The organism is Streptomyces sp. NPDC020884, from assembly GCF_044333935.1.
Classification (GTDB): domain Bacteria; phylum Actinomycetota; class Actinomycetes; order Streptomycetales; family Streptomycetaceae; genus Streptomyces.
On the sequence record NZ_JBIRRY010000010.1, the window covers coordinates 1 to 56,103 of the forward strand.

The 56,103-nt window shown below is 68.4% G+C and carries 57 protein-coding genes and 1 pseudogene (1 of these 58 only partly in view); 3 read left to right on the forward strand and 55 right to left on the reverse strand.

Annotation, left to right across the window (positions count from 1 at the left end; genetic code table 11):
* From ACH4UK_RS27700 to ACH4UK_RS27895, 40 genes and pseudogenes are all read right to left on the reverse strand, one after another.
* The coding region (locus tag ACH4UK_RS27700; protein ID WP_175510246.1) for a single-stranded DNA-binding protein at positions 1-95 on the reverse strand (95 nt) is incomplete at its 3' end.
* Between the two features lie 137 nt (positions 96-232).
* Positions 233-553: a hypothetical protein gene (locus tag ACH4UK_RS27705; protein ID WP_331759562.1), complete on the reverse strand. Its 321-nt coding sequence runs from the start codon at positions 551-553 to the stop codon at positions 233-235.
* A 112-nt stretch (positions 554-665) separates the two neighbouring features.
* Positions 666-3,680: a hypothetical protein gene (locus tag ACH4UK_RS27710; protein ID WP_331759560.1), complete on the reverse strand. Its 3,015-nt coding sequence runs from the start codon at positions 3,678-3,680 to the stop codon at positions 666-668.
* An 87-nt stretch (positions 3,681-3,767) separates the two neighbouring features.
* Complete coding sequence (locus tag ACH4UK_RS27715) at positions 3,768-4,004, reverse strand: hypothetical protein (RefSeq protein ID WP_398360661.1); 237 nt, start codon at positions 4,002-4,004, stop codon at positions 3,768-3,770.
* 87 nt (positions 4,005-4,091) lie between these two features.
* The gene (locus ACH4UK_RS27720) at positions 4,092-4,928 is read right to left on the reverse strand and encodes a hypothetical protein (RefSeq protein WP_398360664.1); all 837 of its coding nucleotides are present in this window, start codon (positions 4,926-4,928) and stop codon (positions 4,092-4,094) included.
* Between the two features lie 132 nt (positions 4,929-5,060).
* Positions 5,061-6,017 (reverse strand): hypothetical protein, encoded by a 957-nt coding sequence (locus tag ACH4UK_RS27725; protein ID WP_398360666.1) that lies wholly within the window; start codon positions 6,015-6,017, stop codon positions 5,061-5,063.
* Positions 6,018-6,267: 250 nt separating this feature from the next.
* The gene (locus ACH4UK_RS27730) at positions 6,268-7,308 is read right to left on the reverse strand and encodes an N-6 DNA methylase (protein ID WP_398360667.1); all 1,041 of its coding nucleotides are present in this window, start codon (positions 7,306-7,308) and stop codon (positions 6,268-6,270) included.
* Positions 7,309-7,397: 89 nt separating this feature from the next.
* The gene (locus ACH4UK_RS27735; protein ID WP_331759555.1) at positions 7,398-8,291 is read right to left on the reverse strand and encodes a hypothetical protein; all 894 of its coding nucleotides are present in this window, start codon (positions 8,289-8,291) and stop codon (positions 7,398-7,400) included.
* 257 nt (positions 8,292-8,548) lie between these two features.
* Positions 8,549-9,061: a hypothetical protein gene (locus ACH4UK_RS27740; protein WP_331759554.1), complete on the reverse strand. Its 513-nt coding sequence runs from the start codon at positions 9,059-9,061 to the stop codon at positions 8,549-8,551.
* A gap of 523 nt (positions 9,062-9,584) precedes the next feature.
* Complete coding sequence (locus tag ACH4UK_RS27745) at positions 9,585-9,944, reverse strand: hypothetical protein (protein WP_398360670.1); 360 nt, start codon at positions 9,942-9,944, stop codon at positions 9,585-9,587.
* 321 nt (positions 9,945-10,265) lie between these two features.
* Positions 10,266-10,952, reverse strand: coding sequence for a hypothetical protein (locus ACH4UK_RS27750; protein ID WP_398360671.1), 687 nt, complete (start codon positions 10,950-10,952; stop codon positions 10,266-10,268).
* An 89-nt stretch (positions 10,953-11,041) separates the two neighbouring features.
* Complete coding sequence (locus ACH4UK_RS27755) at positions 11,042-11,239, reverse strand: hypothetical protein (RefSeq protein WP_331759550.1); 198 nt, start codon at positions 11,237-11,239, stop codon at positions 11,042-11,044.
* A 152-nt stretch (positions 11,240-11,391) separates the two neighbouring features.
* Entirely contained in the window at positions 11,392-13,698 is a 2,307-nt protein-coding gene (locus tag ACH4UK_RS27760; protein WP_331759549.1) for an SMC family ATPase, read from the reverse strand.
* Positions 13,695-14,312: a hypothetical protein gene (locus ACH4UK_RS27765; protein ID WP_331759548.1), complete on the reverse strand. Its 618-nt coding sequence runs from the start codon at positions 14,310-14,312 to the stop codon at positions 13,695-13,697. Before ACH4UK_RS27765 ends, ACH4UK_RS27760 begins: the two co-directional genes overlap by 4 nt.
* Positions 14,313-14,546: 234 nt before the next feature.
* Entirely contained in the window at positions 14,547-15,026 is a 480-nt protein-coding gene (locus ACH4UK_RS27770) for a hypothetical protein (protein WP_331759547.1), read from the reverse strand.
* 122 nt (positions 15,027-15,148) lie between these two features.
* Positions 15,149-16,015, reverse strand: coding sequence for a sortase (locus ACH4UK_RS27775; protein WP_331759546.1), 867 nt, complete (start codon positions 16,013-16,015; stop codon positions 15,149-15,151).
* A gap of 90 nt (positions 16,016-16,105) precedes the next feature.
* The gene (locus ACH4UK_RS27780; RefSeq protein ID WP_398360674.1) at positions 16,106-17,362 is read right to left on the reverse strand and encodes a collagen binding domain-containing protein; all 1,257 of its coding nucleotides are present in this window, start codon (positions 17,360-17,362) and stop codon (positions 16,106-16,108) included.
* Positions 17,363-17,450: 88 nt separating this feature from the next.
* The gene (locus tag ACH4UK_RS27785) at positions 17,451-18,716 is read right to left on the reverse strand and encodes a hypothetical protein (RefSeq protein WP_331759544.1); all 1,266 of its coding nucleotides are present in this window, start codon (positions 18,714-18,716) and stop codon (positions 17,451-17,453) included.
* A 237-nt stretch (positions 18,717-18,953) separates the two neighbouring features.
* Positions 18,954-19,436 carry a hypothetical protein gene (locus ACH4UK_RS27790; protein ID WP_398360676.1) on the reverse strand — a complete coding sequence of 161 codons (483 nt, stop codon included), beginning with the start codon at positions 19,434-19,436 and terminating at the stop codon, positions 18,954-18,956.
* Positions 19,433-19,843, reverse strand: coding sequence for a hypothetical protein (locus tag ACH4UK_RS27795; RefSeq protein WP_331759542.1), 411 nt, complete (start codon positions 19,841-19,843; stop codon positions 19,433-19,435). Before ACH4UK_RS27795 ends, ACH4UK_RS27790 begins: the two co-directional genes overlap by 4 nt.
* 13 nt (positions 19,844-19,856) lie before the next feature.
* Positions 19,857-20,267, reverse strand: coding sequence for a hypothetical protein (locus tag ACH4UK_RS27800; protein ID WP_331759541.1), 411 nt, complete (start codon positions 20,265-20,267; stop codon positions 19,857-19,859).
* 225 nt (positions 20,268-20,492) lie between these two features.
* Positions 20,493-20,741 carry a hypothetical protein gene (locus ACH4UK_RS27805; RefSeq protein ID WP_331759539.1) on the reverse strand — a complete coding sequence of 83 codons (249 nt, stop codon included), beginning with the start codon at positions 20,739-20,741 and terminating at the stop codon, positions 20,493-20,495.
* A gap of 101 nt (positions 20,742-20,842) precedes the next feature.
* Positions 20,843-21,376 (reverse strand): hypothetical protein, encoded by a 534-nt coding sequence (locus tag ACH4UK_RS27810; protein WP_331759538.1) that lies wholly within the window; start codon positions 21,374-21,376, stop codon positions 20,843-20,845.
* Between the two features lie 80 nt (positions 21,377-21,456).
* The gene (locus tag ACH4UK_RS27815; protein ID WP_331759537.1) at positions 21,457-22,077 is read right to left on the reverse strand and encodes a hypothetical protein; all 621 of its coding nucleotides are present in this window, start codon (positions 22,075-22,077) and stop codon (positions 21,457-21,459) included.
* Positions 22,078-22,295: 218 nt separating this feature from the next.
* The gene (locus ACH4UK_RS27820; RefSeq protein ID WP_398360679.1) at positions 22,296-23,507 is read right to left on the reverse strand and encodes a hypothetical protein; all 1,212 of its coding nucleotides are present in this window, start codon (positions 23,505-23,507) and stop codon (positions 22,296-22,298) included.
* Between the two features lie 184 nt (positions 23,508-23,691).
* Positions 23,692-25,707, reverse strand: coding sequence for a peptidoglycan DD-metalloendopeptidase family protein (locus ACH4UK_RS27825; RefSeq protein WP_398360681.1), 2,016 nt, complete (start codon positions 25,705-25,707; stop codon positions 23,692-23,694).
* Positions 25,707-26,330 carry a hypothetical protein gene (locus ACH4UK_RS27830; protein WP_398360682.1) on the reverse strand — a complete coding sequence of 208 codons (624 nt, stop codon included), beginning with the start codon at positions 26,328-26,330 and terminating at the stop codon, positions 25,707-25,709. The genes ACH4UK_RS27825 and ACH4UK_RS27830 overlap by 1 nt, the downstream gene beginning before the upstream one ends.
* Positions 26,331-27,212: 882 nt before the next feature.
* Positions 27,213-27,891, reverse strand: a pseudogene (locus ACH4UK_RS27835) (DUF2637 domain-containing protein); the annotation flags it as partial.
* 252 nt (positions 27,892-28,143) lie between these two features.
* A complete protein-coding gene (locus ACH4UK_RS27840; RefSeq protein WP_331759532.1) occupies positions 28,144-28,434 on the reverse strand; it encodes a hypothetical protein in 291 nt (96 codons plus the stop codon).
* 203 nt (positions 28,435-28,637) lie between these two features.
* A complete protein-coding gene (locus ACH4UK_RS27845; protein WP_398360684.1) occupies positions 28,638-29,294 on the reverse strand; it encodes a bifunctional DNA primase/polymerase in 657 nt (218 codons plus the stop codon).
* Between the two features lie 80 nt (positions 29,295-29,374).
* Entirely contained in the window at positions 29,375-29,665 is a 291-nt protein-coding gene (locus ACH4UK_RS27850) for a hypothetical protein (protein WP_331759529.1), read from the reverse strand.
* The gene (locus tag ACH4UK_RS27855) at positions 29,623-30,705 is read right to left on the reverse strand and encodes a hypothetical protein (protein WP_398360686.1); all 1,083 of its coding nucleotides are present in this window, start codon (positions 30,703-30,705) and stop codon (positions 29,623-29,625) included. The genes ACH4UK_RS27850 and ACH4UK_RS27855 overlap by 43 nt, the downstream gene beginning before the upstream one ends.
* 451 nt (positions 30,706-31,156) lie before the next feature.
* On the reverse strand, positions 31,157-31,924 hold the full coding sequence (locus tag ACH4UK_RS27860) for a DUF6884 domain-containing protein (RefSeq protein ID WP_398360688.1): 768 nt from the start codon (positions 31,922-31,924) through the stop codon (positions 31,157-31,159).
* A gap of 86 nt (positions 31,925-32,010) precedes the next feature.
* Positions 32,011-32,451 (reverse strand): DUF6197 family protein, encoded by a 441-nt coding sequence (locus tag ACH4UK_RS27865; RefSeq protein WP_331759525.1) that lies wholly within the window; start codon positions 32,449-32,451, stop codon positions 32,011-32,013.
* A gap of 127 nt (positions 32,452-32,578) precedes the next feature.
* Positions 32,579-32,824 (reverse strand): hypothetical protein, encoded by a 246-nt coding sequence (locus ACH4UK_RS27870; protein WP_331759524.1) that lies wholly within the window; start codon positions 32,822-32,824, stop codon positions 32,579-32,581.
* Positions 32,825-32,996: 172 nt separating this feature from the next.
* Positions 32,997-33,218, reverse strand: coding sequence for a hypothetical protein (locus tag ACH4UK_RS27875; protein WP_398360690.1), 222 nt, complete (start codon positions 33,216-33,218; stop codon positions 32,997-32,999).
* A 348-nt stretch (positions 33,219-33,566) separates the two neighbouring features.
* Positions 33,567-33,929, reverse strand: coding sequence for a hypothetical protein (locus ACH4UK_RS27880; RefSeq protein WP_331759522.1), 363 nt, complete (start codon positions 33,927-33,929; stop codon positions 33,567-33,569).
* An 83-nt stretch (positions 33,930-34,012) separates the two neighbouring features.
* Positions 34,013-34,420, reverse strand: a complete 408-nt coding sequence (locus ACH4UK_RS27885) for a hypothetical protein (RefSeq protein ID WP_331759521.1) — start codon at positions 34,418-34,420, stop codon at positions 34,013-34,015.
* A gap of 120 nt (positions 34,421-34,540) precedes the next feature.
* A complete protein-coding gene (locus ACH4UK_RS27890) occupies positions 34,541-35,680 on the reverse strand; it encodes a hypothetical protein (protein ID WP_398360692.1) in 1,140 nt (379 codons plus the stop codon).
* A gap of 604 nt (positions 35,681-36,284) precedes the next feature.
* The gene (locus ACH4UK_RS27895; RefSeq protein ID WP_398360694.1) at positions 36,285-38,201 is read right to left on the reverse strand and encodes a hypothetical protein; all 1,917 of its coding nucleotides are present in this window, start codon (positions 38,199-38,201) and stop codon (positions 36,285-36,287) included.
* Between the two features lie 410 nt (positions 38,202-38,611).
* Here ACH4UK_RS27895 and ACH4UK_RS27900 point away from each other — a divergent pair, with 410 nt between their 5' ends.
* A complete protein-coding gene (locus tag ACH4UK_RS27900) occupies positions 38,612-39,922 on the forward strand; it encodes an AAA family ATPase (RefSeq protein WP_398360696.1) in 1,311 nt (436 codons plus the stop codon).
* Positions 39,923-40,575: 653 nt separating this feature from the next.
* Here the strand turns inward: ACH4UK_RS27900 and ACH4UK_RS27905 are convergent.
* From ACH4UK_RS27905 to ACH4UK_RS27935, 7 genes are all read right to left on the reverse strand, one after another.
* Positions 40,576-41,244: a hypothetical protein gene (locus ACH4UK_RS27905; protein WP_398360698.1), complete on the reverse strand. Its 669-nt coding sequence runs from the start codon at positions 41,242-41,244 to the stop codon at positions 40,576-40,578.
* A gap of 64 nt (positions 41,245-41,308) precedes the next feature.
* Entirely contained in the window at positions 41,309-41,719 is a 411-nt protein-coding gene (locus ACH4UK_RS27910) for a hypothetical protein (RefSeq protein ID WP_398360700.1), read from the reverse strand.
* A 243-nt stretch (positions 41,720-41,962) separates the two neighbouring features.
* Positions 41,963-42,706: a hypothetical protein gene (locus ACH4UK_RS27915; RefSeq protein WP_398360702.1), complete on the reverse strand. Its 744-nt coding sequence runs from the start codon at positions 42,704-42,706 to the stop codon at positions 41,963-41,965.
* Positions 42,707-43,065: 359 nt separating this feature from the next.
* Entirely contained in the window at positions 43,066-43,533 is a 468-nt protein-coding gene (locus tag ACH4UK_RS27920) for a hypothetical protein (protein WP_398360703.1), read from the reverse strand.
* 186 nt (positions 43,534-43,719) lie between these two features.
* On the reverse strand, positions 43,720-44,073 hold the full coding sequence (locus tag ACH4UK_RS27925) for a hypothetical protein (protein WP_398360705.1): 354 nt from the start codon (positions 44,071-44,073) through the stop codon (positions 43,720-43,722).
* A gap of 438 nt (positions 44,074-44,511) precedes the next feature.
* Positions 44,512-44,766: a hypothetical protein gene (locus ACH4UK_RS27930; protein WP_398360707.1), complete on the reverse strand. Its 255-nt coding sequence runs from the start codon at positions 44,764-44,766 to the stop codon at positions 44,512-44,514.
* 491 nt (positions 44,767-45,257) lie between these two features.
* On the reverse strand, positions 45,258-46,184 hold the full coding sequence (locus ACH4UK_RS27935; RefSeq protein ID WP_398360708.1) for a hypothetical protein: 927 nt from the start codon (positions 46,182-46,184) through the stop codon (positions 45,258-45,260).
* 330 nt (positions 46,185-46,514) lie between these two features.
* Here ACH4UK_RS27935 and ACH4UK_RS27940 point away from each other — a divergent pair, with 330 nt between their 5' ends.
* Positions 46,515-48,533 carry a hypothetical protein gene (locus tag ACH4UK_RS27940; RefSeq protein ID WP_398360710.1) on the forward strand — a complete coding sequence of 673 codons (2,019 nt, stop codon included), beginning with the start codon at positions 46,515-46,517 and terminating at the stop codon, positions 48,531-48,533.
* 11 nt (positions 48,534-48,544) lie between these two features.
* Here the strand turns inward: ACH4UK_RS27940 and ACH4UK_RS27945 are convergent, their stop codons facing one another.
* The 8 genes from ACH4UK_RS27945 to ACH4UK_RS27980 all read right to left on the reverse strand — a co-directional run bounded on the left by ACH4UK_RS27945 (position 48,545) and on the right by ACH4UK_RS27980 (position 55,167).
* Complete coding sequence (locus tag ACH4UK_RS27945; RefSeq protein ID WP_398360712.1) at positions 48,545-49,000, reverse strand: hypothetical protein; 456 nt, start codon at positions 48,998-49,000, stop codon at positions 48,545-48,547.
* A 121-nt stretch (positions 49,001-49,121) separates the two neighbouring features.
* On the reverse strand, positions 49,122-49,430 hold the full coding sequence (locus ACH4UK_RS27950) for a hypothetical protein (protein WP_331759506.1): 309 nt from the start codon (positions 49,428-49,430) through the stop codon (positions 49,122-49,124).
* Positions 49,431-50,294: 864 nt separating this feature from the next.
* Complete coding sequence (locus ACH4UK_RS27955) at positions 50,295-50,762, reverse strand: hypothetical protein (protein ID WP_398360714.1); 468 nt, start codon at positions 50,760-50,762, stop codon at positions 50,295-50,297.
* A 500-nt stretch (positions 50,763-51,262) separates the two neighbouring features.
* Positions 51,263-51,832: a hypothetical protein gene (locus tag ACH4UK_RS27960; RefSeq protein ID WP_398360715.1), complete on the reverse strand. Its 570-nt coding sequence runs from the start codon at positions 51,830-51,832 to the stop codon at positions 51,263-51,265.
* 689 nt (positions 51,833-52,521) lie between these two features.
* Positions 52,522-52,740 carry a hypothetical protein gene (locus ACH4UK_RS27965; RefSeq protein ID WP_398360717.1) on the reverse strand — a complete coding sequence of 73 codons (219 nt, stop codon included), beginning with the start codon at positions 52,738-52,740 and terminating at the stop codon, positions 52,522-52,524.
* A 193-nt stretch (positions 52,741-52,933) separates the two neighbouring features.
* Complete coding sequence (locus tag ACH4UK_RS27970; protein WP_331759501.1) at positions 52,934-53,269, reverse strand: hypothetical protein; 336 nt, start codon at positions 53,267-53,269, stop codon at positions 52,934-52,936.
* A 644-nt stretch (positions 53,270-53,913) separates the two neighbouring features.
* Entirely contained in the window at positions 53,914-54,222 is a 309-nt protein-coding gene (locus tag ACH4UK_RS27975; RefSeq protein WP_331759498.1) for a hypothetical protein, read from the reverse strand.
* Between the two features lie 444 nt (positions 54,223-54,666).
* The gene (locus ACH4UK_RS27980; RefSeq protein ID WP_331759496.1) at positions 54,667-55,167 is read right to left on the reverse strand and encodes a hypothetical protein; all 501 of its coding nucleotides are present in this window, start codon (positions 55,165-55,167) and stop codon (positions 54,667-54,669) included.
* A gap of 607 nt (positions 55,168-55,774) precedes the next feature.
* Here ACH4UK_RS27980 and ACH4UK_RS27985 point away from each other — a divergent pair.
* Positions 55,775-56,103, forward strand: partial view of a hypothetical protein gene (locus ACH4UK_RS27985; protein ID WP_398360719.1) — the 5' end (the start) only. Its footprint extends 601 nt past the window's final position; only the first 329 of its 930 coding nucleotides appear in the window; the start codon lies at positions 55,775-55,777; its stop codon lies off the right edge, out of view.

The following is a 56,103-nucleotide window of genomic DNA, read 5'->3' on the forward strand; positions in this document are numbered from 1 at the left end:
CGGAACTTCGCGACCGCCGCACCGGACGGGGTGAAGCGCAGCTCGGGGTCGTCGACGAGATTGCCGACGACCGTGATGACGGTCTCGCCTGCCATACAGCTTCTCCTTGTGCTTGTGAGAGGCGGTGAGTGGCCGGGTGCGCACAAGAGGCGGCGCACCCGGTCACTCACCGGCCGGGGGTACAACGAATGGTGGTGGGTGCCGTCGTTTTGGGGGAGTTCTCGCGAATCTGTCAGCCCGTCGCGGGTGCGGGTGGCGCAAAGGCTGAGCAACCCGGAAGTTCGGTGCGCGCCCGGGCCAGGATGTAGTCGGCCATCTCCGAGGGCTCATCGCGGAGTTCGAGGATCTCCTGCGCTAGTTGCCGCGCCAGATCCGGTCGGTGCCTGGACAGAGCTTCCAGCAGTCGTGTGCTGATGCCAGCCAGGGTGGTCGCCATGGCCGTGTATGCCAGGAGCTCGAAGTGCGGGTCGGGGCGCTCGCGCTCGGTGCTGGTGCGACGCAGGGCCGCGAGCGCTTGGCCTAGGAGCAGGTCGCGTAGTTCGGTCGTCGGCACAGTGGGCGACCTCCTTCGTTGTCAGCGCGGGACGCAGGCATCGTCGCGTGCAAACCGGACATCCGTCGGGTCGTCCACCCCGGTGCAGGCGGACGACCCGAGGCCAGATAGATCACACCTTGTGGAGAATCTCCGGACGCTGGTCCGCGCGGGCCACGTACCTCTCGCCCAGGATCCGCGGGGGTCGCCCTGACGCGCGGTCGAGCATCTCAGCTCTCCACCCTTGTCCCGGAGGAACCGCCACGCCGTGTGAGGAGACAGCGTCGATGGGCAGTTTCAGCGCGGCTGCCAGTTCACGCCGCTCGGCGGTAGTGATCTCCTTCTCACCGGTGCGCCGCTGCAGAGCAGTGCTGATATGCAGCCATCCGTCGGGCTTGCGCGTCACGGACCAGTGCTTACCGGTCTGCTGGCGAAGTCCGGCGCGAAGTCCTGCCTGTACATCCTTGTCGCGGTCGAGGTGTATTGCGTCGCGCCCGGCAGCGTCCCCGGGGTCAACACTGACTCCGCTCTCGGCCCAGACCTGCGGCGTCTTGACGGGCTTGCCACTCTGCCCGTCGACGGATCCGGCTGCGTAGAGCCATCGGCTGCTCTGCGCTTGGGACAGCTGCCTGGCCCGGGAACGCTCACTGCCGCGCCATGCCTCACGGAGCTCCCGTATCTGCGCGTATGACTTACGGGCGTAGCCCTCCTCAGGGGCGTCCCGGGCGACCTCTTCGGCTGCGGGCTTGGGCGCGGGCAGCGGAGCGCTACGCAGCGGGGAGCCCACCGCGGGGTGGTCTGCGGCGTACCGCTGAGCCATCCCCTTGCCGACAAGCCGGATGTGCCCGCAGGTCCTGTCCTTCTTGAAGGTGCGGCAGTTGCACGCCAGGGTCGCGCCGTCGTCCCGGTCCGTGGACAGCTGGGGCTGCCCGTCCGCGTCGTTCCAGGCAACTGCCTGCCCGGTAACACTCGCGTCGAGGAAGGTTGCTCGTACCTGCGCGGCCGCGACCTTCCCTGCGGAGAGTTCTGAGTCGATGCGGCGAGGGTCGGCGTAGAGCAGTGTTCCCTCGCTGCCGAAGCGCAGTCGGGCGCTGGGCGGAATCGTCGCAACGGCAGGGGGCGTCTGGGCGGGGCGGCCCGCGGCGCGTGCGGCTTGACGTTCCGCCTTGATCCGGGCCCGGCGGGCGGCGTCATCCTGGCCTGCGCGGGAGCCGGAGACCGGGCAGGTGTGCGCTGCGGTCATGGACGCCCACTGTCCGCAGGTCGCACACTGGCGCTGGACTGAAGCCTCGGCCGCCTCCGCGACGTTCTCGAACTGGTAGGCGGTGTTGCCGCCGTTCTTCGCCCAGACCGTTTGGCTGACGTAGCTGGTGAGGGAGGAGGCCGCCATCATCTGCTGGTGCTGGCTCGGCGACATCCGGTAGGCGTAGGTCTTGGCCGGCATGACCTGCCCGTCGCTCTTGCGTGTGTAAGGGCGGGTGGTGACCTCCAGGTAGCCCGTGTCCCGGTTGTACCCGACCTCCTGAATGCGGGCGGACACTGGCACCTTGGCTGTGCGGGAGTGCGGCAGAGCGGCGATGGAGGTCGATACACGGGTGGGGTCGATTCCGGCGTCCAGGAGCTTCTTGTCGATGTCGAGGCTCTTGGAGTGCCAGTCGTCGTACAGGGCGTGGTCAGCTGCGGTAAGCGACGCAGTGTCAGGGTTCTGCTTGCGTAGCACTGCCCGCTGACGGACCTTCTCTTGGATCTTCTCGAGCTCCTGCACATGGCTGGCGAGCTCGTCGAGGAGAGCAGCGTTCGGGCATTCGTCGCGGGCGTGGCCGAACTGACCGCACCCACCGATGCAGCGGATCGCGGCGGATGCGATCTCTGCCTTCTTGTCCTTGTACTGCCCAGCGGCCTGCTGCGCCGAGAACTCGTATCGTCCGTACTCTCCGCGCCACCGCTGAAGCTCCGGGTCGTCTTCCGGCACCTCGCCCACGGCAGCGTTGATCCAGTCGGCTCGCGCCTCCATCTGGGCGTAGTACTGATCGGTCTTGTCCCGAAGCTCGTTCAGTTCGTCGACCCGCGCCGTATTGGGGCACTCATCGGCCACGTGCCCGAACTGCTGGCAGGTGCCGCAACGAACGGTCTCCTGCCGCGTGCTGTCCGCGAGATGGCGCGTGACCTGCTGGTCGTGCTTCAGATGGCGGTCCCGCTCCTCCCTCATCTGAGCCATCTCCTTGTGGGAGTAGCCCGATATGAAGGCCCAGTCGTTGCGGGCGTGCTCGTCCGCCCGGTCCTTCTCCTCCCTGATCTTGGCGTCGATCTCTTGCCACCGGGTCCGGGAGTCGTTCCTCTGCTTGACGAGGGTCTGGTTGGGGCAGGCGGAACGCTCGTGACCGAACTGACCACAGCCGCCCTCGCCGGTGCACTGCACGTTGCCCTTGCCGGGCTCCGCCAGGCGCACTCGCTGCGCCGAGGTGAGTGCAGCGCGGGTGGGCAGCGAGTCCAACTTGGCTCGCCGTTCCTCCTCCATGATCCGCAGCGCATCTCGGGAGACGTTGCTCTGACCGATGTCGGCCTGGTGCCTGGCTGTGAAACCGGAGACGGCGAGCTTGTCGCGCCACTGGTCCGTCAGGGAGATACGGGTGTTCTCCCGCTGTGTCTTCTGCCGGCGGACCAATGCCTTCCAGCGGCCCCTCGCTTCGGCAGCGGAAACGCCCATCGTGCGGGCGTAGACGTCGAAATAGCCATCCTTCGCCTCCTGGTTACGCTGCAGCAGTACGCCCAGGCGCTGCATCGCCGCCAGGTCCTGACCGCGCATCTTGTGCTTGCCTTGCAGTGGCCGGCCGTACTCGTCCTTGCCCGTCCTCAACCGGGATATCTCCTGGTCGATGCGGGTAACCATGCCGGGCTGCCGGTCGCTCTCCCGGTGCTTGTCGGCCGAGGAGATCCGCGGGTCGCCCTCGATCTGCTGCTTGAGCCCGTTCAGGAAGGCCAGCTGCTCCTTCTTCGAAGGAGCGGGAAAGCCCTCGTATTGGTGCCCGAATTCGTGAATACCCGACTGCAGCTCGAAGTCGTCGTAGTCCGTGTAGCCGAGCTGCTTGAGCAGGTGCTTCTGATAGCCGATGACCGCCGAGCGGCCCTTGTTCTCGCGGCAAACCACGTCGTGCCCCTCCAGTGAGTGTCGTCCTGAAGGGGCATCGTGCAATCGGAAGCGGACAGCTCTGCCAGAGCAGCAACCACAGCAGGGTCACCCGCCCTCAGCGCGGAAGTCGCGCCACATGGCGAGGACCGGCGGGGACAGAAGCAACAGGCCGGCGAGGCCCAAGGAAGGCCTGTCGAGGAGAAGACCGAGCCCTGAAGTCACCGACCCCGCCATCGTGACGGCCATCATGACCGTGCGCCGCTTCCGATACTCGTTCCACAGGGCGAAGGCAGCCGTGGGCGGCATCAGATGCATAGTGACGAACGCGACCACCTCACTCACAGCCAGCGAGCCCCTTTCCCCGTGGGCCTGTGCGCAGGCGCCACCAGACGCCAGTACGCCGCACAAGTACGCACGGAGCGTCTCTGGTCAGGCCTCGGCGTCCGCTCCGAGCTCCATGACGGACGTGAAGAGCTCGTCCATGGGCACGTACTCGCGCTCCACCAGAGTGATCACGTCGGCGCGCTCGAGAGAGGACAGGTACGAGAAGGGGTCCAGCGGGTCGAGAAGTACCAGGTTCTCCGGGTGCTCGACCACCACGACGACCATGCGGCCGTCGGGCATCTTGGTCTCCAACCCGGAGGCCGGCTCGTCGACGTCCCCGTCGACGTACTCGCCGCGGTTGATGACGAGGGGGACCGTGGCGGACCACTCGCCAAGCTCCTGCTGCGTCAGGTTACCCAGGTCGTCCTCGGCGGGTGCCTGGAACAGCACCCCAGTGGGCACCTGCCCGGCGGCAGCAGCATCCAGAAGCTCCTGCTCCTCCTCGGTCAGGGCACCCCAGGTGTCTGCTTCCTGGGCATCAGTGTTGATCTGCTGCTGCAGCACTCGACGGGTCTTCGTGGCGTGGGCCGTGCGGGCGTCGAACGCCGCGAGTTCGGCCTGGTCGATCGACTGCTGGTCTCCGGCCGCTATCGCCTGTGCAAGGCTGGCCTCGAGTTCGGCGTAGCCGGGGATGAGCTGGGCGAGGATGTCGGCTGGCCGGTCGGCGAAGACGCGCAGGGACTGTTCGGGGAGGACGGCTTCGAAACTGTGCGGGCGTTCCCGGCCGACGAGGGGCAGGGTGTACCCGTGGCCGGGGGACTTCATGTCGGCCGTGTTGGCCACGACGACGGCAGGCGCCGGCACGGACGGGTCGCACTGCTCAACGCCAAAGTCCGGGGTGGTGATCGGGGTTTCGGGGGCGGTGCTGGTGTTGGTGTTCATGATGTCCTTTTCACTGGTTGATGAGAGTTGCGCAGTCCGTCGGATGACGGGCTGCGGAACGGGTTCCTGGCCTGCGGTGAAACGCGGCTTTCGTAGTGGGGTCGCCTGCCGGAGCGAATCGGCCGTTCCTGTTCAGGCGACCAGAGCGTGTGTCGGGGGTGCGTCAAAGGTTAGGTCGCGGACAGGACAGGTCTCGTCGTTTGCCGTCCGAGCTTCTTCGAGGAGTTCGTGAGCTTGCTGGCTGCTGAGACCGAGACGGCGCAAGCTCTGCGTCCAGTTCAGGCCGGCCTCGCGCAGGAAGTCCATCTCCTCCTGGAGCAGCTGAGCAGTCCAGGCGTTGCCATGGTTCGGTGCCCGGATTCCGTGGGGCTTCGCCTCCGGCAGATCGATGGTCGCTTCGTCCCAGGCGAATGCCGTCGCCCATTGCCTCTTCGTGGCGCGTGCGCGGGTAATTTGCGATGGTCCAGGGCGGCCGCCCAGTTGCTTCCAGGCAGTGAGGATGGCATCGCGCACGGCCGGCGTGCGGGCGCTGGTCAGGAGGAACTCGTGCAGCGTGCGGGCGCAGACACCACCTACCTCGGCGATCGCCTGCATCGTCCAGCCGAGCGCGCGCAGCCCTTGAAGGCGGCGCACAAGTCCGACGTCCGTGACGTGAGCCAGCTGACTGCCTTTCAGCTTCGCCGGTGCCGGCAAAGCTGTGACAGCGAGGACCTTACGAGCGAAAACGCTCCGGACCGTCCTCTGCGGGTCGTTCGCGTGGTGGCTGATGACGGCCTTCAGAGTGGTGGCTGGAACTTCAGCCACCCTGGCGATAAGGGCGATGCTGGCTCGGTCGTAGGAGGACTGAAGGTGTCGCACGTGAACAACTACTTCCGAGGCCTCAGTCTCGCTTCGAAGGTTCGGAGGAGAAGGCACCGTGGTTGTTGTGCCGATGGCGAGGAGACGGCTCGCAGCCTCTGCCTTGATGGTGCGGTCCTTGCCGGCTGCCACGTCGAGCAGGACGCACTTTAGCGTCGAGACGGGTATGCCCGCGGTCCGCGCGATCGCAGCGATAGACGGTCCTGCCTGCTGAGTGGTCAGCGCCCGCACGTGGTGGGCGGCTGCTCGCGCGTCAACCCGAGCGGCTGCGCTTGGTTCCGTCACCGCGGGCCCCGGGGCGTGGCTGCGAGCGTGCGGGTCGGGCACGTTGTACGCCTTCCCTGAGTCGGTGCCGGCGGTGCGCATGAAGCTCCTCGATCGTTCGCGGGGTCAGAGACGGGTTCAGCACGGAGGTTAGGGGATGGGGTGGCCACTGGGGCGGACGCGCGAGAACCAAGGTGTGCGGGACTCGCGCGGGTCGTCATTCTTCGCCTTCCAGCCCCTCTCGGTCAGCGAAGAGGGCGTCCACCAGGCGCCGGGTCGTATCGATCGCCAGCGCGAAGGCGGCGAAGTCCTGCATCGTGTTCCTGAAGTCGTGCATCTCCTGCTGATGGGCCAGGGCCTCCTGGCCGAGGTTCCCCTCCGACAGGATGTCGCCGACGGCCACCACGGCTCCGTGCCCCAAGTCCCAGACGACGGCATTCACCGCGGCGCAGGCGGCTGCCGTCGGGTTCAGCTCTTGCATGACCCAGCCGTAGGCGTGCGGATCGAGCCCGCGCCCACGCAGAGCCTGCGCTATGGACCGAAACATGCCGCCGGTCCCGGCCGTCGGCTCATTGAACACGTGCCCGGGCTCTGGGGTCTCGTCGGTGTCGTCGAGGAGTAGCAGGGCCATGACGTCCGTCATGTCGGGAGGGGTGTGGTACTCGCCGAGCCCTTTGCGTGAACTGTGGTGACGCAGGTGCGTGATGGTCCATGAAAGGAGGTCAATGCCCGATCGGTGGCCCGGGTTGCTGTCACCCGTGTGCTGGAGCACGCCGGAGCGCAGGGCTGCCTGGGTAGCGGCGGAGACGCCTCGCATTTCCTGTTCGCTGAGGTCTTCCTCCGTCCAGCGGAGAATCGCGGCGGCTACGTCCATGAGGTCCGGCCGAGCCAGCCAGACTGCCGCGTAGATCCGGGCATAGTTCTTGACCAGGACGTGGGCAGGTTGCACGGCTATGAGGTTCGCCAGACCACGTGCGTGGGTGGCTCTGGGGGACTTGGCAGGGTGCAGTGACAGTGCGGCGACGACGCCGAGGGGTATGTCGAGCCGGTCGCTGCCGCAGCTGTACCAGGCGTCGGCGACCGCCTCGCCGAAGGCTGCGCCATCACTTCGTCTGGTGGGGAAGTCAGGTGCCTCCGTGCCAGTCCGTTCGGGGCTGTTGGAGTTGTCGCGGTCGGCCGGCTGGTCTGGACCGGATGCAGTGCCCGCGTGTTGCGCGACGGCTTCGGAGAGACGCGTCACGAAGTCTCGGTGGTCCATGGGATGCCGTTCTGCTGGGGGAAGGTGAGCACCCGATTAGGCGCCTGCGGATGGTGCTCTGCCGGATTGTGGCGAGAACGCGGGAGCGTTCATCCGGGCTGCCAGTAGGAGGAGGGCCAGTTCGGCGTGGGGTACAGGGTCGGTGTCCGCTGCTGCTCCGCGATCGCGGCGGCGGCCCGCTGCCGGGCGGAATCGGCAAGGTCCTGCACGCTTCGGAGGCTGTCACCGCAGGACACTGTGACCCTGGGGCCGAGTCTCCAGAGTGCCGCGTTCGCTGAGAGGCACCCGGCCAGTAGTGGGTCTATGTCGTTCATCCACCAGTGGAAGTCTGCTGGGTCTGTGCCTTGGGAGCGCAGGGTCGCAGCAGCGGCGCGGATCATCGTTCCGGTGCCTGCGCAGGGCTCGACGAGGCGGGCTCCGTGGGGGAGAGGTTCGCTGAGCAGGTTGCCGGCCATGTGGTTGGCCACGGTGGAGGGGGTGAAGAACTGGCCGACGGGTTGCCGCTGTGAGTAGCTGCGCATGCGTTGCACGATGAGGCCGAGGACATCTTCCTCTTCGCACCGGGTGACGTCGCTGGCGTATTCGAGCAGTCCGGCCCGGATGAGGACGCGGGCGTAGTCGGCCAGTCCGCGGGTGTCCGTCTCGCTCGGCTGAGCCAGCCATTCGTGCAGGGGCCTTGCAGTGTCGGTGAGGACAGGGTTCTGGGCCCAGCACGTGTTCCAGATTGCCCGCAGGGCATCGGTGATCCCGGCGTCGTTCAGAGGGATGAGCAGGGGCCCGAAGTCGCGGCCGGCTGGTGTGGGCGGAGCCGCTAGCGCGAGGGTGGCGAGTGTGCCGACGGCGATGGGTAGATCGCTGGTCCCTCCGCGGTTCTCTTGCCACCACGCAATAGCGTCTCCCACTATTGCGCGTGCATGCTCGGTTCCGCTTTCGGGGGAGAGCGCTCGGCGTATCGAGGCGGGAGGGATCCCGTAGAAGGTCATGGCTTCGGATCTCCGTACAAGAGGCGGGTAAGGGCCGCGGGGGCGACCTGGCCTGACAGCGCGGGTGCTGGGGCAGCTGACGGTGTTGTGACCGGGAGTTGCGTCGGTAGAAGGGCACGACGAGGCGGCGGTACTTTCGCTCCACCCCGCCCGACGAGGGCGGGGTGCCGCCATTCCGCGCCTGTCCTCGAAGGCGCCGGGGTGGCTGATACCGCTCGACGGACTCGAACACCTGCAGACGAGCGGCAGCGAGGGCTCTACCGCAGAACGACGAGAAGCCCGTTGGTCAACAGGGCCACGGCAGCTGATAGCTCGCGGGCACTGTCCAGGGGCGCCAGCACGTTGGTGACGGTCGGGCGGCCCTGACCAGTGGCAGCGTTCAGCGCATCCTGAACCGTCCGGCGGACCGTCTCTGTGATGCGGATCTGCTCCTCGGTGTGTTCGAGGTCGCCGGCGGTGACGTGCCCGCGACCGCTCAGTCGATTGGTCTTGGTGGCGACGTCGATGGTGGTGAGTGGGTCATCGTGGCGCGCGGGCGCGAGGGCGCATATGTCTACGCGGCCCAGTGCGTCTCGGAAGCGTGGCGGGCAGTGTGTGTGGAGATCTCCCGTGAGTTCAGTGGCAAGGTCGCGAACCGCAGGGAGCCCGTACCGGGTGGCCAGGCGCGTCATGATGCCGAGAGCGTTGTGCAGGTCGCCCTGGCGCAGTGCCTTCAGATAGGCGTCCGTGGTGACGCGGAGGAGGTCCTTGGGAAGGGCGGGGTTGTTCATGGTGTTCTCCTGGTTCAGTTCGTGTTGGACAGATGTTCGTGTTGGACAGATACGCGAGAGAGTGGTGGGGGGAGCGCGGCCTGGAACCGCGCACGGCAGGGCGGGATGGTAGGCCCCGAGTGGGTGATTCCTTGGGCGGCGTGATGAGGTCACAGGTCCGCTGGTTCGGCCTGCGCGATCGACGGGCCAAGGACCCAACGCTGTCGGTCCCGGTTCCACACGCATGCGGTGTAGAGCTGCATGAGGTCTGGCTGAGGCGGGAGGCTGCCTCCCGTGTCCTGGGGGAGCAGGAATCCGTACTCCCAGCACTCCATCTCACCGGGCCAGTGCCCGTGCCATAGGGTCTGACGATCGCAGATGTCTCCCTGGTGGGAGCAGTCCTGAAGCCCGGTCTCGGCGCAGCGTGCGATGTCGCAGGCTTCATCGTGCGGTTGGCCGGGGGCGGCGTCGCAGGTTGGGCATGGAGCGGGTTCGCTGAACATGATTTCTCTCGTTCGGTGGTGTTGGTCGCCTGCGCCAGCGGTCAGGCCTGGGCGTGGGCGGATGCTGCGGTCGTTTGAAGAGGCAGAGTTCGAGCCAGACCCGTCGCCCACGCGGTGAAGGCCTGCGGTGGGCAGAAGGTCGCGTGCGCCATCAAGGCCCACAACTGGGTTGTGTTCACGAGGACCTGCGGGGTCGCGTCCCCGGCGGGCAGTGGGTGCTGGAAGCCGAGGGCCAGTGCAATGTCGCGCACGAACCACTGAACGTCGCCTTCGTGTACCCGCACGCGCAGGTGTGCCGAGTCGTAGACGACGGTGATGGTGCGGCCGCAGCGCCGGTTCCTGAGGCCAGAGGAGAGAGAGCGCCGAGCGCCCTGGATCGCTGAGGGGCGCTGGCTGAACATAGAGGGATGAGGCACCGGCCGGGTGACCTCCGTTGAAGAGGTGCTCTTCTCGGACCGTGCGGGTGGCATCCGAAGCTCCTTCGGTGGACGGGTTGGTCGACTCCGACGGCCGTGCGGCGTCGGGGGAGCTCTGATTAGGGCCTGCGAGCTCCGGATACGTCGCCTCGTGGCGAGAACGGGTGCGCTCCGGGCCAAGGGGCCGCGGCAGGTAAGGCCGGCCGGCGGACAGCCGCTCGAGCGATCTGAACGCGCGGCAGCCCCGGGCCGGGCTCGGCGCGGGGCTGCGTTCCTGGATAGTCGTCGTCGGGATCCGGGTACTGGTCAAATAGCGCGCTGGATGCGTGCGTAGATCACGTCACCAGCGGCCTCATGATCGAAACTGCGGGTCAGGGACAGGTGAGTGAAGATGTAACGGCCTGGGGGCACGTCGACGACGGCGTAGGAATCAAGTCCGTCAGGGGTTCCCCCTCGGCTGATCCAGTGCTCGTAGTCGGCGATGGCGTAGGACCAGACGACCGTATCGATGGGGGCAAGAAGGACGGCTCCAGGCATCGCCGTTTCGTTGCCATCCGCGGATGCCGGGCTTGCGATGAGGTACCTGTCCGGGTCCGTGCGGTACAGCCCAAGCCCGCCAGACCGGGCGGGGCCGAATGCGCAGCCCATGGAGGCCATGCCGTGGACCATATGAGCCTTGCCCAGGTCGGTGTTGTACCTGACGGCTGCCCCGTCGAAGTCGTAGGCGGGCCGTAGGTCGTCAGCAACGATCAGCTTGCCGGAGGGCACACTGACGGTGATCTCGGTCCGGATGCCATCGGGGTAGGGGCAGGGGTCAAGGACATGGACGGCGCCTTCGACAACGCGTCTGGCCGGCTGCTTGGCGCAGGACCGGCAGCCGAGGTCGATGGGGCCGGCGATCGGCGGGCAGCCGTCAACCCAGTAGACCTCGGCTTCGTCGTTCACGAAGACGTGTCCGTTCGTCTCGGTCACGGGCAGGATCTGCGTGCTCATTGGCTGGGCTCCTTCGCTGATTGCGCCGACGACACGGAGGTCCTCTCCGGGCCCGCTTCCTGGCGCGAAGGGGTACCGGGGTGGCTGGGTCACTCGGCCCGCTCAAGGCAGTCGAGCAAGGTCAGGATGTCCCGTGTGGTCAGCCGGATGGGTACCACGCCGTTGCGCAGGATCGAGTACGTCCGGTCTCCAGCGTCGAGAAGGCAGGCAGCCCCGGTCTCCGTGCCATCACTTTCAGTGACAGACCAATCGGCGTCGGCGAGACGAATGACGCGCTCGATAGGCACGAGGCCTCCTTTGTTCAACGGGCAGATGCTGGTGGGCTCATAGAGCCGCAACTCTGTTCATCTGCCCCAGCGGGCGCGAATGCGCGAAGGCATACACGGAGGGGCGGCGTTGGCAGGGAGGGGCGCGCCCCTCCCTGCCAACGCCAGGGTCGTCAAGCCGCAGCTGAGACGATCGTCCCGGTCGTTTCGTCTGGCTGACGAAGGCTGATGACGTGTTGAGCGGTCTCGGTGATCTCCTCACCGTGGGACACGACAAGGGCGGGCCAGCCGAGCTCGGAGAGGCAGGTGAGGACCGCTCGGCGGGTGTCGGCGTCGTGCGCGGCCGTGATCTCATCGGCGATGATCATGCCGGTGGCGTTGCCTCCGGTGACCTGCTCGGTGATGCCCAGGCGGAAGGCGAGCGCGGCGGTGGCCTTCTCGCCGCCGGAGAGAACACGGGCGGGGCGCACGATGCCTTCGGCGGTGTGGACACGTGGAATGAACGCGTCATCGATCTCGAAGCGGACATGCCGGTCGGTGATCTGGGTCAGCACGTCAGTGGCTGCCTGGGACACGACTGCCGTGTACTCCGCCAGAAGGTCCCGACGAAACTGCGCAAGGACCGCAGCAGCCTCGTGGAGGATGTGGGCCTGGTGAAGCTTGTCAGCTTTCGCCCGCATCCTGGACTCAGCGACCTGGTGCGCCTGGGTCAGCATGGTCACCCGTTCGTCGGCGACCCGGAAGCGGGTGTTCGCCTCTGATGCCTCCGCAGACGCCTTGTGGTGCTCGATGCGGGCGGTCTGCAGCTCACCCGTCACCTCGGCCAGCTCTGCTGCCGTGGCGTCGGGGTGCGTGTCTGCAAGCGCCGCCAGGTCGGCGCGAGCTGCTTCCAACTCCGCCTCTGCGGAGGCCAGCTGACTACGCAGACCTTGGGCTTGACGGGCCCGTGCGACCTCCGTGCTGAGCCGCTCGATGGTGTCCCGTCCACTCTGGAGAACCTGCGCATGAGGCGCCGTCGTGTCCAGATCCGGAAGGTGAGTCACCACCGCGCTCACGGCCTCGGCCGCCGCACCTCGCGCCATCTCCGCATGCTGTTGAGCGGCAGCCGCCTCCGCGCGCACCGCGTCCAGACGCGCGGACAGCCGCGTGAACTCCTGGCGCCGAGAGAGCAGCGCGTTGTGGAGCTGAGCCGCTGCCTCCGCCTTCGCCTTCGCGTCCTTGCCGTCCCTGATGCAGCGCTCCCGCTGACGACGCAGTTCAGCGACCAAAGACGGCACGTCCCCCAGCGGCTGAACGCAGGTGGGGCAGCGGGCGGACTCGGCTGCGGTCAGCGCCTGTAGCGCTTGGTCGAGGCGGGTGTACTCGCCTTTGAGCGCACCGCGCCGCTGCTCGTACTTCGTGTGCTGCTGGTGCGCCGATTCGATACGACGGTCGAGTTCAGGGTCAGCGAGCCGGCCAGCCTCGGTTCGAGTCTGTCGCATCCTGACGTCGATTGCGGTGGCGCTCTTCTCGGCGTCGTCGGCCTGTCCAGTCGCTCGCTCGGCCGAGTGGACAGCGTCACGCAAGACGTCCAGCTGCCGAGTGGGGACCTCCGGCATGGGAGTAGCAGGGTCCGCCAGGTGCAGCTCCTGGGCCAGGGACGTCACCCGCTGCTGGCACTGCTGGACCCGCTCATCAGCGCGGGCTCGGGTGATCCGCCCCTCTTCCGCCAGCCGGTGCCGTTGGTGGACGGCTTCGGCCTGTTCCTCGGCACTGCGCACTCGGTCGGCAGCACGGTGCGCAACCTCGGCGAGCTCCTCATGTGTCCCGTAGTCCTCGACCGCCTGCTTCTGGGCGTCGTCGACTGCGTTTCGGGCCTCCTCGGCTTCTTCGGGAGAACCAGGCATGGCGCCCGCCAGCTCCTCGGCGCGCCGGGCTTCGGCGTTCTTCTCGTCCACCTTCTTCGTCAGGACGCCGAGTCCAGTCTGTTCTTCGAACAGACTCTGGACCTGGGCCGGAGTGCCTTCGGCCAGGCCGGTCAGTTCGCCTTGGGCGATGAAGAACGCTCCGCAGTACGCCCGGCCGGTCAGGCCGGTCAGCTCGGTGATCTTCATGGTGAGCTTGGTCGGGGTGATCTGCGGTTCGTCCCGTCCGGGGCCCGTGGCCCCGTTGGTCCACCAGCGGGCGTACGCCTCTTCGCGCACACCGCCGCGGAGACTCCGCTGCCGCAGGCCTCGCAGGGCTGTGTAGTGCTGCCCGTTGAAGAGGAAGTCGACTTCGGCTTCGCACGGTTCGCCGTCAGCTCCGGAGCGGCGCATGTCGGCCTGCTTCAGCCCTCCGGGGACCTCGCCGTACAGGGCCCACACCATCGCGGACAGGAAGGTCGACTTTCCAGAGCCGACCGGCCCGTGCAGGGCCGTGATGCCGGTGTCAGGGATGGTGATCTCGCTGTCCCGGACGGAGCGGATGTTGCGGACGCGTATCCGGGTGGGGGTGATCATGCGGCTGCTCCGTCCGTGGGGCGGGCGTGGACGCGCAGGATGGTGCTGGAGTCGTACCCGGGAGGTGTCTGGATCTGGGGTGCGGCGAAGTGGAGGGTGCGCAGCGCCGACATCAGGTTCAGCTGCGGGGCGTCGCAGTGGTGGTGTTCGCTGCCGTCCACGTGCTCGCCGTTCGCGAGGGCAAGCTCCAGGCCCCCGGCGTGCGCCCAGGCGGCGTCACCGGCGGCGACGAGGGTGGTCCCCGAGGTTGGACCGTCGGCGTAAACGATCACGGCGGGGGCGTCACACGAGCAGGACCAGCCGTAGGTGCACACCAGAAGGACCGGTGTCGGGCCGTCTTCGTCGAGTTGGCCGAGGAGCGTCGTCGTTGAGGTGTGCAGTTGCCATTCACCACGCTGGTACTCGTTCTCGTCGATCTTCTGCATGTGCCGCTTCGCTCCGGGGGCCGCAGTGCTCATCCAGCCCACCGCGCGCAGGTGCCCTCGGTCCGGGTGCCGGGTGACGAACTCGACCTCGAAGATGCGTACTTGTTCGGGCGCCTTGTAGGGGGTGGCGTCGGTGTAGGTCCGGTGCGGCTCGAAGAAGTTACTGGTGATCGTCAGATTCAGGGGCATGCCGAGTCCTTTGAGCGTGTATATCGACGTGATGCCCAAAGATCACCACTCGGTGGAAAGGAATGCGAGTTTCCGCGAATTCGTCCCGGGCGCTCAGCTCGTCACGCCTTCAGATGTCAGGTAGCTGGGCGGATTCCGCTGATCGCGCCTTACGGCCGCACGGGCTCGGGGCAAAGCCTGGCAGGAACGTATGCACCCCACTGCATTGTCGGGTGCATACGTCCTCATAAGGGCTCAGGCGGTCTTCACCGAAGCTCGAATATGTGCGATCACGTTCACGGCGATGAGGCCGAGGAAAAGCGCCACCGCAAGCAAGGAGACGAAAGCCCCCACCCCGGTCGCAGCGACGTTGTCCAGGAAGAGCCACCGGCCAAGGAGAAGCCCGTAGACGAGCACCAGGGCGATGTCCGTGACGCAGGCGACCGATGCCCACCTGCGGAGGGGCTTGGGCGGAGCCGTGACAGACCGAACTGACTCTGCCTTCTCGAACTTCGGGGTGATCCAGCACGCGAGCACCACACCCCCGGCAGCCGAAACAGCAAGTCCCAGCAGCAGCCCCATCGACAGATTCACACGCCAGAGAACAGCGATGCACGTGGCGATACCGAGCACACCTTGAAGACTGTGAAGCGGCAGGCACAGACGGTGCGGGTATGACTTCTTCGGCGACTGGCTGCCGCAGCCCTCGTCCTTACTCGTGTCCTGGTCAGTCATGGATGCCTCCCGTGTGTTTTCGTTTGACGGGGAGTAGCCTCATGCCCGACAAACCGAAAGGCATCTGCTGGCGAAAACACGGGGTGCCAACCGCGTGGCGCTTCGCCGAACGTGGATTGTGTTCAGCGGCCCTCGGTCCCTCCGCTCGCGCCGACGAGATCTGCTGTTACAACAACGCGCTTGGATGAGCCGTTGGGCGGCCAGCAGGTCACCAACGTCAGCACCGGCTTGACGGGGGTGGCGGTGGGCTTGCCCGGTACCTGCGCGATGACGTTCACGTTGGTCGGAGCGACCGTCTGAATTGAGGCCACCTTGTATCTGTAGGTGATGCGGTTCGCTGTCGTGACGGAGATGGAAGCGCCGGGCTTGATGCGGTCGATGTTCCTGAAGGCAGGGCTCGCGACGCCGGATCGGTGGCCTGCGAGGGCGTAGTTGCCGATCTGCCCGGGGCGCTCTGTTCCCGGGAAGTGCCCGACGCCGGCGCGCAGCTGCCGGTCGCTCACGCCCTCGTACACAGGTTGCGCCCAGCCGCTGCCCAGTGCCGGGATCCGCAGAACTTCGGTGACGGGCCCCCCGCCTCCCGTGGTGGTGTGCCCGCCGACGGTGTGCGGGCCGCTGCCTTTCGGGTTGGAGGAGGACCAGGTGTCGAGGGCTGCGGAGGCGTCGGACTGCGCCTTGCCGGTGCGGTCCGGCACCTTCGGGTCGCCGCCGAGCGGCGTGTCGAGGCCGCTGACGGCGGCGGAGGACGTGAGCGGGTCCGGGGCTGAGGGTGCCGGCGCGCTTGGAGAGGGCTGGTGCCGAGCGTCGGCGGACTGGTGTGCGTGCGCGGAGGGCTCGTCGTTCCCGCGGGTCGCCAGGACAGCCGTGGTGGCGATCCCCATGGCAGCGACGGAGGCGATGCTGATGGCCAGCGCCCGTCGGATTCGGGGCCTTCGCGACGTCGGCTTCACTGTCGAGGGGTGGTCAGGGTTGGGCGGCGCGTCGGACATGCGTACTCCTGGGATTCTTCGATGCGGGCGCGGGCCGGGACGTTTGCGCCCCGGCCCGCGTCTTCAGCGCGTGAGAACTACAGGTGGCACTTACGCGCCGGTCTTCGGGAGCTCGGTGATGTCCACGGGCCGCGGCTTCGGCTTCTCCGGCTGGGGGATCTTGACGTCGATGACGCTGACGTCGGAGGTCTTGCCGTCCACGACGGTGATGTTCTGGTCCACGGCCAGCTGGTAGCCCTCCACGGCCTGGACCTCGTGGATGGTGTAGTTGCCCGGCGGGAGATCATCGATCTGCCAGAGGCCCTGGGTGTTGGTGGTGCCCTTGGCCACCGTCTTGCCTGCCTCGTCCTTGGCCTCGAACTGGACGCCGGACAGCGGCTTCTTGGTGTCGCTGGCGGTCTTGAGGAGCTTGATGCTTCCCTTCAGCGCGTCGACGGTGATCTTGAGCTGGGCTTCGGCGGTGGTGGTGCCACCGGCGAGGAGCATCCGCTGGGCCTTGTCATTGGCGGGGAGGTGGGCGGTCAGCGTCGAGGCGGGCAGGTCCTTGGCCACGGCCTTCAGCTCGACGGTCCCGGCCTTGGCGGGGGTGATGGAGGCGGTGGCGACCCCTTCGTCGTTCGTTGTGACGGTGCCCGCGCCGGCAACGGCACCCGCCCCGTTGAGGCTGATCTGGACGCCGGGAACCTTCTGCCCGGACGCGGCGGTCACGTCCAGGGTGATGGTGGCCTTCTCTCCTGGCTTGAGGGCGGCGGGGGTGTGGAGGTTGACCTTGTAGGGCCCGGCCAGCTTGCCCGCCTCGGTGATCAGCACTTGGGCCTTGGTCTTCACCTCCTTGGGGACGTTGGGGTACGAGACCCGTTCCAGCGCACGCTTGCCGTTCGGTAGGGCGTATGTGGTGCCCTGCTCGAGGAAGCTGTACACGGCCGCATCGACTGCGCCAGCAAGTGTGTCGTTGGCCGTGTCGCCGTACTTGGACAGCACGTACGCGGCGCGGGCGGTGTTCTCCTTGGAGACCTTCTGGCCGGTGACCTTCGAGGTCCAGGTGCTCACCTCGGTGGCCTTGCCGTACTGCCCGCCTTCCGACGGGCCGGCGAGGGTGGGGTCAGCGCAGTAGGCCCGGCCGGAGATGCCGCTGACCGGGGCGCCCGGCGCACCGTACGCGCCCAAGTGGGACGCCCCCGGCGTGTTCTGGTCATCGGGCACGGAAAAGCCTGGGCCCCAACGGTCGGCAGCGACCGCGTTGGGGGTGGCGTACAGCGCGGTCGCGCCGACCAGTACGGCTGTGGCGAGGACGGTCGGGCGGCGCAGCGCCCGACCGCGTGCCGGGCGGCGTGTGTTGAGCGTCAAGTTGCACTCCTTGCAGGTGGGGCCGCAGTTCAGCCCCGTCTGCCGTCAGCATCTGCGGGAATGCGGACACCTGGCCCTGGGCTGCCGCTCAGTCGTTGATCGCCACCTCGATCGACGAGGCAGACGTAGGGGTTATCTCCTTGGCCCACTCCAGGGCCTTGTTGCGGACCGGCTCGGCGATGACGTCGGGGACGCCGACGCGCCGGGTCAGCTCGCCACCCCGGGCCTCGAACTCCGTGCCGTAGTCCGCGATCCGCCCGGTGATCAGGCGCTGCCTTCCCGATGTGTCGCCCGTCGGGCCCTGCCTGGGGGTCGGATGGGGATAGTCGATCTGCCACGACGCGGCGGCAGAGGCGAGGCGGCTCCATCGCGGCTGGAGCGCTCGCAGGGCAGCCCGTTGGCCGGGGGTGGTGCCAGTGATGCGCTGGCGGACGATCGCACCGGCATCCCCGGTAAGGCTCGCACTCTCGGCTTCCTCCAGTTCCAGCAAGGCAATGCGGTCGGTGATGAGCTGGTCGACGTCCCCAGTGGTCAGCTCGGCGGCGTTGATGACGGGGAGGTCGTGCTGGGGCCGCTGCCAGATGGTGCGGGCTTCCACATGAACGCGGCCGGTGTCCTCGACGGTGACGTGGAGCCAGCCTCGCGGTCCGAGGTCGTCGGAGAAGCCACGAGTGAGGGAGGAGCCGGTGTACCAGACCTGTCCGGGACCGTCGTGGTCGTGACCGGGCACGGCTCCGAGGGAGTGGTAGTGGGAGAGCAGGAGCGCGTCCCATCCGCGGTGGGCCCACTCCAGGGGGATGGGGCGTTCTTGTCCCTCGGGGTTGATGCAGTGGTAGAGACGGCCGTCGGCTTCGAAGGTGCCGTGGCAGACAAAGAGATTCACGTGGCCGGGCAGCGGGACGGGGTCGATGCGAATGCCGGCGTCGGCCAGGGAGCGGTCCAGGCCGTAGTGGGACACTGCGTGGACGGCGAGGCCGTCGGTCGGCTGGTGGATCTCGTACAGGCCCGGATAGGGGCCGGTGCCGTCTCCTGTCCCGCGTCGCGGGTCGGGGTACACGGCGTGCATCCCGAGATCGGGGCGGTGCATCGTGCCCATGGCGGAGATGTCCGTTCCCGCGCCGGCGCAGTGGTTGCCGCTGTTGCCCAGGCCCCAGATGCCAGCCCGGGCCCGCAGGTCGTCAACGCGGTTGGCATGTTCGACGTCGCGGGGCACCGGCCGAGCCCGGTGGGTGAGGTCGCCTCCGTCGATGATGCCCTGCACCCCGGCGGCCAGCATGGCGCGCATGGTCAGTTCATGGGCAAGGTGCCCGTCGACGACGCGCTGGTTCCAGCGGGTCTGAGGGTGAAGTCGCATTCGAGGGTTGTGGTAGCCGAGGTGCTGGCAGCCTCGGATACCCAGAATGTAAGCCACGGCGGATGCCCTTTCCGGTGTTCGGTCCTGCCCGGTTTCCTGCGGCGGGGCACGAACTCCTAATGGTCCGTGCCCCGCGACAGTGCACTGTGGCGGACAGCGGGTCACGCGGCCGCGAAAACTTCCTTCGAGGCGCCTCGGCGGCCAAGGCCGCTGCCTACGTGGGCCCCTGTGCCGGGCCTACCGCTGCGCCCGTGAAGCGGAATCTCGGCGCCACGCGATGAGCCTCAGAATCTGGCCGGCCAGCTTCTCGGCTTCGGCATCCTGCACCTGCACTTCGACTTCGCGGCCAGCCATCGCCTTCGGACCGTCCGTGATCTCGACGGTGAAGCAGATGTGGTTGTGCGCCCGGCCCTCCGCCGCTACATGGCGCAGCAGGTCCTCCTCGGTCATCTGCTTGGGGGCAGGTGCGTGTGCGGCCGCAGAGGGCTGCGGGGCGAAGACGCGAGGAAAGGCGAAGCTCGTCACCCTGGCGAGCAAGGGCCGGCGGCCGCCCCCGTGGGGGCGGCACCGCCGCCGGTCGTCGTCGATCTTCAGCAGGGCCACTTCGACGGCCTGAGTGATCTGGGCAGGCGTGGTGTTCCTCTGCCGTGACAGGGCCAGGAGCTCTCGCAGCGCGGCCTCAGCGGGCAGAGCCTGCGTGGTGAGGTTCTTGCCCTTCACGGTGCGGGGCACTCGGGCGTGCGGGCGGAGGGCGTAGTCGGGTTTGCTGACGGCTGCGTGGCATCGAACTTGGCGAGTTTGTCTCGAAGTTCGCTCTTCTCGACGTGCTTCCACTGGATCCGGCCGTTGCTGTGCCAGCTCTGCTCGGCGTAGTGCTCCCCGCCCGCCCCGGTGCCGTTCGGCCAGTGCTCCACGATGATCACCTGAAGGGGCTTCCACAGCCCTTCGAGAGTCATCCGGATCGCGGCGGCGGCGGTCTCGATACTCATCGTGGGTTCGGTGGTCTCGGTCACCACAGCGAGGAGGCGATGCTCATCGAGCCGCCATGTTCGGCACGGTCGCCACACGAGCTGGTTGTCGTTGCCGAGGTAGACGACTGGAGTCGCGTCGATCAGAGGGGCTTGCACAGTGGTGATCCTCCTACTGGGAAGCTGAGAGCCCGTACTCTGCGGCAGTTCCCGTGCCGAAGCCCTCGTCCGGCGAATCGGCTGAGGGAGAGGCCGAGCCGTCAGCGATCCCAGGAATCTGGAGCGCCGCGTCTACCAGTTCACGGGCCTTCTCCAGGCTCCTTCGCAGGTCTGCGACCTCTCCGGCCGGGCAGACCATGAGGACAGCGAGGCTGGCCTCGATGCCCGTCCGGGCTTCGGCCAGCTGCTCGGGGCTGGCGCCCACGCTCTTGTCGGACGCCAGTTCCGCGACGGCCTTCAGGTGCTTCTTGATGCGGGCGGTGACCGCGCGCATGGCCGCGTCGATCGCCTTGGGCTGGCCGGCGGTCAGCAGGCTGTCCTGCTCCTGGAGGTCGAACTGAACAAGCTGTACGGGCTGCGGCATGACGAGTCCTGTCCGTTGAGCGAAGGCCGCCGGATTCCTTTGCGGCGGTGCCTACTCTGGCCGCCGATCCGGACACCCTCGTGATCGCACAGCGGACGAGCCGTCGCCGGCGTCGAGCGAAGGCTGTAGTAGCGGAGCCCGTGGCCGCATAGCCTGATGCGCCTACCGTCCAGCCGGCGGGGAGAGAGAAGCGGACCCGATTTCGCCGAGCGGCGTGTAGGTACTTCAGGGCCGCCCGGTGAGCCGCTGGCGCTTGGCCTGGAGGGTACGCAGCAAGGCGGTACGGGCAGCTGCGGGCCGGGTGAGGGTGAGAAGAACGAACAGCGTGTAGGTGCCCAGCCGGTTGTCGACCCACCGGTTCACGGCCTGGGGTGTGCACTGGACATCGACCCACGCTCCCAGCCTGTACCAGGGGCGTACGCGTCCAAGGACGTAGCCCAAGAGGGCTCCGACGGTGAGTGCGGCAACGGTCATCGGTGTCTCCCTCGTGGTGGCGGTCGGCAGGTCGCGGCCGCTGCTGGACCGGGCCCCGCCTGGGGCCCGGCGGCTACGTCTTCTCACGGGCGTTGGGCGCGTCAGGGTGCGGTCAGCACGTAGATGTGGGTCTGGATGCTGCTGTTCCCCACCGCGTAGCGCGCATAGATGCGGCCAGCAGCGCGCTGGTAGCTGATCTGTGCTGTGCGATACCGCGCCAGGGTGCCGAGCAGCGCAGCGCGCACCTCGCGGCTTGTGAGTGACGGGCGCGAGTCACGGAAGACCCCGGACTCGTTTCCCAGGAAGGACTGCAGCGTGTTCAGCCTGGTGATGTGAAGCGTCGCCCCAGCCGCCGGGCGCAGCTCCAGTGAGGCCAGGGTGGACCTGTCGGCGCAGGCGGTTCCAGGAAGGGGCTGGTGGACGCTTGGGGCGGTGGGGCAGTGGTGCCAGTCGTTGCTGCTGGAAAGGGTCGACCGGATGTCTTCGTCGGTGTGTGTGGTGGGCCCCTGGCCTGGGGCGTTCCACCGGTCGGGCTGCCGATCCCCTCGTATCCAGCGCTCGCCGCCGCTCGTGTAGATCGTGTCCCCGTTGCTGAATCGGTAGGGGACGGTGGAGAAGCTGGCGGCGTTGGTCACGGGAAGCTCCGAGCGTGCGCGGTGTGGGGTGCGCACTCTGCCGCCTGCCGGGCGGCGGAGCGACCGGCGGCGAATCGGGTTCAGATCAGGCCCAGCGTCGGCAGGGGAAAACGCGCTCCGCTGTCGACGAACACGTCGTGCGTGGCGTCTTTCCACCCCCACCCGCGAAGCGTCGCTTCGTATTCGGGCAGGGCCTGCACCCGGATGTGCGTGCGGCGGCCGGTGAACCGGCAGATCTTGGCCTCGGGGTCGAGGACCACCACGCGGGGGCCGTTCGAGTAGACGAGCTCGTCGCCCTGCTGCACCTGCCCCAGGAGAGCCTGCCCTGCGTACCACCGGGCGAAGTCGTAGTGCTCGAACCGCTTTACCCGCCGGTGCCATGCCTTTGCCGCTGTCGGTGAGGAGTCAATCCGGTCGTGGAGCGCGTGCATCTCGCGGTAGTTCCGCAGGTACTCCGCGCGGCGTGCGGCCGGGGCCCCGGGCGCGGAAAGGAGTTCCGTCACTTCGAGCCGCAGCCCCTGATAGGGCGCACGGTTCTGCGACACCAAGGCGACACTGACGCCGAAGGGCGTGGCGAGCTCCATCTCCACACGGCCCGGGAGCCGATGCGGCCCGTACACGGCCCGGCCAGTCCACTTCGAATCTTCGACGGGCAGAACTTTCTGAAGCCTCGGGTCATGCAGGTGCTCCAGCAGGTCCACGTTCGTGTCCTCTCCACTTGGCCGGGGCCGGTGTCCGCCGAGGCCCCACGGCCTCGCTCGGTGGCATAGGACCACCACTCCGGGCACTGCGATGAGCGGTGGCGACTTCCGGAGGCCGGACGCACGCGGCGTCCGGCGTCTTCCACCGCCCTTGATGGACAGCCGGAAGGGTGCCATGAAGCAGCACTGGTGTCGGCTTACGTGCACGCCACCAGTGCTCAGCCGGCCCCAGGGCCGACGGCTCCATCAGTGCCGGGCCCATCTGCGTATTGCGTGGCATGGGACTCGCTCGGGTTGTCGACCCATGCCACAACGCGGCGGGCACGCTCACGCCAGGATCTGCCGCCGTATTCGCCTGCGCAAGCCGCGCACATGATGCGGCGGCCGCCCATTTCGAACATCTCGCGGGGATTCTCAGACAGACACCGCGGACAGCAGCCCTCGGTCCAGGCCGGAGGATGGCGTGGTTCCATTGCCCAGGCGGTGATGATGATGTGTCCGCAGTACGCGCATTCGATGCCGACGAGTGCGTTCCGGTTGCAGCGAGGGCAGTGGGCGCCCGCAGGGGCCTCCGCTTCGGTGTCGGCACGCTCGGACGAAAGCCTCAGCTCCGCCGTCGGAAGCAGCGACACGGCCTCCGCAGGCTCTGTTTCCGGGGCCATCTCGCCCCCGGGGGCGTAGCCGCCTTCGGCCTCCCACTCCGTGACCGGGTCACCGGTCGTGGCGACCATGTCGAACAGGCCCTCGGACGCGGACTGCGGCGAGAGCACCTCGACAGCCGCGTTCTCTCGCGCGGTAGCCACGAAGGCGTACGTGTGCTTCCCTCCGTGAACGAGCGGCAGGCATATGGCCTCATCCCTCCGCGCGCGCCGGCCGTTGACCGTGGCCACCACCACTGCGGAGGTCTGGCCACGGCCGCCGTTCCATGCCCCGGACCGCACGCGGTTCGCCCACACCTGACCGGTGAAGCAGGTTTCGTTCACGGTCCAGGCCAGCATCACCCCCGGGTCGTAGCCGCGCGGGTCGAAGCTCTCGAAGGTCTGCGGGGCCCCCGTCCACATGCTCCGGTGCTGCTTACTCCACTGCGGCGCGCGCGCCGCGCGCTCGGCCACCTCACCGGCCAGCTCCCGCGCACGCTGGACAAGGCCGTCCTGCGCTTCCTGGTGAGCTCCGTCCGGGATGGTGGGCAGCGTGTACACCAGGTGGCCATCCAGGGACGCGATCCGCATCCGGGTAGCGTCGACGCTCATGCGCACGTCCTCGCTGTCGATCGCGCGGATGGCACGGTGTGTGTTCTGCGCGACGCTTGCCGGTGCGGTGCCCGGATCCTCAGCGGTGCCGACGACGGTCGAAGCCGCAGCGACCGAACTCTCGGCGGCCAGGTAAGCCGCGGCCCGCTTCGCGGTGGAGGTCTGGGCGGCACTCTGCATGTTCGGACTCCCGGATGGTCGACGGCCGGCGGCTGGGAGCGCACTGTGCACGGGGGATCGCGCTGCGAGTGCCGGGCCGCGAAAGGCAGGCCGAGGTGAGGCACGATGTGGCTCCGCCGGCGGGCAGGCTGAGGCTGCTGCATCCCTGCGGCAGGGATCGGCCCTCGCCGTGGGGGCTCGCCCGTCAGTGAGCCTCGCTCGTACCGCCGTTGGGGCCGACCGCCGTGGTGGCCGAGGGGACCTCAACACGGTAGAAGCCGATCAGCGGGTCCTTCTGCCCGGACCACGTTCCGAACTTCACCGGAGCCTTGCTGTTCGCAGCGTGGATGACCTTCTTCGTGGACGGGTCCCAGACCATGGCGACGTGGACGGGATTGGACTTGGACCCGTAGAAGACGAGATCGCCTGCCTGCACCTGGTCGGCGGGAACCTTGTGCTTGGACAGCTTCGGGAGCTGGGCGGTGGTGTCGCCTCCGATGTTGAGCTTGCCGCCGGAGGCTTGGTAGTAGGCCCACTGGGTGAACGAGCTGCAGTCGAAGTCGGCGGGATGGTCGCCCTGGAGCCGACGAGCGCCGTACAGGTAGGGCTTTCCGAGTCCGGTCTGTGCCCAGGCGAGGGCCGCGCGGACGACCTCGGAGTCGGCCGCGGGGAGAGGGCCTGTGGCACCAGCGCCGTCGGGTATGACGATCGCGCCGCCGGTGTCGGTCGCGCACACCTGGGCTTGCTGCTGCGCCTGGGCGTACTGCTCGTTGCCGTAGGTGGGGTCGGCTGTCGTCTTGCCGCTCATCCAGTCCTTCGGGTCGATCGGGCCGGGGCCGTTGTTCTGTCCCGGCCGGTGCGGATCCCGGACGCCGGGCTTTCGGACTTCCCAGTGCAGGTGCGGGCCGGTGACGTTGCCCGTGGCGCCGACGTCGCCGATGTGCGTGCCGCGTTTGACCTGCTGTCCGGCCGTGACGCTGATGCTGGACTGGTGGGCGTAGAACGTGACGATGCCGCCCGCGTGTTCGATCTTGGTGAGGTTGCCGTACGCGCCGCCGTTCGCTGCGGAGATGACCTTGCCCGCGGCAGGGGCGTAGATCCGGGTTCCGGTCGGCCCGGCGAGGTCAATGCCGGTGTGACCTGCCGACCACCTCCCGCCGCTCTGTCCGAACTGCGCGGTGAAGGTGTAGGTGCCCTTCTTCATGGGCCACTGCCAGCCGGCTGCGGTGGGGCCGGCGGCCGTGCCAGCGGGAGGCGGGGTCGAGGTCTGCGTTACGGGTGCGTTGGATCCGGCGGACACCTGCCCGTGCGGTGGTGTCGACCAGGGCTTGGCTGCCGCGGACTTGATCTGTGCGGCGTTGGTGACCTTGGCGTTGAAATCGTTGACCGGTTCAGGGATTCCGGCCGCCTTGCCCAGCACAGGGAAGGAAGGATTCTTCTTGATGGTGTCGGCAAGGTGCTGCTGCCAGCTCTTGATCATGGCGGTGTCGGAGGAAAAGACACCCCGGTAGCGGGCCGACTGCGTAGTCACGACTCTCATGTACGTGGTGTTGGACACCGTGGAACCGGAGTACCGGCGCAGAGCGTTCCAGGAATCGCTCTCGGCCTTGAGCGCGTGGAGGTAGTTCGCGGCGGCGAAGGCCGCGTCCTCGACGCTGTAGCGGTCCTTCTTCTTGTCCCCGTTGCCGTCGTCTCCGTAGCCCTGCCACGCCGGATCGCCGAACTGCAGGATGCCCTTGTAGCCGAAGCCGTTGTCGCCTCCGGGTGCGGCGGAAGGGTGCTGTCCGTAGCGGGTCTCCTGATACATCTGGCCGGCTATCAGGGTCCAGTCGAGTCCCGGGTAGCGGGCGGCCGCGCGGATCGCCGCGAGGAGCATCCGCGGGGGTATCTCCGCCCGCGCCGTGTCGGAGGGAAGGTAGATTCCCTCGCCGGGCATGATCGGACTGTACGCGCCGCCGCCGGGCACTCCGGTCGCGTCCTGTTGTGCTGAGGCGTCGTCCAGGCAGGCAGCCTCGGCGGATTTCGCGCCCAAAATCCCGACGATCGCGCCAAAGGCGGTGATGAAAGCGACCGCGACGGCGCAGAGGGCTGCGATCCCGGCCAGCAGCACCTTCTTCCAGTGCCCACCTCCGCCTTGCCTTCTGACTGCGCGTGCTGCGGCCCGGCGGGCGGCGGCTGCCGCGAGTTTGCGCGCGGCGAGCGCCGCGATGGGCGCGGGCATCAGCTGCTCTCCGTGGTACCGGCGTCACCGACGCCGGCGAGCTGCAGGCCGGAGATCTTCCACTCGCCGCTGGTGAAGGTGGCTGTGATCTGGAAGTTGGTGCTCTGGCTGGTCTGCTTGTCCTGGTGGAGACGGACAGTGGTGGAGGCCAGGGTGGTCACCGACCGGCCGGCGCCGTCGACGGGCGCGTTGCTGAGCACGGTGTCCCGCCTCAGGTCTGCGGTCGCGGTGGAGGAGCAGTTCGTCTGGACGCACTGCGCCCACGCACGACCGGTCGGCAGGGTGGTCTGGTCGGTGATGGCCGGGGACCCGTCGGTAAGTGCGCGGGTCCGGGCCGTCCACTGAGCGGTGTCGGTCCGGTAGGTGTAGGACCCGAGAGCAGTCAGGTACTTCCGCATCACGGCGTGAGCGTCGGCGAGTTCCTCAGGCTCGATGACCGTGGGAACGGAGTCGAGCGGGGGGCTGGCCGTGGTGCTTTCGATCGCGGTGTCCGGCGTGCTGGCCGTGGCGGCCTGGTCCTTCTTCTGGTCGGGGCTGCTGCGGCTGAGCGACACGGCCAGGCCGATGAGGACGGCCAGGCCGACCAGTGTCGCGGCGATCACGATGGCGCGGCGGCGTTCCACGGATATCTCCTCCAAAAGTCACGGGCGTTGTTGCTGGTGACCGTAGGAAGAGATCCGGACAGGGCCGGGGGCACGCCGTGGGCGGAGAAGCGCATCTGGTCGAGCGTGTCGCAGACGAGATGCCGCTCCGTCGTCTGCGAGCTGGCGGGTGGGCGTCACTCACTCGGTTGCTTGGCGCGTGTGCCACCACGCGGCGTGATCGTTCTGCCGGCAGGTGGTGCAACGGCCGTCCCGCTCGGTGGTCCTTCCGCAGGAGCAGTCGCTGATCGGTCGGATGTCGATGGGCAGTTCCTCGCCGCGCAGTGCAGCAAGGCACGCTGTGCAGAGGCCAGCGGGGAGGCTCGTGCCGGTGGCCAGACGTAGAGGTTCGTCGGGAACGACAGCGAGGCGGCCGCAGGAGGTAGACAGCAGCAGGCCCGGATCGGGTGCTCCTTGGGACGCGGGGGCAGGGAGGATGTGGCGGTATCGCGGGTCGGCGTCAGCGTGGGGGCTGGGCGGATTGGGGGAGACGGGCTGCACGGTGGCTCTCTTCGGTCAGGGGGTGTGCGGAGGCGTCGTTGGCCGGCCCGGAGGTTCCGGGCTCGTGCGGGTGCTGCTGGAGGCGCTCTGTGGTTGCGCGCTCCTTCCGGAGCGCAGTGACGTAGATCCGCACGGTGTTCTCCGTGAGGCCGAGGACGGGGGCCATCTGCTGGGCCACCTTCCGGGCGGACAGCGCGGCGTCGGCGGGGGAGAGGGATTCGTACGCGGCTTTCACTGCGGTGCGTCCGTCCGCGGGGGCGCTCGACTCGGCCCTTGGAGGCTTTGGAGGAGCAGGTGTGGCCGGCGCCGGGTCCGGGGCGGGGTCAGGAGTTGCAGGGGGAAGGGCCGTCGGCGGTTCGGGCTGTACGGGCACGCCGAACTTCGCCAGGCGCAAGGGCAGAAGAACCGCGGCTGGCGCCGTACGTCGCCAGGCGGGACCGTACTGCGTTGCCAGCTTCGTCTCGTAGACCAGGCGGTCACGCTCCAGTGTGATGACGTGGTCGTAGGACCGGAGCTCCCATAGCTTCATCCTCCGCCAGAGCCGGAAAGTGGGCACGGGAGAGAGCAGCCAGCGGCTCAGCCGCACGCCTTCCATGTGCTTGTCGGCGGTGATGTCCGCGACCCGGCCCACCGCATGCCGGGCAGCTTCGACTGTCACGACGAACAGCACCGGGATCACGGCGTGCATCGCGATACCCAGCGGGTCCGGCCAGGAGGCCGCTCCGTTGAACGCGATGGTCGCGGCCGTCAGCAGCCACGCCGTCTGCCGCAGCAGCGGGAACGGGATCCGCATGTGGCTGAGCAGGAGGTCCAAGGAGAGGAGCACCACGATGCCCGAGTCGATCCCGAGGGGGAAGAGATGAGCGAAGGCGCCGAACCCTTTGTCCACGGCGAGGTCCTGGACTGCCGAGTAGGACCCGATGAAGCCGATGAGGGCGATGGCCAACCCGCCGCAGGCGATCACGGCGACGAGAAGAGTGTGGGCGCGCGGGACGCTGATCCGGGGGGCCCTGGTGTCTTCGTCCGGCGTAGGGGTGGTCATGGGGCGCACCGTAGAGAAGGGAGCGGACACCCGCCGGTTCGGGGCAAGGTCGGGGCCGGTGACCTGACGGAACGAGCCCTCCGGGTTCAGGCGGTCTCGGAGGCCCGGCACCTGGTCGGCTTGATGGCGAAGGCTATCGCCGCGACCCCCGCCGCGGCGATGAGCGCCATGGCCACAAGGGCGGTGAAGCTCATGAGCTACTCCTCGCAGGGCCCGCCCGCTCCAGTCGCGGGCGGGCCAGTCCGTACGGCGTCAGGCAGCCAGGGGAGCCTCGGAAGGATCTGCCGCAGGCAGGGGCTCGAACTCAACCGAAGGACGCAGCAGATACCAGCGGTGGTCGTCGAGGACGATCTTGTATATGCCCAGGAGGGCGTTCACCACGACGAGGCGTGCGCCCGGGGCGTTGTGCAACGCCTGCCATGCAGTATCGGAATGTGCGGGCGCGCCGGTGTACTCGTTGTCGAGGCTGTAGAAGCGGACGTCGGTGAGACGCTCGCGAAGCCGCGCCAGGAGAACCTCGTCGTCGAGGGGGATCGTGCACATACGTCGTCTTCTCTCGTTGGTTGGGGCGGAGGGGCCCGCCGGACCCAGGCGGTCTTGGCGATGCCCGGGGAACGTATGTCGGAGGTGGGCCGGGTGCGGCAGGCGCGCGAATCCGCGTGCGGAGACGCCGGCCCGCGCCTGGTGCCTGCGCGTTGGCCGTGGCCGCGTGGACAGGGGCACCTTGGCTCGGGTGGCTGTGGCCCTCAGCCGAACGGGAGCGGGGCTTGACGTATCTGACGTTCGGCGAGGCTTCCTGGGCACCCCTCCGACAGAGCTCGGGCCGGTATCCGCCGGGCTATGAAGTCGGGCCAGTCGGCGACGGGCCCGTCGTGGACCAGTTGAAAGACGCCTTGCCCGGTGACGCTGGGCGCTAGGGCGACGAACGCCCCTGCTGACCGGATACCGACATGCCAGCCGAGCGGGCTGTCGACCCCCGTGCTGGTACGCGGACAACGGCTCTGCGGGTGTGTGAAGTAGAGCTGGCGTCCTCCCCCGGGGGTGAGGACGGTGAGCGTCTCAGAAGGGAATGGGGCGCCGGCGGTGTCGGCCAGTTCAGCCAGGACGTCCGCGCCATCGGTGATCCCAGGCGAGCGGAAGCGCGTCGGTGGGCGCTCTCCCGGTAGAGAGGGGAACAGGTCGAGAACGACCAGACCGGACGGACACACGGCGACGCCTACGTTGTACGAGCCGTGGTCCCAGGCGGCATTGACCCGGCCGGGATCCGAGGTTGCCCGGCTCTGCCAGTCCTGAACAGCAGGGGCAGTCGTGCCGGGGCGGAGGGGGAACACCCGCCATCCTCGGGCGGCAGCCGCAAGAGCCGTGGCTCTGAGTTTATCTCGGTGGGGCGCATCGGTACGCATGGGGCTTCCTGGCTCGGGCGGTGCGGCCCGGGCCCGGGCCGCGGCCGCTGTGTCTGGTCGCCGCCCGGGGCACGGGCGGGCTAGCTGGTGGGGGACTTGGGCTGTTCCTGCGGCATCACACTGCGCACGGAGTCGACCAGCGCGCGGCCCAGCCACCGGGCCGTACGCCGGAAGGCGTCGGGGAAGAAGTACAGGAGCGCACCAAGGGACCCGGCGAAGCACACGAGCGAGAGGTTCGCCTGCACCCAAGCGCCCGCGATCATCACGGCACTGACAGCCGTGCACAGGCTCTGGAAGGCCAGCATCGTCGCAGTGGGGAATGCAAAGCTCAGGAGGACGAGCGCGAGGAGGAAGCCGAGCTTCGAGCGCATGTTGATCGCCTTTCATCCATGTGGTCCCCGGCGGTACCCGGGCGGTGTTCGTGTGTCTGCCGCAGCGCCCAGGCGAAGTCCGGGTCGGTGGCGAACACTTCAAGTGCGTGCTTGGCCTTGAGGTGCGCGGCGACGGCCCAGCTCTTGATCTCGCGGACCTCGTGGGGCTGGTTGCTGTCGCCGACCTGCACCCGGAGATAACCAGTGGCTGACACAACTCGGCGAAGATCCGCGAAAAGGGATTCGGAGTGCGCTCGTTCCAGCCTGGCGAGGAGATCGGCGAGTTCCTGAAGGTCAGATGTCGTGCCGAACGGGCGGCGAATGGTCTCAATATCATCTGCTATATCCGCTATGTGAATGCGGAGCGTTTCACGCCACGGCTGAGGCTCGGGCCTGGTCCGGCCGGCCGGCCAGAGAACGCCGACCTCCTTCATCTCCTGCGAGCTGACGAACAACGGGTCCGTGCCCCTGTCGGCCTGGGCAAGGGAAATGACCAGTCCTCCGCTGTCCAGGCGCGTCACCCCCCGTACTTCACAGGGCTCCTGCCACGCCCGGGGGTACAGTCCTCCGTCCTCGGCTCTGCCGTAGACCGGCGTGCGGATGAGGTCGAAGGCGGTGAGGTCGTCCCAGTCGGCACGCTCCCACCCGTCCGGAACGACCGTTCGGGCCAGCTTCTGCCGGCTGCGTCGTTCCGCTGCTTCGCAGTCCAGGTCAGCCCGCCAGACGAGCGCGCCTGCTGCGGCCTTGCGGGTGGAGTACTCCTGTCCCGACGAACCGTCAGTGCGGGTGTACGTCCACGTCCGCCCCCCTCGGAAAGGACGCTGGACCGTTCCAAGGAGGCCGCCACCGTCAACGGACACCAGGTAGACAACGCCACCCGTCGCCGTCGGCACGGGCCCGCTGATCCAGGCGCGGGCCTCGTCTCGAGTCGTTCGGAGCGCCTCGCGCTTGTGGAAGTCGGCCCGGGCTCTGGCCGCGTCTCGCTCGCTGCGGACTCGCTTGAGCTCTCGCATCCGGGCTGCCACCTGGATCAGGGCCATGCGGCTGGGCTCTCCCCGAGCGACGTGCGGGCCCTCTCCCGAGTCCAGCAGGTGCGCCCGGTACCAGCGGTCAAGAGCGGTCGTGGCTTCTGCCAGCGCGTCATCGTCCAGGTCGGACGCCGGAGCCGGTGAGGCGGGGATGGCGGGGATGGCTGCCTGGGCGGTAGGCATGTCGGTCCTCTTCAAAGGGATCGGCGGGGGCTTCCGGGGCCGGATCGGCAGGGCGCTGGCGCTCGGTGCTGGAGCCGAAGGGAACCGCGGCGAGCAGCCACACGCGGCGTGGCGGCGAATCGGGACCGGAGAGGCCCTCTTGAGGGAGCTCTGTCCCGTGGAGGCGTGCCTTGGTCTGCGGACAGCGGGGCGATGCCGGGTGACAGTCGCGGCAGCACGGACACGGGCCAGGCCGGGGGGCGCCGGGGCCCTCCACCTCGGCCTGTGGCCTCTTTCGTCGTCACCGCCGGAGGGCTCGGGCGGCGTAGTCCAGAGCTGAGGCATACGGGTTGTCGGACTCGGCGATGCGGGTCAGCCGCTGGAGTTGAATCCCGATGGCCGCGCCAGCGAGTGGACGGCGCGCGTGAGGCCAGATGGCCGCTGCCGCATCGGCATAGTGCCGCCCGGCCAGCGCGATCACGTCTTGTGCGTGGAGCACGACCGGCCCCATGGCCGCCACCTGCGTCCGATGCTTGGCATGGTCGACCTTGCGCGGGTTCAAGCGGTCGTCGTACGGGCGGATCAACGTTTCGGGTGTGATCAGCCCGTACCTGGCACTGACCACGAGAATGGTCGACCCGGGGATGGCACGGGCGGCGGCAAGGCACTTCTCGAAGTACGGCCCGCAGTAGAGCTTGGCAGCGGGAAGTCCCTTACTGCCGGCGGGCAGCCGCCGCTTCTTGGAACTGCAGGGGATGACCACGACGACAGGGCCACCCGCCCTTCGCGCCAGGTCGTCCGGGGCTTCTCCGGGCCCAAGCAGGGAGCTGGCTCCTGGCGGGAGAACAGAGGTGGCGCCTTCGCCGAGGGGAGGGGATATGGCGTGTGAAGAACCCTGCTCGGTGTGCCGGCCGGCTCCGCTTCCAGGACAATTCTTGGCGGCCCTGCGCGTAGGCGGATGATCGATGAGGACGCCATCTTCCGTGGGGCGACGCAGGCCACAGCTTGGACAGCGCATGGTGGCGTACTCCTCCGAATCGGAGCCGTGATCGCGGGTGTTGGCGTTCATGCTCAGGCTCTCTCCTGTGCGGTTCGGGACGTCGGCATGAGGTGAGGAGCAGCGGCGTGCGTCCCGGAGGGACGGTCCGTGCGGTTTCAGAAGAGCCGGTGTGCACTGTCGGCCAGCTCGGCGGCCTCGCGCAGCGCGGCGGCTGCCTCCGCGGCGGTACGCCCGGGCTTCAGGCTCCACAGGTGGACCGCCAGACGGCGGTGCTGTTGGGGGTCCGCACCGGCGGGGGTGAGGAGCGGGGTTCCGTTGAGCGCGTCCGCGAGGACTTGGTAGGCCTCTTCGAGGACCGACGCAATGGCGCTCATGTCATAGGTGCGGTCCCCGGCCATACGTCCCCGGCCTGCGGCGACATCCACTGCACCACCGACGGAGCACCGCTTGTTCACTGGGCGGCCCGGGCCGCTGAAGAGGCTGTAGCGGCTCTGGTAGAGGCCGACGCGCTCGATGTGCGCGGCGGCCCACTCCAGCAGTCCGCCGGGGGTCGTGGGGATTATGGCGCTGTCGGGGGAGTAGCGGACGTGGTTCACGCCGGGGTCTCTCCTGCTCTGACGTGGTGGTTCTGGGCAGGCCCGGGAACGGTCGGTGTTCTGCCGATCTGGGCGGCCGGTGGCCGGAAGCGTCTCGGTACGCCTCGGCCACCGGCGGGTGAAGGTTTCAGCGCTCCGTGGCCTGGCCGAACCCGGACTCCATGGCGTTGAGGACGTCCTCCGCCACGTCCTTCTTGGTCTCGTGCTCCGCCCACACCTCGTCGATCTCACGGCCGTGAAAGTCGGCAGCATCCGGCTTCTCCTCGGCAGACTCAGCCACGTCCAGCACCGCTTCCAGAGCCTCCTTCGCCTGCGCCAGGGTGAGGCTGGAGAGGCGGGCCCGGATCTGCTGGCGCCGCTGGGTGGTGTCCATGTGAGCTCCCCTTGGGTGTCTCAGGTGGTCGATCGGTGCGGCAGAACTTAGGTGGGGAGGCCCGGAATCGGAGCGGCGTGGCGAATCCTCCGCCCTGGCTGCTCGGAACTCGCGTAGCCCGGCGTTGCTGAGCGGGCCGAAGCCGCAGGACAGCTAGGCGCCCTGCGGCGGTTCAGAAGAAGTCGTAGCGGCAGAAGCAGTCACCGCCGGAGGTGACGTAGCGCCGCTCATCCGCGCTGCGGAAGCGTTTGTGCAGCGGCCCGCCCTCGTCGGTGGTTGCCGTCATGCTCTGCACCAGCTCGTCGACGGTGACCTCACGCCCGCTCGTCGTTCGGATGGAGACGTTGGTGGAGCGGAGAAAGTGCTCCCAGTCGGGGAAGGTGGTGATGCCCAAGGAGCTATGGGCTCGGAACAGGAATCGCCGGCCCGGGGAGGCCTGCCCCACGTGCAGGCCTCCCCTGCTGGGGCTACCGCCGGGGAAGGGGCCAGAGACGACGAAGTTGACGGTCATGCTTCTCCTGGATGGAGCAGGTCGAGGCGGCGGGCGACGGCGTACCCGAAGGCGCTGCGGCGAGCCGCAGGAGCGAACGGCGCTCGGCGCGCTTGGCTGGGGAGTGTCCCGCACGCTCTGGACAGCTGCGGCGCCGGCGGAGGACTCCGCTCACAGGACGCGCGCCACCCACCCCAGGGGAAGTGGCCAACAGCTGGGCCGTGATGCCCGGCTGACGTAGGTCCCTGTCGCTCACCGCAGTTCCCAGCGGGGCCGCCACAGGCAGATGAGGAACGTGTACGCGGTGTCGTTGGCACGAAGCAGGGTCGCTGCTCCACAGTGGCGGTGCCCGGCGAGGAACTCGCCCACGGTGAGGGCCGTGTGCATGTCATCCACCGGGAACTGGCCGGGTGCGGACACGTAGGGCTCTCCCTGGATCTCGGGCCAGCGGAATCCGTCGAGGACTTCGGCGCGGCTCCAGTCGCGGTGCCCCTGGGCTGGTGCGGCCCTCACCTTGAGTAGATCGGCGTTCGGGAACAGCTCCTTCAGCGGCCCCAGTACGGCGGTGGTGCGGGGCTGGCCTGGCCGGTCGAGGTGGCTGAAGTCGCGTTCCATAGGTGTGTGGCTCCTGCTGCTTTGTGGGCGGTATGAGAGGTGTACGGCCTGGGGGGCGTTCCTGGTGTTGCTGAGGCGGCGGGTCAGTAGAGATGGACCGGAAGCCGGTAGGGCAGGTCGTGCCCGGCGGTCAGTCCTCCGTGGAGCTGTGTGAGCTGCTCGAGGATGGGGTGCACCTCGTCGCGGAGCTCGACAGGGATCGTCAGCTTTCCCGTCGGCTCCCAGTTGGTGTGCAGGTCGTCGGCGCTGAACCTGATGGGCCACGGTTGCTGCCGGGTCACCTCGTGCCGTCCCGCTCGCACGATGAGGAAGTCCGACCACACTCCGGTGGCACGGATCTGCTTGATGCACGGGCGCAGAAGCTCTTCCAGTTCCGCCAGCAGAAGCTGAGTGAGCCGCTCGGTCACGGCCCGCTGGGTCTCCCACAGGGTCTGCTGGTCGGTCATCGCGCTGATGCTGACAACCGGTGCGATCGGGGTGCTGGTGGTCATGGCGTCCACTCCTCGTGACGGGGTCTGGTGGCTACGAGGAGCACGGTGCGGCACCAGAGGCGTGACACCGGCGTTCCGGCGAATCCGTCCGGGCGGTACCGATCGGCCAACGTTCCTGGGTCACACGGCGGCGTGCTCGGCCTTCGGACGGCGGCCGCGCAGGCCCCTCCGGCGCAAGGGGTCATGCCGCTGGGGGTCGACGGGGACGACCATGGTGATCGGGTCGGAGTCCTCTGGCAGGAGGTGGTAGTTCACCCAGTGCGGGAGTACGAACCGGGTGATCTCCTTGGTCCTCCTCGGCCCGGTCCAGTAGCGGTGGAAGTGGCCCGCCCGTTGGTGCGGGGCGCGCTGGACACCGGTGGGTGCACCTCCCCCGTCGAGAACGCGTCCGGCCGCCCGGCGGGCCGCGTGGAGACGCGGGCCGAGGCGCCATCCGACTTCGACGAAGAACGGATCCCGGTCCTTCCGGAGCTGGGGACGGCGCTTCTTGCGGGTCGGGGAAACGACCGGGGCTTCCACGACGTCCCGGTTGTCGCAGCACAGGTACACAAGGATGCTGAGGGCAGGAGCAAGCAGGGCCTCGAACAGCGCCAGGACCGACTGCGCCTTCGGGGCGCGTGCCCAGCGGGCTTCCGCTCGCGCTGAGGCGAAGCCGACAGCCTGCTTCAGGGTGAACTGATTTAGCCCGGTGGGAACTTGGAGGCGTATGTACATCTGGTGACGTACTTCTCCAGTACTGTCGTCGAGCAGGTCGATGACGAAGAGCAGGCCGAGGCCCTCAATGTCTTCGTCGGTGTAGGTCTGCCGCTCGGGCAGCTGGTTGTACCCGTGGACGAAGAAGCCCCGCACCAGCCCGTCCGACTCCTGATAGCGGACCGGCCACGGGTCCGGGAGGACGACCAACGGGTTGATGTACGGCAGGTGATCGAAGATGTTGCCCGGCAGTTCCGTGTACGTGGACCGGTACAGCTCGGCGGCCAGGGAGTCGTTCACGTCGAACGTCACCCGCCCTCGCCGGGCCCACATCCGGTAGATGCCAACGTGAGAAGCCTCGTCGATCAGATCGGCCTGGTCTGTCACGGTGAGCTGAGGCGGAACATGGCGGGGAGGGGTGACCGCCCGGCCGCCGGAGAGCTGGTCGAGAACTGGAGCGATCCACAGGTGGTTCGCACGAAGGTCGTCCTCACGGGCCTTCAGCTCCTGGACGAAGACTTCGTTGATGTCGTGGGTGCGCAGCGCCCGTGTATGAGGATTCGGCATAGCTCCACCTGGTCGTGTGGCGGGGAGGTGCACGAACTCGCTGGGATGCGGTTCGTGGCCGAAAGCTACGAAGCCTGCGGTAGATGGTCATGCGGTCGCGAAAGCCGAGCTTGGCGACGTGCGAGCCGCAGCGGTCCGCCTGACTCGGTCTGGACAGGCCAGTGCGAGCTGCAGCTGTCCCTCCACTGCCGTCATCCAGTGGCCTCGTCGCGGCGCTTGACGGCCGCTCCGAGGACCACGAACGACATAGGTACTGCGGGGGAGCCCGATCCACACGCCGACTTCACGCGCCCAGCCTGTGAGCGCCAGCGCGCCAACGCCGTACACGATGAAGCTGAGGTGCCCGGCGTTCAGGATGTGCGTGCCCGGCCCACGCAGGAGTCAGCTGCGGCGCCGTGGGTGCGAGGCAGGGGTGGGAAGAAGGTCCGGGTCACTGGGTGAGGTCACGGTGGGTTACTCCTGTGCTCTGTGTGGGCATTGCGTCCACCGGCCGCGGCGCAGGGCGTTCTTGGCGGACAGCCGCGGTCCGCGCCGGCTGACGCGGCGGGCGCGAACTGCTTAGGACCGAGGGGGCCGCGCGCGGCCCCCTCGGTCGGGTGATCGGTCAGGCGTTGGTCAGTGCGCGGGCGAGCGCACGGCCCACGATGGGCCCGAAGTTCGTGGGGTCGCTGAGGTACTCGACGTGAGCGCCCTTGGGGGCCCAGCCACGGTCCTTGACGCTCAGCCACAGCAGCAGCACACCCGCGCGCGTGAGATGGTCGGCTGCCCGCTGCACATCCGGCTGGTTGGGCAGGTCCCCATCAGTGATGACCACCGCGACACGCGCTCCGGACTTGCCCGTCAGGTTCAACGCGCCGTCGAGCGCGTAGAGGGACTGGCCGCAGCCGTCGGAGCCGCCACCCATGTTCGGCACGGGAACGGAGAGGGGCCGCTTGCCCGGCTTGATCAGCGCCGTGGCCACAGCCGAAGGATTCATCCCGTTCCAGGCGACGGAGGCGACGGTGCCCGCCAGTCGCGGGGACGCCACGGCATGGGCGAGGGCCCAGCCGGTTGACGCGACCGGCTCGATCCAGGGGCCCATCGAGCCCGAAACGTCCAGGCTGATTCCTACCGTGAGAGGCGGATTCTCTTCCTGGCGGCGGGAGGTGCGCTGCCACGGCAGGGCTGATACCTCCGTGTGAGCCCTGATCTGTGCCTCGCGGCGCACGACCTCCCGCATCACCATCCGGCCGGGCGGGGCGCTGACAGCGCGTGTCGTGCGGTTCACATCCCGGTACTGCGCCTTCGACAGGGCGTTGAGCAGCGCGCGGGCCTGCCGCTGCTGGCGCTGGTCGGGCTTGACCTGCTGAACCTTGATCTGCTGGAACCCGACGCCGCCACCGGTGAACACGCGCTGAGCAGCCTTCTGCGCAGCCTGGCGGCCGCTGTAGTCGCGCTGCGCCGGGAGGATAACGGCGATCTTCGCGTGCGCCGATGCCACAGCAGCGCGAACGATCTGGTCGACAACTCGCTCGGCCACCGACGGGGTGCCCTGCTGGTCGCCATCGTCGTCTCCGTCGGCGCTGCCGCCACGGCCGTTTTGGACCTGGGAGGGGTCGCCCCAGGTGACCGCGCCGCACGGCATCATGACGGTGATCGGGTCGGTGTCGTCCTGCCCGTCCTCGGCATCGCCCGAGCCTCCCTGGCCGTTGCTTCCCGACGGGGAGCCGGGGCCCTGCCCGCCCTGGGCCGCCCCGCCCTGGGCCTGACCGCTGCCGCCCTGTTCGCCGTTCTGCTGGTCGTCGTCCGCGTCGTCCTGTGCGAGACGCGCAACTCGTGCTCCCAAGGCGAGAAGCCCGTCCTGGTCGTCGTCGTCCAGCTCGAACAGCTCATGGAAGATGCCGTTCAGCTCGCCCATCACAGCGTCACCGAGGACTTCCGTCACCTGATTGGTGACCGGCTGCACCTCATCGTCGTCCAGCACCCCCCCGGCCACACGGCCCAGGATCAGCACCGCCTGGTGCACAGCGCCCGGCACCGACTTGTCATCGTGCCCACCGCTGACACCGGTCAGAAGAACGTGGCGGGTGGAAGCCCGCAGCCACGCCCGGTCGCCCGGCCGGTCCTGAATCAGCCGGTGCTCGATGCGGGGCTCTTCCAGAATCGTGGCCCAGCGCACGGCCGACGCGTTGTGCTGCCGGGTGGGAGCGAACTTGGTGTGCTTGGCGTGCGCGGCCTCGTGGCAGATGGCACCGGCGAACGCCGGGTGCGCGCAGCGGTCGGCCCATGCGTTCGGGTCGATCAGCGCCGGGTTCGGCTGCCCCTCCAGGAGCTGGTCCGGGGCGAAGCGCCCTTCGGCCAGCGCCGGGTAGAACTCCGCGTAGGTGCTCTCCGGAGCGCCAGGGTGAACGACCGCGATCACGTCGTCACGTTCCGAGACGGCTGAGAGCCAGTCCCCGGTACGAGCCGACAGGGCGAGCCATGCCGGGTGCGTCACGTCGTCCCAGGGAGTCGTCGCGGGCGCTTTGGTGCGGGCGGTCATCGCGGGGGCCTTTCGGTCGGCGGTTCGTTACGCCCTGATTGGGCCACCGCCGACGGCCTCCGAACGACTCGCCGCGAATCCAGGAACGTGAAGGCGGAAGCGGCCTTGTGGCACCTGGGAAGCGGCGCGGACAGCGCCGCCGCACTCTCGAAGAAGCACTCCGGCCGGCTGCCGTCAGCCCCGGCACGGAAGGGTGGAGCGTGCCTGAAAGGCACGGCGTGCTTCACAGCGCGGTGAGCTGGTCAGAGCTGCCTGAATCCTCTCGGACGACCGGCCGTTGACGGGGTCTCACTGCACACCCGAATGGCCCCAACTTGCGTCGGACAGCCCGAAGTTGGGTGATTGCCGGAGTTCTCATAAGTTCAGGGCATCGCAAGAACCCCTCCCGAACGAGACACCCGGAGTTCCCCATGTTCCTCATCGGCTTCAAGGTCCAGGACCCGTCCAGCACGGAGCAGAAGACGTACGTTGCCGTTGCCACCTCGACGGGCTACTGCCACACGGCGAGCCAGGGGGCCAGGCGGCCGGTCTACCGGCGCGCCAACAGCATCGGGGAGACCGGCACCACGAACGTCACTGACCTGACGAAGGCCCCTTGGAGTGCGCTCCAGTCGAAGTGGAACGAGAAGACCAACAAGAAGAGCTACACACACGTCTTGATCCAGCCCATCGTGATCGACGACTCCGGCCTGTCGGAAGAGGACTCGAAGGACTCCCGGAAGACGATCGAGTACTTCGAGGTGGAGGCTGGCAACCCGTCCGGGGCCCACGTCCGTGCTGATGAGCCGCGCAAGATCGGGCAGATGTTCGTGAAGAAGCAACTTTCCCAGGGGGCACAGACCGCCCGAGTCGCCCCCCGTGCTCAGGCCGCTGACAAGCGCGATGCCATGATCACGGGTGAGCGGGAGTACTACCGGCCCAACGGCCAGGTCTACCGGCCTCGTGACCTGGGTGGCCACCACGACGTGGCAACGCTCAAGCACCTGCGCACAGCCAAGATCCCCGCCCGTCTGTACGGTCTGCCCGGTACCGGTAAGACCGCCCTGGCTGAGGCCGCCTTCGGCCGGGACCTGATCACGGTCAACGGGCACGGCGACATGACCGTCTCCCACTTCGTGGGCTCCTACCTTCCGCAGAACGACGGCACGTTCAAGTGGTCCGACGGCCCGCTGACCCGGGCGATGAAGGAGGGGCGTCCCCTGTTCGTCGACGAGATCACCCGTATCCCGTCCGAGGTTCTGGCCGTGCTGTACTCGGTTCTCGACGGGCGCGGGACGCTCAGCCTCGACGACAAGCCGGACGCGCCCGTAGTGCAGGCCGCGCAGGGCTTCTACGCGCTGTGCGGGTACAACCCCGAGGGCATCGGCGTGCGGCAGCTCGATGACGCCCTGGTGAGCCGCTTCGCCGTCCCTGTGGAGGTCACCACCGACCTGGACGCGGCCAAGGCGCTCGGCGTTCCGCAGAAGTTCATTAAGGTCGCGGAGAACCTGCGCACGAAGGACGCCGAGGACCGCAAGGAGGGCGGGGCGGGCGTGTGGGTTCCTCAGATGCGCGAGCTGCTGCTGGCCTCGAAGGTCGCCCAGACGGCGGGCGTGATGTTCGCAGCGTCGGTGATCGTGGGCCAGTGCCCCCGCCAGGAGGACGTCGCTACCGTGACCGACGTCGCCTCGAAGATCTTCGGTGCAACCGTGAAGCCGCTGACCCTGGGGGGTCAGGTCTGAGCGGGGAACCAACCGGCTGGTGCGGGTCTCTACCGGGGACCCGCACCAGCCGGTTGGTTCCCCGCCGGCGCCGGACAGCTCCACGTACATGCCATACGCCAACGTGTTGAAATCCCGCCCGCGCGGGCACCCGCACAGCAAGGCACCAACCTGGAGCCAGAGGTACGTGGTGGGCTGCCGTAACCGAGGGTCCCGTCCGCGTCCGCTGGAGCCGCCTGGGGAGCCACACCCATCGTCTTCCGCCGGAGTTCGGAATCCGCCGGGCCTCGTGGCCCGTGGCGGTGGCGCACTCGGCGTTCGATGCATGGGGGGGACCTGCCGAACCGCTGGGTGTCGACGCTGATGTCGAAGGGCACCGGGCGTGGCTGCGGAAGCGGCCGTTTCGCTACTTGCTGCGGGCGGCGAGCGACAGAATGGGAGCAGGTCACCTAGGGTTCGGCGCGACGTGTTCAGAGTGTGCGCGGCAGTGGTTCTGTTGCCGTCATGTGCCAGGTAGACGACCTTGACCGCGCCGGTTCGGACGCTCGGCTACGCGGACATGCCGTCGGCGGATTCCTCCTTGCCGCGAGCGCCCCGAGTCGGGTGATCCGTCGTCGGCGGTCATTCTTGCCGGAGTCCTCGTGGTGCTGCCGCCGGGGCCGTCTACGCGTCCATCAGGGGCCGGCTGCGATCCGCGCGGCGTGCTCCCGGTCACGGCCCGAGTCCCAAGCGGTGTCTCCGTCGACGATGTGCCCGCCGCTGGCGAGGATCTCAGCGGAGATCTGTTCGCGCAGGTGCTTCTCGATGGCGGGCCAGTAGTGGGCGAGGACCTCGGCGGCGCCGTTCTGCGAGAGCACGGGGCCGGGCGCGGTGTAGGTCAGCGCTGTGATGTGCGTGGGAACGCTGTCAGCGTCCCTGATCGGCTCCGTCCGGGTGCCGCCGTCCGCCTCTGCCGGCTGGCCTTCGGTGACGGACAGCTCCCTTGCCCCTGCGGCGGGGGTCCTGGCGGCGAGCCATGCGCGCGCGGCTTCCTCGTAACCGAGGTGGGCAACCAGCCGGGTGAAGAGGTCGGGGTAGACCGTTCTCCCTTCTTGGCGGATCTGCTGGGCCAGCTCCTCGGCGTTGCTTGCCGGGAGAGGGAGGTGAGGCTGGTCGCACTGGTAGGGAACGATCTCGATGGTGAGATCACCCCCTTGGGCACGGTGGACACGCTCCAGGGCGTGAGCGAACCCGCGGGCGGCCCACTCGTCATCGAACGGGCCGACCCGGATGGCGTCTGGTTGCCGGGACGTTGTGATGGTGAGGCTGTGAGAGCCGCTCTGAGCGGCTGGTGCCTGGGACACGGTGAGGTTTCCTTACTTGCTTGAGAGGTCGGCGAGTTGGGCGGATGGTATCGCTGATGGGTCCTCACCCCCTGTTCGGATCAGCCTGTCCCACAGCCGCTGTCACCGCGTCCAGGTCGACGACCGTCAGTCCTGTAGCGGGGTCATCGACCCAGAGCGTCGGCCAGAGGTCCCGCGCGTCCGGGGTGATGTGCACACACCAAGACTCCAGTTCTGCGCGAGCGTCGTGGTCTAGCCAGGCCCGCCATGCACCGGCAGGTCCAGCGTCGGGCAGCCACACCCGTCCGGGGGCCGTCCGAGACGTACCCTCATGCGCGTCGACCCAGAAGCTCACTTCAACGTGGCGTGCGGTGGGGTGATCCGCGCGGACCCGTGCGGCGAGCAGGCCCAGACAGGCCAGCGTCAGGTGTGTTCGCGCGTGGTTGAGCCGGGCGCTCTCCCGGTCGACCTTGGCGAGCAGGGCATCCGTGTCCATGGTGTTCTGCCTCTTTCGTTGCTGAGATCAGGCTGTCCGCGAGCGGGATCGAGCGCCGCGCCGCCTGCAGGGACAGCCGGCTGGGGGGGCCTGCTCGGTGTCGGGATCGACGCCACCGGCAACGAGCCGGAGATGGAGCGGGTGGCGGCGGTGCAGACCGTGCCGGGGCCGAAGGTGACCGTCACCGTGAGGGCTGACCATGCGGACTGCCGGGCCCCGTGAACCGGGGCCCGGCACCTAGGGTCACTTCCGAAGCGCGGGGGCGTTCTTGACGTTGCGGATGTAGGTCCGGCGAAGGGTGTCCCCGAGCGGACCGTTGATCCGCCGCTTCTGAAGGTTGTACGGGTAGACGCGAACCTCGGCACCGAAGAGGTCGGCGAGCCGCGCGACTCGGTCGAGCAGCACAACCTCGTTGCCCTCATCGTGGTAAGAGCCCGGGTGGCAGACGAGGTAGGCCCACTCGCGGCCCTCGCCGAAGGGCCATCCGCCCTCGAAGCGCAGTTCACCCTCAGGCTGGAATCCCCACGCCTTCTCGAAGTTCTCCCAGTAGGTCTCAAGGGCTTCCAGCGGGTGGCCCGCGTACGGCTCACGGTGGATGACCGCGTCAGGCTCGTCCATCATCGAGGTGATGCCCTGAACGCTGTTGCCGACTCCGCAGCCGTCGAATGCCTCGACCGGAGCGGTCACCGTCCAGACCTCTTCCTCCGTCCAGACGCCGCCGTCCCGGCCCGGGCGCTGCGCGGGGCCTATGCCCCCAACGACGATTGTCTCCGTGCCATCGCCGTTGTCGCGGATGAAGGCGGAGTTGCTGACGCTCTCGTTGTTGAGCGCTCCGAAGCCGGGGCCGGGGGTCCAGGTCGGCGCGTCAGCGAAAGCGTCCTTGGGGAAGAGAAGCGCGACGCCGACCGTCCCACGGTCCATGCGGTCCTTCGACGTCCAGGTCTGGTAGATCTTGCGCTCGATCTGACGACGAAGGCTGCGCTTCATGGTGTCCGCTCCTGACCGTTGGGGTGAGTGCCGGTGTGGCTTGGTGAGGAGGAAGTTACGAGCCGCAGGGTCCGAAGCCGAGCAGACGCGAATCCGCCGTCCCGGCAGCAGCCCGGGACGCCCATCTGCGGATGGTCCAAGGGCTGTGCTGGGGGTGAAACACCAGGTCATCACCCACCACGGGGAAGGGTGAGCGGTTCTACGACAGCGGACAGCTCCGCCTCATGTCCACTGCGATCGCCGGGCCCACCGGCTGGTGAATGGCCCGTGCACGATCGGCTGTGGCCCGCGATGAAGATGCGCACCGCTTGGTCAGGACCGGTCTTCGGGCCACGCGCACCAGCAAGATCGACCTCACGTCACCGGTACAGGCGGCTCCCGAAGACGAATCGGGCCGCGTACGGCACACCAGCGTCAGGGTGCTTGTCGGTGACGTGACGGGACGCCTGTGTCCGTGCCTCTTCGGGTGTGCGGGCGATGCCGTGGCCGATGCACGAGAACGACATTCGCGTGCGCTCGTACCCCTCTGACACCACGGGGACGTCGAAGACGTAGACGCCACACTCCCAACCGTGGGGGTGGGAGCGGCTGAACCGGTGCCGGTAGGCCACCGCCACCGGGCCGGGAGCGCCGGGCTGGACGAGGAGCGCACTGATGACGTGCCCAAGGGCCGGATCGAGGACATGTGGGGTGACCAGCCGCCACGTCAGGTCGAGGTCCGGCCACTCCTGCGGCGCCAACGCGCGCTCGACGACCAAGGGCGCTACCGGGGGGAAGTCGGGCCAGTCAGCGGGCGCTCCGGCGGGACGGCGGACTGTATCGGGCATGGGCTTCTCCGAACGATCGGGCGAGCAGGGGTTGTTGATCGCGGCGCACGCTATGCCTCCCTCCGCGGGGTGTCTTGCCGTCGCGAAACACCCTCACGGTGTCAGCCGGCTGGTCACGCGCCGGCGCCCCTGGCCGGTCCGCTCCGCACCGGCCGCGGCAGGCAGAGGTGCTCCACACGGTCACTGTCAGTCGACGAGGTCGACGGTGAGATCCGCTCCCTCCTCAGGCCGCAGGAGTTCCGCGAGCGTGCCCAGGGCCGTGGACAGCGTCTGGTCCTCGATGTCGACGTAGTCAACCGTGCCGTGCGCCCCGTGCAGCTCCACGTTCTCCGTGCGGTAGTCCGCATGCCCCATCCCGAGCCGGGAGTCGCGTGCCTCGATCACGGCGTAGGAGACAGCCCGGCCCCCGGTCGCCGCGAACAGGCGAGTGCGCCGGGCGACCAGCTGGCGCAGAGCGGCCTCCTCCACCTCTGCTACCGCTTCCCGGAGGTCGGCCAGCAGCACCGGCTCGACTCTGCCCAGCAGGTCCCGAAGCGCCACCCCACGGGCCAGCCGGGTGACAGCTCGGGTGCAGCACCGCTCACTCCAGCACGCGCACTGACGACATTCGGGGCAGTCCTCAGCTCGCTCGCAACCACACCGACACTCGCTGGGCCTGCACCGGGCAGCATGCTCAGCTGGCTCGATGGGCGGCGCCACGGTGAAAACGCGGGTCAGCTCTGTGACGTCTCTGTCTTCCGCGACCAGCTCCGCGGCACGGGCTTCACCGCTGGTGCGGAGCATCGAGATGAGCTGATTGCAGGCTTCCCTGCGGACCACGAAGGCATACGCCTCGACCTGGTCGCCCACGAGAAGCGGGATACTTCCGGACTGCCCGGTTTCCTTGGGGGTGCTCACGGTTTCCTCCAGTGGGCGAAGCTGTGTCGTTGGACTGCGTGGTGTGGCCGGTACGGACGTGCCGGGCGGAGCAGCTCGCGGTCAGCTGTCGGTGGCGGGAGTGGTGGCGGGGTTGTTCTGGCAGAGGTCCATCGCGTCGCCGGGCGTCTCAGTGCTGCCGGCCCACCCGACGCGCCGGCCCTGGGTGGTCGTGCTGAATCCGTAGCAGTGCAGCCCGTCGTGCGTGGCGTGAGAGGGAGTCCAGTCGTGGGCGGCGTGGTCGCGGGTGCTGTCCCCAGGGCACTGAGCGGGAAAGCGGCCGCACGGGAGGTCGGGAACATAGACGGTGAGACTCATGCGGAGGCAGCGCTCCTATCGGTCGGGGGCGGCGGTCGGTACTTCGCCACGGAAGGTAGGCGAGTGCGTGCACGTTTCTGCAGGTCCAGCGAATTTGCCGGGCTCCCCTCGTCGTCACAGGAGAGGCTTCCCGGTGGGAAACGGCCACGAGGTCTGTGAGGGTCTGTGAGAGGCCTCCTGTTCGTCCGGACAGAAGTCGGGGCAGGCTCGGAGCCGTACTGAGGCGCCCTTCGCCCCCGTCCCGAGGTTGGGGCGGGGTACTCGTGTGATGAGGGTGATACGGGGCGGTGGCCCGCGCGGCTGCGGTACGCCGGGGCCTGGGCAGCCCATCCGGTGACCTCGGCGACCGTCGGTCGGACCGATGGGCACCTCGGCAGATCCCGCCCACGACGTGAGGCCCTGGGGCAGAGCACTGTGCTCCACCCCAGGGCCCCGCTGCCGAGCTGGATGGCGTGTGCCCGGGAGGAGAGAGTTCCAGGGCGTTTGCGCATCTACGTCTGGGTGAGGTCTGCTGGTTCCGCTCGCTCGAACCGTCCATCGCGCTCCTGCCAGATGACGGCGATGTCGTTCCGGCCGCACAGATCAGCCAGGTCCGGCCGGGGGCGGGACGGCATGAGCATCACGCGGCGCGGTCGCGGGTTGAAGAACCGTGGCAGATCAACCAGCGCCCCGAGCGCAGCGCGCACGTACGGCCGGGTGACGCTTCCCAGGCAGACGACGATGTCGTTCGTGCTGTGGTCAACCAAGTCGATCGGCAGAGGGACGAGCTCATGCGCCGGGACGACGGTGTATCGCCGGACGTCGTGACCCAACGATCGCAGGTGGGTGGAGTAGCCCCTGAGCAGCTGTTCGGCCGAGTCCTCGATGACCGTACGCGCGCGGCCCCGCTCGTCACCGGGTCCTGGACGGAACGGCAGGTCGAGGTCACGTTCCCGCACCACCGTCTCGGGCCGCAGCGGTTCCACGGCAAGGACACCGGTGGGTGCTGGGGTGCCGTCCTGCGGAAGAAGGCGGAAGACGATGCCAGTACGGTGCGGCTGGTCCGGAGCTCCGACGACCGGGAGCGCCACCTGCACGTACGGGATGTCCTGGGCCAGCCGGTAGGCCCCCAGATAGCGGACTGCTGGCCCTGGCGCCGTGGAGAAGAGCCTCAGCGCACGCCCGTCGGCAGCGTGCTCGGCGACGGTCCGGTTGCCACGCATCATCACCTGCTCCCGGGCTCCCGTGCCCTCCCCCTGGAAGTGGTAGGCGTCTCCCGTCCATCCGTCCCACTGGCTGTCATGGGTGCCGGGGCTCGTAAAGAGGCAGACGTTCGGAGTCGTAACGCTGGGACTCACACGGCCCGTTGCTCGACCGCCGACGAGGTCATGGAGGTCTTTCCTGCTGATCGTGGTGCCAGGGCTGAGGTCGAAGTCCATGTGCGAGGTCCTTCGTTCGGGAATGTGAACGCCCGGAACCGTAGGCCCGTCATGCCGTACGCAGCGGGTACTGGCGAATCGACCACCGCCTCCGGGCCCCAGACGCGCACAGTGGGGCTCCGCCGACGACCCACTGCCCCGCGATGCCCTCGGACATGCGCTCCTCACTGTGACCCGGACGGGTTCCACACGTTCCCGGCCGGCTGGCAAGAGGACAGCCAGGCGCCAGAAGTTCACGGCACGCCCGCGTCAACCCCACGGGCAAGAGACCACTCTGCTGAAAAGTCAAACCCGTCCAGGGCATGGAGACGCGTCGGGCAGGATGACGCTATGGCCCTCAAGACCAGCTCCGACCGGTGCCTGCGCTGCGCCACCATCCGCGATGAAGCCGAGGGCGGGTGGAACGCCGACTGGCGTCAGGGACGGAAGCAAGGGCTGGTCTGCCCGGACTGCCAGACGCCCGAAGAGGCGGCTGAGGCATTGGTAAAGACCGCCTACCTCGACTACGGGAACGAGGCCGTCGGCAGCGACGGAGCCGCGCGGGTAGCTCCCTTCGGTGGTTGGCACACCATCGACGTCGGCGACCACCCCTTGGTCGACGACCCCAACATCCATCTCACGGCCGAGGTGGAGAACGGCCGGCTGACCATCGCGGTCTCCGCCCACAGCGACGCCGCCCTTCAGGAGGCGTTCGCCGAGGGGCCGTGCAGAACCGCGGTCTCCGCGGCACTCAACGAAAAGGGGGCGCGGCCTCAGGGCCGGCCCATCTCCGTGCAGCCGCTCACCGGCTGGCCGCAGGACAGCGTGATGATCGCGGAGGACCGCGCCCTGTACGCGGACGACCAGGACCGAGGCGAGCTGATCCTGGGCTTCGCCCGCGACATGAACCCGCACTTGCTGGACGCGTTCGCCCCCTGGGCGGCCGACGCCATGCGAAGCCACCTGCATTCCGCCCCGCAGCAAAGCACCGTGGAAAGCCTCGTTGCCTCGGCGCTGCCCGCTCCTCGTCTTGGACGCCCAGCGAACAAGGCACCCGACAACGGCATGGCCGTCGGCGGGCCCATGTGGCAGCGGTTCTGGTTCGGCCCCGACAGCCAGGACGCCACCGACGGGCCGGCGTTCGACTTCATCGCCGCGGTAAAGCAGTTCCGTACCCGCGTCATGAACGACAGCGGCACAACCGGCGTCCTCGCCCAGGAGCACGGACTGCACTGGGAGGACCTGTCACCGCAGCAGCACGAGCTGATGCACATCCCCCGGACGGCAGAACCTGACCTCGACGTGGCATCTCTGATGCTGCGCACCCGCACGGACGACTGGACCTGGGACGGCGCGTACGCACGCGTCGCACCACACCGACTGACCTCCGACCTGACCGGCCTACACCCGACCGATGTCAGCGCACTGCGCTGGGGCTTGGTCGCGCCCGGGGCCTTCGCCCCCGACCGGCGTCTCAGCCCGCAGAGCAGGTCCACCCATGCGCTGGCCGCGGTGACGACCACTGCGGCCTACCTTGCCGTGGACCACACGCACTTCATCCCCGAAAGCCTCGCCCTGGACGTGGCCACGACGGCGCCCCTCAGCGCTGGTAACCGCCGTGCACTGAGGCTTCCCGGGCCGTGGTCCATGGTGCTGCACGAACCAGTGCCGCTCTCGACCGTCCACGCCGACGACGAGGAACTCGACACGCTGCTGAGCGAGGGAGGACAAGCTTCCGGAGCCGGCCACGCCGTTCTGGGCTGCGTCCTCGCCGCGCACGCGGACCACACCCTCGACACCACGCTCGGCCTCGTCCTGATGACGTCAGTGCACCCGCAGCGCGGCCGCCAGTGGTACCTGCAGCCCGCCGCGTACGGAGACCACGGAGCCGGGCAGCTGCTGTACTCCTACGCCGCGCAGCTGGCCTTCAGCAAGTGGCGCAAGCCACCAGCACCACCTGAGCAGGAGCGGGGCAAGCCCGGGTCCACGAAGGCCCTCAAGCGTCTGGCGAAGCACCCGGACGCCCGCGCCGGAGCACTCCACCGCATGAGCATCCTGGACTTCACCCCGCCGCCCGCCGAGATCCCTGAAGCGACCGACGCTCAGCAGACCCCCGGGGCACGGCTGCAGTACGGGACGTGGCGGCGCGCGAAGTGGACCGAACGGACACGCATTGGCATCCGGGATGAGAACGGCAACCTCGTCGGCCCGGTCTACAAGGACGGTGCGATCGAGAACGTGACCTTTACCCGGGGCTCTGTCTTCCGTCCCCGCACCCGCGTCCGGCCGGATCTCCCGCTCCGCCCGGACCGCCGTACCGTCTACCGGCTCGGCGGTCCCGCACCAGCAACAGACGCCCCGCCCTCCTGAGCCCCTTCCCGCTACGCCAGAGAGGCCAGAACCGGAGCGACGAAGGTCCGGGCCACCTCCAGCGCGGGCGCACGCCAGTAAGCCGCCGTCGTGAAGTGCCGCCACATGCGGTCGCTCATGGGAACGATCCGGTAATCCTCAAGTGGATCGGGAACGTAGACGCCGGTGATGTCGATGTACTGGCCGCTCGGGTTCACGGCGACGACGTGGATGGGCTGGCATACGCACAGATCGGGAGCGATCTCGTCCTCCTCGTAGCATCCCTCTGTCGCAAAGACGCAGGCCTGCCGAGCGACGACGGCCATGGGCCATCCAGTGGCATCCGCGAGGGCACGCGCCAGCGCATGACACTGCCCGCTGCTGAACAACGCGACCGCAACCGAGTCGATGTGGCCCGGCCGGACCGTGAAACTCTGCCCCAGGGTGCCGGGGACGGTCTGCTTCGGGGTGCAGGTCTGGGGAGTCATATCGAGTGTGTTCCTTTCTACGCGCTGCTGGGCCGGGAGGGCTACGAACGCGGCACGGTGGGGCCCAGGCCGTCAGGCCGTGTTGCGAGCGGAGACCCGGGGCGTGCGGGGCGGGCGCGGGTTAGAAGACCGGCGGCCGGGAGTGGCGGTACGAGAGGGCCCGCAGGAGGGCTGCCACATCGGCTGTCAGGTCCGTGCCGGGCGCTTCCGGAACGACCTCGGCGGCGATGGCTCGCCGGGCGGGGACGACGGCCCACCGCACGTCCGTGTAGCTGTAGGCCAGCGGTGTGATTTCAATGCGATCACACAGCGGGGTGGTGGCCAGGATGTGGTCGAAGCGGGCGGTGACCGTCCAGCCGCCGCTGAGAGCACCGCGCAGCTCAGCAGCTAGCGTGTCGATGGTGGCGTTCTGCGGGGCGCTCTGGGTCATCGCGGTCTCTCCTCCGTGCAGTCAGCCCGGGTGGCTGGCACGTCAGAAGTTAGAGATTGAGACGGTCTGCATCACTTTTCCGCGAATTCAACGGATTAGTGCGCAGCGGGTGCCCTCAAGCCTCCGGTGGTTGAGAGAGCTGGACGCCGGACATCGCCGCTAGCGCCCGGCTGCGCAAAGCCCGAGCTTGCTGCCGTGGCCTCGCCCAAGCCGAAAACTCCTGGACTCGACCACCGAGACGGCACCGTCCGCCGACTTGGCCGTGAATACGGGCAGGTGCCTGATCGACTTGGGACAACCGGGCCGCGCCCACGACCAGATCAGCCAAAGACTCAGGCTGCTGCCCACGGCACGGGACAAGACCAAGGCAGTGTTCCCGGCCTGCGAGGCAGAGAGCCTGCTCGCGCAGGGAGATATCGCCCAGGCCGCGCACTTGGCTCGACAGACCCTCGGCCTGGCCCAACAGATCGGCACCTCCCGTTGTATCCAACAGGTCCGCGACCTGTCCCGCCACCTTCGACCCGCTCCGCTCGGAGCAGGGCGTCGACCGCCTGTTACAAGACGTCGCCCTGACGAACTGAGTCTGTCCGCCGCCCTCCGGACGTGGGTCACCGGAGGGTCCGAGTCGGCACGAAACAGGCCCGTGCCAGCCCCGCGCCGACTGGTGAACCGCGCCCGGATTCCACACACCGATCGGTGCGCGCGGTCACAGCGCGAAGAGTTCGCGAATTCACGCCGTGAGACGGACCGAAAGCGGTGGCCTTATGGCGCGGCCGGCAAGGATGAACGTTGGGCTGGAAGCGGTGGTGCGGCCCTTGGGTTGCTTGGCGTGAGGCCAGCCGGTTGTCCGGCTGGCCGGGTGTGTTACCCGCGCAGGAGTGCGATCTCGCTGGCGCTGAAGTCCGGTTCGATCTCTTCGGCGGCAACGGAGTTGTCGGTGCCGCAGCATCCCGTGTCCCAGTCCATTGCTTCGATGCGTAGCGCCGCCTGTGCCAGCACCGTCTTGGTAAAGAGCTGTACGAGTTCGGTGGAGTCCGGGCCCGTCATGCGCGCCGTCAGCAGCGCGGTGGCCGCGTTTACGTCCGCCTGTGCCATCTCGGCCTCGTGGTCCATGTTGAGCCACCGGATGTAGCGGTACCGCTTGCGGAATTCTGCTTCCGGGAGGGAGTTCAGCGTGCCCTTGAAGCCCCAGCTGTCCGTGTAGTAATCCGGGCCATCGTTGAGCTTTTCCGAGATCTCGAAGGTAATTGTCCCGCCTGAGATTTCAGCGATCTTGACGTCGCGCCCGTGGCCCTGACCGCTCCAGATCAGTCCGTTGATCAGCTTGTCCATGAGGTCCTCCGTGAAAGTGATGAGGGTGAACTCCCTGCGGCGCGGACGCATTACCTGGCCGAGGGCAGGAGGGTGCACGCGCAGCGCACAAGGGCCGCGCCGGAAGGCGCTGCCGCAGTTGGCCCTGCTAGGAGTGAGGACCAGGTATCGGCGAGCGTGCGAATCCGGTCGGCGACCGTTCGCCACGGTGGGTGGCAGATCTAGACGTTCTCGTCATGTGGCGAAGGAAAGCAGCGGACGCAGGGTCCCGTCGCACGATGGCGAATCCGCCTTGGGCCGGCTCCGGTCGTGAGGGTTGTCGGGCGACAGGAGAGCGCCCGGCGCATGCGGTGCCGATGCGGGCGCCCCCGGCGCGGGAGTGCGCCAGGGGCGGTGGGTGACATGGGAACCAGTCTGAGGGCGCGAGGCGGACAGCGGTCCGCGCGCAACAAGAGGTTGGAGAGTTTCGCTCGCCAGGAGCCTGGGACGAGTGGCTGTTCCGGGTGTGTCGTCCTGGCGGACTAGACGGTGCCGTGAAGGATCCGTCGGCCGAAGACAATCTCAAACTTCTCCAGAGCACGCGCCCGTTGGCCGCTCACGTACCGACGCTGCTCAGGCGTCCACCCCTCCTGGTGGTCGCTCTGCTCCCCAGCGATCCACAGCGGCCCGACAACGGCGGCGATCTCCCAACAAGCCTCAGCCCAATCGGAGTCCGCGTTCTCCGGAGCGTTGAGAAACAGCAGATCCGGCCCCGGTTGGTAGGGCTCTTGGCCCAGAGGCCCCACCTTCCGGGCCAGTGCAGGAGCTTGGTCCCGAAGCCCCTCATCCGGGCAGCGGCCGGTGATGAACTTCTCCGCCACGTCGATACCGCAGTCGCGCAGGTCCTCGATCTCCTCAGCGCTGTACCGGAACCGTTCGTGGACACGAGCGCAGGTCGTGCCGTCGGCGAAGCGGCTCACGACCGTGCCGCTCCGCCACTCGTGGCCGGACCCACCGACGACCAACACCTGATGAAGAGCCTGAGTTCGGTTGGCGTAGCCGCACGGGTAGGACGCGATGTGATGACGAACGGTCTCGATGACGCTGGGCACTGTTTCCTCCAGGGGCAGCCGGCTGCTAGACGCCGTGACCGTAGACACCCCCAAACCCAACGACGATCTCGTGCGAATCGTGAGCCATGGGCTACTCAGCCGGAATCGCCCTGCAGGTCTGCATCCGTGCGCCGTGGAGGCCCTCTGCCGCCTACGCCAGCACAGCCAGCCTTGGACCGTCGGCTCCCGGCGCTCCCCGCCGGGGCCGCCCGAGCTGGTGTCCGAGCCGTCGTGCAGCCACCCGCTGACGACGGCGCCCTAGACACGGTGCGATGCACAACGGTGGAGGTTCAACGCGAACAGCCGCCAGGCGGGACACGACGGTTTTCCGCACCCCGCGGCACCGCGAGCTCCTCCTCGACCCACGCCAGAAAGCGGACCCGGAACACGTCGCCGCCAAGCTGGAAGAGCCGTCGGAGCGCGAAGACACCGCTCCAAGCAGAAGGGCACCGCCCGCGGCCAGCTGCTCACTCCGGCGGTAGGAACCGGCAGATACCACGATCCACGCATATCGTCCCGAATGCTCACGACCGTATGTAGCGTCCCCGACGGCGGACAGAACACGGCGGCGCGGATCGCCCCGCGCTGACCGGTGACGTGCCGTGCTGCACCGCATGGGCCGCATCGCAGGACCGCGATCCCGCCATCGCGGGCGCCGGGTGTTCACGCGTCCTCGGCGCCAGCAGCGGCTATGAGCGGTCTACGTCAGGGGCGGGTTCGAGACCGCAAGCGAGGACGTTGCGCGGCGGCCTACCGTCACCGACGTCGACGTCGACGTCGACGTCGACGTCGACGTCGATGCCATCTCCGTAGTCGTCGTACACGACGACTACGGTGCCAAGTGACCCGTCCGGCAGGTCGGGGTCGCCCGTGCAGGACTCGACGCGGTCTCCTGCGCTGTAGGACATCGATGTGCTCCTCAAGGTGCGCCGGGCAGAGGCTTGCTCGACTTCGTGGGGTGCTGATGCGGGCGGCGGTTGGGTCCGCACTCCTGCCCCAGCCTGACAGGCACGAGGCGGGCAGGGCGAGTTCGTAGCCGCGGTGGCGGCAGGACCGGGGCCCGACGAGGTCAGTCCCCAGCCCGTCGTGCACCACGTCTGCTCAGCACTCGAAGTCGTCAGGCACCTCGACGCGTCCCAGGTGCGTGATCGCTACCCGTGGACCCGCCACTCGCGGGGTCGGCTGCGCCCGCTTGACCAACTCCTGAGCGAACCACGGACCTTCGTATCCGCCTTCGGCTGCGCGGGCATCCGCCCGCATGGCCAGGGCGACCAGATCCGGGGTGACGGTCCCTCGGACGTCCTCAGCGGCGATGGTCCACAGGCTGGCAGCCGCCCACAGGTCGCTCTCCTGCTGGCCCTTCGCGCGGCGCGCGTGGTCAGCGACGTGCTCAGCAATCTCTCGGAGGCGCTGAGTAAGGGTGGTCGTGCCGCTCATGGTTCTCTCCTGCCGGTACGTCGTCTTGATGGCCAGAAGATATGCACCGGGCCCAGTGGCAGCTCCACCGCCGCGAAACCGCAGGAGCGCGCGACGTCGATGCATCGGCACCGCAGCAGCGCAGCCCCTCGACGCCCACAGGGCGGCTCCGGACAGCCGCACCAGGCCCACCGGCCCCGACGCAGGTGTGGGCCGGAGGCAGCCGATCAGCGCCTCCGGCCCACACAGCAGCCGATCTCACGCAGAGGGGCCCCGATGACCTGGCCCGTCATCCGCAGGCAGACTCTGCTGGTACGAAAGGAACCGGAGAGCCGCCTCCACCCGGCTGAATGTGGACTTCGCCGCGCCCGTATCGACCGCAACGAGGATCGTCATCGTCCCGTGGGGGACGTGCTCCGCCTCCCACAGCGCCTCTCGGCTCGCCGACGTGATCACCCACTCGTCCTGCCGGTCGTCACGTGCCTCCACGCTGACCACGTGCGTGCCCTTCCTCGGGCACACCACGATGATCCGATCGACGTAGGACCAGAGGGACCAACCCTGTGGAAGCATCGTCGCGGTCAGGTGCTCCGCCAACTCGCCCAGGGCGACAGCCGACGGGCCAGGACGGAGGGGCCGCTCACGGCGAAGGTCACGAGGAGTGCTCATATCCGGCCTGCCGGAAATCCCCCATGTGCGCTGATCGCCCGCACGAGACGCCCGGCCTGGAGCTGCGCGAGGTCGTCCTCGGGAGACTCGGCCGCGTGCCGAGTCGCATCACCCGGGTCCAGCGGAGTGCATTCGGCCTCATCAGCCGTGGCGAAAGCCCCAAAGTCCACGAACCGGTCCGGCGAGTAGTCACCGTAGTCAAAGTCCTGGACCGCGATGGCCTTGATCGAGCCCTCCCTCGTCAGGTAGCGGCGGTGGTGTACCCGCGCGTCGTTACGCGAGGGACCTGTCATATCGAGAGGCACGGGAAGCTCCTGGTGCTCCTTGTCCAGTGGCTGGCACGGCAGAAGCTAAAGTCAACGGCTGCCGTTCGCCTCGTATCGCGAATCACTCCGGCCTTGCCGGCTCGGACTCGCCTCACCATCGCCGCACACAGGTGCCCAGACCCGGCGCAACAGGCCGTGAGTTCGCCGCGTTCCTAGCGAGGGCGCCTCCGCAACGAGACCCTGACGCGGCCCTCCTGGCCACTCGGATCACACCGATCCAGCACCGCCGGTAGGAGGCAGAGCCAGCTTCCAGCTCCAGCCAGGAGAGCAAGCACCTCCACCACGAACTCCCGGACAATGAGGGGAACGAAACCTCGGCCCCTGTGCCCGGCGGCGGAGAAGACGGTCTTACGCGACGGCCCCGACTGGCCCGCAGTGTCCAGTACGAGAACGGCACCCAGACAGGGCCGGGTAGCGGGTGGCTCAGCCGCGGCGTCCAAGGGAGGGCAGTCCGGCCGAGGCCGTGCGTACGCTCCGGCCGCGGCGGGCGGAGCGGCGGGCTTTCAGGATCTGGCGGGCCAACGCCCGCCACACCTGCGCTTCCTCAACACGACCGTCGGCACGGTGCACCGCAGCGACGCCGAGAACGGCGGCGCGGGCACGGGCCGTCAGAGGCTCGGCCAGTGAGGACAGTGGCCCCTCGACCAGTACGGCCCCGGGCGCTCCTCGTAGGCACAGCACCAGGAGCGGGCCGCCGTCGACGAGTTCGCGCACGTACACCCTGGCCCGGGACTGGCCAACGGCGATCCGCGCGATCCCCTCCAGCTCCGCCCAGGTACACGGCAGCAGCACATCCTCCTGCACCATGTGCGGCGCTGGCCGCCACGCCCCCGCCCGCAGTCTCTGGCTCTCGCGCCGTACGCGCACGCCGATCACCGGCCAGGACCCCCCGGCCAGCGCCGGATGCCCGATCTCTACGCCCACCACCACTCCCCGACCCCTCTGCGTTCGACCTCCAAGTATCGCCACCGGCCTGGCCCTCGCGCAGCGTTCAGGAATACCCACCCGACGGAGCGACCACGCTCTCACGCGGCCTGTGCTCAGCCACCCTGTAGGCATCTGGCTGGCCACCAATCCTCGCCCGAGGTGTCCCTGTCCTCTCGCCCTCGGTCAGCCCAGCGTGATCACGCGGTGCGGACTCGATGGGGGCGGGTTACTCGCTGCGGGAGGTCTCCGCTCGCCGGCCCGATGGTGTCCGTGACGAGGGGCCGACCAACCCGGACGTCGCGCCGGTTCTCCTGCTTCCGCCCGAGGTCGGGGCGAAGCGCAAGGCGGCCGCGGAGGTCCGCCGCTGCCGGGCGCCGTGGGGCGTAGGCCGATACCGCACGCGGTGCGATCGTTGCCTGTATCGTCGTGGCGGCGTACTTCGCTGGTGCGCGCCGCGGCCGGGCCCACCTCTGGTCGAGGGTGAATCGAGCGGCCGCTCGGATGCGAATGTGACTGGTCGTACCGGTTTGTCCTTGACGCCTCGTACGCTCCCTGGCGGCTGCTGTGGTGGGACAGCATCGCGGGGGATGTGCAGGAGTTCGTCATGGCACCGAAAAAGAAGACCAATCTCAGCCACCAGCAGCAGATCGCCCGGGCGTTGAACCGGGCCTGCGGGTGCGGCTACCAGGAGGCGTTGCGGCGGGTCGCCGAGGCGGCGCGCAAGGGCTTGCTTCCCGCGGGCTTGGACAAGGCCGGCCGGGAGCAGGCCGTGGAGATCCTCCTCGCTGCCGATGGCTCCCTGCTGGAGACGCCCGCCGCGCCGGTGCCCTTGTCGGAACTCGCCCCCTGGGCCGAGCGTGCCCGGGCCGTGCTCAGCCAGTTCACCGCCCTGTTCGTCGCCGACCTGGTCGCCCAGGACGAGTCCGCCGGCGA

What these genes read in the sequence shown, in the direction of transcription:
- ACH4UK_RS27720 (WP_398360664.1), bottom strand. Translation starts at nt 4,928, where the DNA reads ATGAACACCAACACCAGCACCGCCCCCGAAACCCCGATCACCACCCCG.
- ACH4UK_RS27730 (WP_398360667.1), bottom strand. Translation starts at nt 7,308, where the DNA reads ATGGACCACCGAGACTTCGTGACGCGTCTCTCCGAAGCCGTCGCGCAA.
- ACH4UK_RS27735 (WP_331759555.1), bottom strand. Translation starts at nt 8,291, where the DNA reads ATGACCTTCTACGGGATCCCTCCCGCCTCGATACGCCGAGCGCTCTCC.
- ACH4UK_RS27740 (WP_331759554.1), bottom strand. Translation starts at nt 9,061, where the DNA reads ATGAACAACCCCGCCCTTCCCAAGGACCTCCTCCGCGTCACCACGGAC.
- ACH4UK_RS27745 (WP_398360670.1), bottom strand. Translation starts at nt 9,944, where the DNA reads ATGTTCAGCCAGCGCCCCTCAGCGATCCAGGGCGCTCGGCGCTCTCTC.
- ACH4UK_RS27750 (WP_398360671.1), bottom strand. Translation starts at nt 10,952, where the DNA reads ATGAGCACGCAGATCCTGCCCGTGACCGAGACGAACGGACACGTCTTC.
- ACH4UK_RS27760 (WP_331759549.1), bottom strand. Translation starts at nt 13,698, where the DNA reads ATGATCACCCCCACCCGGATACGCGTCCGCAACATCCGCTCCGTCCGG.
- ACH4UK_RS27765 (WP_331759548.1), bottom strand. Translation starts at nt 14,312, where the DNA reads ATGCCCCTGAATCTGACGATCACCAGTAACTTCTTCGAGCCGCACCGG.
- ACH4UK_RS27770 (WP_331759547.1), bottom strand. Translation starts at nt 15,026, where the DNA reads ATGACTGACCAGGACACGAGTAAGGACGAGGGCTGCGGCAGCCAGTCG.
- ACH4UK_RS27775 (WP_331759546.1), bottom strand. Translation starts at nt 16,015, where the DNA reads ATGTCCGACGCGCCGCCCAACCCTGACCACCCCTCGACAGTGAAGCCG.
- ACH4UK_RS27785 (WP_331759544.1), bottom strand. Translation starts at nt 18,716, where the DNA reads ATGCGACTTCACCCTCAGACCCGCTGGAACCAGCGCGTCGTCGACGGG.
- ACH4UK_RS27800 (WP_331759541.1), bottom strand. Translation starts at nt 20,267, where the DNA reads ATGCCGCAGCCCGTACAGCTTGTTCAGTTCGACCTCCAGGAGCAGGAC.
- ACH4UK_RS27805 (WP_331759539.1), bottom strand. Translation starts at nt 20,741, where the DNA reads ATGACCGTTGCCGCACTCACCGTCGGAGCCCTCTTGGGCTACGTCCTT.
- ACH4UK_RS27820 (WP_398360679.1), bottom strand. Translation starts at nt 23,507, where the DNA reads ATGCAGAGTGCCGCCCAGACCTCCACCGCGAAGCGGGCCGCGGCTTAC.
- ACH4UK_RS27825 (WP_398360681.1), bottom strand. Translation starts at nt 25,707, where the DNA reads ATGCCCGCGCCCATCGCGGCGCTCGCCGCGCGCAAACTCGCGGCAGCC.
- ACH4UK_RS27840 (WP_331759532.1), bottom strand. Translation starts at nt 28,434, where the DNA reads ATGTGCACGATCCCCCTCGACGACGAGGTTCTCCTGGCGCGGCTTCGC.
- ACH4UK_RS27845 (WP_398360684.1), bottom strand. Translation starts at nt 29,294, where the DNA reads ATGCGTACCGATGCGCCCCACCGAGATAAACTCAGAGCCACGGCTCTT.
- ACH4UK_RS27850 (WP_331759529.1), bottom strand. Translation starts at nt 29,665, where the DNA reads ATGCGCTCGAAGCTCGGCTTCCTCCTCGCGCTCGTCCTCCTGAGCTTT.
- ACH4UK_RS27855 (WP_398360686.1), bottom strand. Translation starts at nt 30,705, where the DNA reads ATGGCCCTGATCCAGGTGGCAGCCCGGATGCGAGAGCTCAAGCGAGTC.
- ACH4UK_RS27860 (WP_398360688.1), bottom strand. Translation starts at nt 31,924, where the DNA reads ATGAACGCCAACACCCGCGATCACGGCTCCGATTCGGAGGAGTACGCC.
- ACH4UK_RS27870 (WP_331759524.1), bottom strand. Translation starts at nt 32,824, where the DNA reads ATGGACACCACCCAGCGGCGCCAGCAGATCCGGGCCCGCCTCTCCAGC.
- ACH4UK_RS27880 (WP_331759522.1), bottom strand. Translation starts at nt 33,929, where the DNA reads ATGGAACGCGACTTCAGCCACCTCGACCGGCCAGGCCAGCCCCGCACC.
- ACH4UK_RS27885 (WP_331759521.1), bottom strand. Translation starts at nt 34,420, where the DNA reads ATGACCACCAGCACCCCGATCGCACCGGTTGTCAGCATCAGCGCGATG.
- ACH4UK_RS27890 (WP_398360692.1), bottom strand. Translation starts at nt 35,680, where the DNA reads ATGCCGAATCCTCATACACGGGCGCTGCGCACCCACGACATCAACGAA.
- ACH4UK_RS27895 (WP_398360694.1), bottom strand. Translation starts at nt 38,201, where the DNA reads ATGACCGCCCGCACCAAAGCGCCCGCGACGACTCCCTGGGACGACGTG.
- ACH4UK_RS27900 (WP_398360696.1), top strand. Translation starts at nt 38,612, where the DNA reads ATGTTCCTCATCGGCTTCAAGGTCCAGGACCCGTCCAGCACGGAGCAG.
- ACH4UK_RS27910 (WP_398360700.1), bottom strand. Translation starts at nt 41,719, where the DNA reads ATGGACACGGATGCCCTGCTCGCCAAGGTCGACCGGGAGAGCGCCCGG.
- ACH4UK_RS27915 (WP_398360702.1), bottom strand. Translation starts at nt 42,706, where the DNA reads ATGAAGCGCAGCCTTCGTCGTCAGATCGAGCGCAAGATCTACCAGACC.
- ACH4UK_RS27920 (WP_398360703.1), bottom strand. Translation starts at nt 43,533, where the DNA reads ATGCCCGATACAGTCCGCCGTCCCGCCGGAGCGCCCGCTGACTGGCCC.
- ACH4UK_RS27930 (WP_398360707.1), bottom strand. Translation starts at nt 44,766, where the DNA reads ATGAGTCTCACCGTCTATGTTCCCGACCTCCCGTGCGGCCGCTTTCCC.
- ACH4UK_RS27935 (WP_398360708.1), bottom strand. Translation starts at nt 46,184, where the DNA reads ATGGACTTCGACCTCAGCCCTGGCACCACGATCAGCAGGAAAGACCTC.
- ACH4UK_RS27940 (WP_398360710.1), top strand. Translation starts at nt 46,515, where the DNA reads ATGGCCCTCAAGACCAGCTCCGACCGGTGCCTGCGCTGCGCCACCATC.
- ACH4UK_RS27945 (WP_398360712.1), bottom strand. Translation starts at nt 49,000, where the DNA reads ATGACTCCCCAGACCTGCACCCCGAAGCAGACCGTCCCCGGCACCCTG.
- ACH4UK_RS27950 (WP_331759506.1), bottom strand. Translation starts at nt 49,430, where the DNA reads ATGACCCAGAGCGCCCCGCAGAACGCCACCATCGACACGCTAGCTGCT.
- ACH4UK_RS27955 (WP_398360714.1), bottom strand. Translation starts at nt 50,762, where the DNA reads ATGGACAAGCTGATCAACGGACTGATCTGGAGCGGTCAGGGCCACGGG.
- ACH4UK_RS27965 (WP_398360717.1), bottom strand. Translation starts at nt 52,740, where the DNA reads ATGTCCTACAGCGCAGGAGACCGCGTCGAGTCCTGCACGGGCGACCCC.
- ACH4UK_RS27970 (WP_331759501.1), bottom strand. Translation starts at nt 53,269, where the DNA reads ATGAGCGGCACGACCACCCTTACTCAGCGCCTCCGAGAGATTGCTGAG.